At 65.0% G+C, this 57,671-nt stretch carries 49 protein-coding genes (1 of these 49 running past the window's edge); 14 read left to right on the forward strand and 35 right to left on the reverse strand.

From position 1 onward, the window contains the following. Positions 1-400: 400 nt before the first annotated feature. The 5 genes from AC1DYL_RS14865 to AC1DYL_RS14885 all read right to left on the reverse strand — a co-directional run bounded on the left by AC1DYL_RS14865 (position 401) and on the right by AC1DYL_RS14885 (position 7,819). Positions 401-3,526 carry a glycoside hydrolase family 31 protein gene (locus tag AC1DYL_RS14865; RefSeq protein WP_477173753.1) on the reverse strand — a complete coding sequence of 1,042 codons (3,126 nt, stop codon included), beginning with the start codon at positions 3,524-3,526 and terminating at the stop codon, positions 401-403. Between the two features lie 254 nt (positions 3,527-3,780). Next, complete coding sequence (locus AC1DYL_RS14870) at positions 3,781-5,013, reverse strand: ABC transporter substrate-binding protein (RefSeq protein WP_477173754.1); 1,233 nt, start codon at positions 5,011-5,013, stop codon at positions 3,781-3,783. Positions 5,014-5,044: 31 nt separating this feature from the next. Next, positions 5,045-5,923, reverse strand: coding sequence for a carbohydrate ABC transporter permease (locus tag AC1DYL_RS14875; RefSeq protein WP_477173755.1), 879 nt, complete (start codon positions 5,921-5,923; stop codon positions 5,045-5,047). Further along, positions 5,916-6,800, reverse strand: a complete 885-nt coding sequence (locus AC1DYL_RS14880; protein ID WP_477173756.1) for a carbohydrate ABC transporter permease — start codon at positions 6,798-6,800, stop codon at positions 5,916-5,918. The genes AC1DYL_RS14875 and AC1DYL_RS14880 overlap by 8 nt, the downstream gene beginning before the upstream one ends. Continuing rightward, positions 6,797-7,819 (reverse strand): LacI family DNA-binding transcriptional regulator, encoded by a 1,023-nt coding sequence (locus AC1DYL_RS14885; protein ID WP_477173757.1) that lies wholly within the window; start codon positions 7,817-7,819, stop codon positions 6,797-6,799. Before AC1DYL_RS14885 ends, AC1DYL_RS14880 begins: the two co-directional genes overlap by 4 nt. 293 nt (positions 7,820-8,112) lie before the next feature. Here AC1DYL_RS14885 and AC1DYL_RS14890 point away from each other — a divergent pair, with 293 nt between their 5' ends. Beyond that, positions 8,113-9,267 carry a mandelate racemase/muconate lactonizing enzyme family protein gene (locus AC1DYL_RS14890; RefSeq protein ID WP_477158401.1) on the forward strand — a complete coding sequence of 385 codons (1,155 nt, stop codon included), beginning with the start codon at positions 8,113-8,115 and terminating at the stop codon, positions 9,265-9,267. 193 nt (positions 9,268-9,460) lie between these two features. Here the strand turns inward: AC1DYL_RS14890 and AC1DYL_RS14895 are convergent, their stop codons facing one another. The 5 genes from AC1DYL_RS14895 to AC1DYL_RS14915 form a co-directional block, all read right to left on the reverse strand. Beyond that, entirely contained in the window at positions 9,461-10,759 is a 1,299-nt protein-coding gene (locus AC1DYL_RS14895) for an enolase C-terminal domain-like protein (protein ID WP_477173994.1), read from the reverse strand. Positions 10,760-10,845: 86 nt separating this feature from the next. Further along, complete coding sequence (locus tag AC1DYL_RS14900) at positions 10,846-12,810, reverse strand: ABC transporter permease (RefSeq protein WP_477173758.1); 1,965 nt, start codon at positions 12,808-12,810, stop codon at positions 10,846-10,848. A gap of 179 nt (positions 12,811-12,989) precedes the next feature. Continuing rightward, the gene (locus AC1DYL_RS14905) at positions 12,990-14,399 is read right to left on the reverse strand and encodes an ABC transporter substrate-binding protein (protein WP_477151909.1); all 1,410 of its coding nucleotides are present in this window, start codon (positions 14,397-14,399) and stop codon (positions 12,990-12,992) included. A 184-nt stretch (positions 14,400-14,583) separates the two neighbouring features. Next, on the reverse strand, positions 14,584-17,130 hold the full coding sequence (locus AC1DYL_RS14910; RefSeq protein WP_477173759.1) for an ABC transporter permease: 2,547 nt from the start codon (positions 17,128-17,130) through the stop codon (positions 14,584-14,586). Beyond that, complete coding sequence (locus AC1DYL_RS14915) at positions 17,130-17,948, reverse strand: ABC transporter ATP-binding protein (protein ID WP_477173760.1); 819 nt, start codon at positions 17,946-17,948, stop codon at positions 17,130-17,132. The genes AC1DYL_RS14910 and AC1DYL_RS14915 overlap by 1 nt, the downstream gene beginning before the upstream one ends. Positions 17,949-18,061: 113 nt before the next feature. On the opposite strand from AC1DYL_RS14915, the gene AC1DYL_RS14920 reads away from it, so the two are divergent. After that, the gene (locus AC1DYL_RS14920) at positions 18,062-18,553 is read left to right on the forward strand and encodes a hypothetical protein (protein WP_477151912.1); all 492 of its coding nucleotides are present in this window, start codon (positions 18,062-18,064) and stop codon (positions 18,551-18,553) included. Positions 18,554-18,584: 31 nt separating this feature from the next. Here AC1DYL_RS14920 and AC1DYL_RS14925 read toward each other — a convergent pair whose 3' ends face one another. The 3 genes from AC1DYL_RS14925 to cydD all read right to left on the reverse strand — a co-directional run bounded on the left by AC1DYL_RS14925 (position 18,585) and on the right by cydD (position 23,325). Next, positions 18,585-19,451 (reverse strand): NAD(P)-dependent oxidoreductase, encoded by an 867-nt coding sequence (locus tag AC1DYL_RS14925; protein ID WP_477173761.1) that lies wholly within the window; start codon positions 19,449-19,451, stop codon positions 18,585-18,587. A gap of 470 nt (positions 19,452-19,921) precedes the next feature. After that, positions 19,922-21,589: a thiol reductant ABC exporter subunit CydC gene (gene cydC, locus AC1DYL_RS14930; RefSeq protein ID WP_477173762.1), complete on the reverse strand. Its 1,668-nt coding sequence runs from the start codon at positions 21,587-21,589 to the stop codon at positions 19,922-19,924. Next, positions 21,586-23,325 carry a thiol reductant ABC exporter subunit CydD gene (cydD, locus tag AC1DYL_RS14935; protein WP_477173763.1) on the reverse strand — a complete coding sequence of 580 codons (1,740 nt, stop codon included), beginning with the start codon at positions 23,323-23,325 and terminating at the stop codon, positions 21,586-21,588. Before cydD ends, cydC begins: the two co-directional genes overlap by 4 nt. Positions 23,326-23,466: 141 nt before the next feature. Between cydD and AC1DYL_RS14940 the strand changes: the two genes are divergently transcribed. From AC1DYL_RS14940 to cydX, 3 genes are read left to right on the forward strand one after another with little or no spacing between them, the layout of a single operon-like run. After that, positions 23,467-25,041 carry a cytochrome ubiquinol oxidase subunit I gene (locus tag AC1DYL_RS14940; RefSeq protein ID WP_477173764.1) on the forward strand — a complete coding sequence of 525 codons (1,575 nt, stop codon included), beginning with the start codon at positions 23,467-23,469 and terminating at the stop codon, positions 25,039-25,041. Positions 25,042-25,052: 11 nt separating this feature from the next. Beyond that, complete coding sequence (gene cydB / locus AC1DYL_RS14945) at positions 25,053-26,201, forward strand: cytochrome d ubiquinol oxidase subunit II (protein ID WP_477173765.1); 1,149 nt, start codon at positions 25,053-25,055, stop codon at positions 26,199-26,201. Positions 26,202-26,213: 12 nt separating this feature from the next. Beyond that, complete coding sequence (cydX, locus tag AC1DYL_RS14950) at positions 26,214-26,348, forward strand: cytochrome bd-I oxidase subunit CydX (protein WP_477151919.1); 135 nt, start codon at positions 26,214-26,216, stop codon at positions 26,346-26,348. Between the two features lie 12 nt (positions 26,349-26,360). On the opposite strand, the gene AC1DYL_RS14955 is transcribed toward cydX, so the two are convergent. The 10 genes from AC1DYL_RS14955 to AC1DYL_RS15000 form a co-directional block, all read right to left on the reverse strand. Beyond that, positions 26,361-27,713 (reverse strand): metal-dependent hydrolase family protein, encoded by a 1,353-nt coding sequence (locus AC1DYL_RS14955; RefSeq protein ID WP_477173766.1) that lies wholly within the window; start codon positions 27,711-27,713, stop codon positions 26,361-26,363. Between the two features lie 110 nt (positions 27,714-27,823). After that, positions 27,824-28,855 carry an aldo/keto reductase gene (locus AC1DYL_RS14960; protein WP_477173767.1) on the reverse strand — a complete coding sequence of 344 codons (1,032 nt, stop codon included), beginning with the start codon at positions 28,853-28,855 and terminating at the stop codon, positions 27,824-27,826. Position 28,856: 1 nt separating this feature from the next. Continuing rightward, entirely contained in the window at positions 28,857-29,765 is a 909-nt protein-coding gene (locus tag AC1DYL_RS14965; RefSeq protein ID WP_477173768.1) for a dihydrodipicolinate synthase family protein, read from the reverse strand. 14 nt (positions 29,766-29,779) lie between these two features. Continuing rightward, positions 29,780-30,091: an L-rhamnose mutarotase gene (locus tag AC1DYL_RS14970; RefSeq protein ID WP_477173769.1), complete on the reverse strand. Its 312-nt coding sequence runs from the start codon at positions 30,089-30,091 to the stop codon at positions 29,780-29,782. 11 nt (positions 30,092-30,102) lie between these two features. Further along, positions 30,103-30,891, reverse strand: a complete 789-nt coding sequence (locus tag AC1DYL_RS14975) for an IclR family transcriptional regulator (protein WP_477173770.1) — start codon at positions 30,889-30,891, stop codon at positions 30,103-30,105. Between the two features lie 17 nt (positions 30,892-30,908). Next, a complete protein-coding gene (locus AC1DYL_RS14980) occupies positions 30,909-32,102 on the reverse strand; it encodes an enolase C-terminal domain-like protein (protein ID WP_477173771.1) in 1,194 nt (397 codons plus the stop codon). A gap of 35 nt (positions 32,103-32,137) precedes the next feature. Continuing rightward, positions 32,138-33,142, reverse strand: a complete 1,005-nt coding sequence (locus tag AC1DYL_RS14985) for an ABC transporter permease (protein ID WP_477173772.1) — start codon at positions 33,140-33,142, stop codon at positions 32,138-32,140. Further along, complete coding sequence (locus AC1DYL_RS14990; protein ID WP_477151927.1) at positions 33,139-34,128, reverse strand: ABC transporter permease; 990 nt, start codon at positions 34,126-34,128, stop codon at positions 33,139-33,141. The genes AC1DYL_RS14985 and AC1DYL_RS14990 overlap by 4 nt, the downstream gene beginning before the upstream one ends. A gap of 78 nt (positions 34,129-34,206) precedes the next feature. Further along, entirely contained in the window at positions 34,207-35,256 is a 1,050-nt protein-coding gene (locus tag AC1DYL_RS14995; RefSeq protein WP_477151928.1) for a sugar ABC transporter substrate-binding protein, read from the reverse strand. A gap of 64 nt (positions 35,257-35,320) precedes the next feature. Next, positions 35,321-36,124 (reverse strand): ATP-binding cassette domain-containing protein, encoded by an 804-nt coding sequence (locus AC1DYL_RS15000; protein ID WP_477173773.1) that lies wholly within the window; start codon positions 36,122-36,124, stop codon positions 35,321-35,323. A 197-nt stretch (positions 36,125-36,321) separates the two neighbouring features. Here AC1DYL_RS15000 and AC1DYL_RS15005 point away from each other — a divergent pair, with 197 nt between their 5' ends. Beyond that, on the forward strand, positions 36,322-36,771 hold the full coding sequence (locus AC1DYL_RS15005) for a hypothetical protein (protein WP_477173774.1): 450 nt from the start codon (positions 36,322-36,324) through the stop codon (positions 36,769-36,771). A gap of 13 nt (positions 36,772-36,784) precedes the next feature. Here AC1DYL_RS15005 and AC1DYL_RS15010 read toward each other — a convergent pair whose 3' ends face one another. Next, positions 36,785-37,435: a GntR family transcriptional regulator gene (locus AC1DYL_RS15010; protein WP_477173775.1), complete on the reverse strand. Its 651-nt coding sequence runs from the start codon at positions 37,433-37,435 to the stop codon at positions 36,785-36,787. 257 nt (positions 37,436-37,692) lie between these two features. Between AC1DYL_RS15010 and AC1DYL_RS15015 the strand changes: the two genes are divergently transcribed. The 4 genes from AC1DYL_RS15015 (at position 37,693) to AC1DYL_RS15030 (ending at position 41,982) form a co-directional block, all read left to right on the forward strand. Further along, on the forward strand, positions 37,693-39,018 hold the full coding sequence (locus tag AC1DYL_RS15015) for an ABC transporter substrate-binding protein (RefSeq protein WP_477173776.1): 1,326 nt from the start codon (positions 37,693-37,695) through the stop codon (positions 39,016-39,018). 74 nt (positions 39,019-39,092) lie between these two features. Then, positions 39,093-40,013 (forward strand): carbohydrate ABC transporter permease, encoded by a 921-nt coding sequence (locus AC1DYL_RS15020; protein ID WP_477173777.1) that lies wholly within the window; start codon positions 39,093-39,095, stop codon positions 40,011-40,013. Then, the gene (locus tag AC1DYL_RS15025) at positions 40,010-40,891 is read left to right on the forward strand and encodes a carbohydrate ABC transporter permease (RefSeq protein ID WP_477158380.1); all 882 of its coding nucleotides are present in this window, start codon (positions 40,010-40,012) and stop codon (positions 40,889-40,891) included. Before AC1DYL_RS15020 ends, AC1DYL_RS15025 begins: the two co-directional genes overlap by 4 nt. A 41-nt stretch (positions 40,892-40,932) precedes the next feature. Continuing rightward, entirely contained in the window at positions 40,933-41,982 is a 1,050-nt protein-coding gene (locus tag AC1DYL_RS15030) for a mannonate dehydratase (RefSeq protein WP_477173778.1), read from the forward strand. 181 nt (positions 41,983-42,163) lie between these two features. On the opposite strand, the gene AC1DYL_RS15035 is transcribed toward AC1DYL_RS15030, so the two are convergent. The 9 genes from AC1DYL_RS15035 to AC1DYL_RS15075 form a co-directional block, all read right to left on the reverse strand. Continuing rightward, the gene (locus tag AC1DYL_RS15035; protein WP_477173779.1) at positions 42,164-43,063 is read right to left on the reverse strand and encodes an HNH endonuclease; all 900 of its coding nucleotides are present in this window, start codon (positions 43,061-43,063) and stop codon (positions 42,164-42,166) included. A 66-nt stretch (positions 43,064-43,129) separates the two neighbouring features. Beyond that, on the reverse strand, positions 43,130-43,804 hold the full coding sequence (locus AC1DYL_RS15040) for a hypothetical protein (RefSeq protein ID WP_477173780.1): 675 nt from the start codon (positions 43,802-43,804) through the stop codon (positions 43,130-43,132). A 66-nt stretch (positions 43,805-43,870) separates the two neighbouring features. Next, positions 43,871-44,641 carry a ribonuclease activity regulator RraA gene (locus tag AC1DYL_RS15045; RefSeq protein WP_477173781.1) on the reverse strand — a complete coding sequence of 257 codons (771 nt, stop codon included), beginning with the start codon at positions 44,639-44,641 and terminating at the stop codon, positions 43,871-43,873. Positions 44,642-44,670: 29 nt separating this feature from the next. Next, a complete protein-coding gene (locus AC1DYL_RS15050; protein WP_477173782.1) occupies positions 44,671-45,828 on the reverse strand; it encodes a mandelate racemase/muconate lactonizing enzyme family protein in 1,158 nt (385 codons plus the stop codon). 10 nt (positions 45,829-45,838) lie between these two features. Further along, on the reverse strand, positions 45,839-47,053 hold the full coding sequence (gene manD / locus AC1DYL_RS15055; RefSeq protein ID WP_477173783.1) for a D-mannonate dehydratase ManD: 1,215 nt from the start codon (positions 47,051-47,053) through the stop codon (positions 45,839-45,841). 88 nt (positions 47,054-47,141) lie between these two features. Further along, positions 47,142-48,239, reverse strand: coding sequence for an ABC transporter ATP-binding protein (locus AC1DYL_RS15060; protein WP_477173784.1), 1,098 nt, complete (start codon positions 48,237-48,239; stop codon positions 47,142-47,144). 22 nt (positions 48,240-48,261) lie between these two features. Further along, positions 48,262-49,140 carry a carbohydrate ABC transporter permease gene (locus AC1DYL_RS15065; RefSeq protein ID WP_477173785.1) on the reverse strand — a complete coding sequence of 293 codons (879 nt, stop codon included), beginning with the start codon at positions 49,138-49,140 and terminating at the stop codon, positions 48,262-48,264. Next, positions 49,137-50,060, reverse strand: coding sequence for a carbohydrate ABC transporter permease (locus AC1DYL_RS15070; protein ID WP_477173995.1), 924 nt, complete (start codon positions 50,058-50,060; stop codon positions 49,137-49,139). The genes AC1DYL_RS15065 and AC1DYL_RS15070 overlap by 4 nt, the downstream gene beginning before the upstream one ends. Before the next feature lie 109 nt (positions 50,061-50,169). Beyond that, on the reverse strand, positions 50,170-51,621 hold the full coding sequence (locus tag AC1DYL_RS15075; RefSeq protein ID WP_477173996.1) for an extracellular solute-binding protein: 1,452 nt from the start codon (positions 51,619-51,621) through the stop codon (positions 50,170-50,172). A gap of 275 nt (positions 51,622-51,896) precedes the next feature. Between AC1DYL_RS15075 and AC1DYL_RS15080 the strand changes: the two genes are divergently transcribed. The 3 genes from AC1DYL_RS15080 (at position 51,897) to AC1DYL_RS15090 (ending at position 55,424) form a co-directional block, all read left to right on the forward strand. Beyond that, positions 51,897-52,601 (forward strand): GntR family transcriptional regulator, encoded by a 705-nt coding sequence (locus AC1DYL_RS15080; RefSeq protein WP_477173786.1) that lies wholly within the window; start codon positions 51,897-51,899, stop codon positions 52,599-52,601. Positions 52,602-52,663: 62 nt separating this feature from the next. Then, complete coding sequence (locus tag AC1DYL_RS15085; protein WP_477173787.1) at positions 52,664-53,995, forward strand: mandelate racemase/muconate lactonizing enzyme family protein; 1,332 nt, start codon at positions 52,664-52,666, stop codon at positions 53,993-53,995. A 226-nt stretch (positions 53,996-54,221) separates the two neighbouring features. Next, positions 54,222-55,424, forward strand: coding sequence for a mandelate racemase/muconate lactonizing enzyme family protein (locus tag AC1DYL_RS15090; protein WP_477173788.1), 1,203 nt, complete (start codon positions 54,222-54,224; stop codon positions 55,422-55,424). A gap of 59 nt (positions 55,425-55,483) precedes the next feature. Here the strand turns inward: AC1DYL_RS15090 and AC1DYL_RS15095 are convergent, their stop codons facing one another. Beyond that, positions 55,484-55,762, reverse strand: coding sequence for a DUF4242 domain-containing protein (locus tag AC1DYL_RS15095; RefSeq protein WP_477151946.1), 279 nt, complete (start codon positions 55,760-55,762; stop codon positions 55,484-55,486). Positions 55,763-55,775: 13 nt separating this feature from the next. After that, positions 55,776-56,246 carry a hypothetical protein gene (locus AC1DYL_RS15100; RefSeq protein ID WP_477173997.1) on the reverse strand — a complete coding sequence of 157 codons (471 nt, stop codon included), beginning with the start codon at positions 56,244-56,246 and terminating at the stop codon, positions 55,776-55,778. A gap of 361 nt (positions 56,247-56,607) precedes the next feature. Here AC1DYL_RS15100 and AC1DYL_RS15105 point away from each other — a divergent pair, with 361 nt between their 5' ends. Next, positions 56,608-57,671, forward strand: the 5' portion of a protein-coding gene (locus AC1DYL_RS15105) for a LacI family DNA-binding transcriptional regulator (protein ID WP_477173789.1). The gene runs 4 nt beyond the window's last position; the window shows 1,064 of its 1,068 coding nt (coding positions 1-1,064); the start codon lies at positions 56,608-56,610; its stop codon lies off the right edge, out of view.

Consider the following 57,671-nt stretch of genomic DNA (forward strand, 5'->3'; position numbering starts at 1 on the left):
CGCATGAGCCGGGCGGGAGCAAGGAAACGCGGTGCTGGCATTCCGGCCGCCGACTGAGCTGCCATCGTTCCCGCGATGCGGCAGGGGATGCGCCCCGGCACTGGTGGCATAGGCCCAAAACCCCGGCCGGCCGGCGAGGCGTGAGCCTCATTCATTCGCGGACTACCGCTACGGGGCAAACGCCTCGCCGGTCCCGCTTCGTCTTCCTCGAAAGGGGAAGGTTCTTTGAAACTCCGAAGCCGAAGGGCTGTCGGATGCGTCAGCTTGCGAGAACGATCTGTGCATCGCCACGGCACTGGCTTGCGCTTCGAGCAAGGCGCCCTTCACCTCGTACCGGTCTATTAGGGGTGCCCGCGCCCGCCCTCGCGACCAGTCTTGGCTCGAACAGTTCCACCTTGCCTCACCTAGGCAGGGTCAGCGTTGGGAGGGCGACGCCTGATAGGTCCAGGGTGCCGAGGGTTTGCGGGATGCCGTTCAGCTCGACGCGGGTTGGGGTGTCGGCGAAGACCAGCTGGCAGTGGCGCGGGAGCTGGGTGGGGGCCGTCACCCTGACGACGCCGGCGAACTGGGTGATCTCGATGCCGTCGTGATGGAGGGGCTGGTTGTCCTGGAGGCCGGCGATCAGGAAGACGGTGACGTGTGGGGCGCCGATGTCGGAGGGCATGGGGGCGCCCAGGCGGATTTCCTGGTCGAAGGCCAGGGGGAGGATGGTGCCTTCGCGCAGATAGACCGGGATTTCCTCAAGCGGAGCAGCGACTTGGTGGGTCCGCCCGCCTTCGTACCAGCGGTTCTGGAAGAGGTGCCACCAGCGGCCTGCGGGGAGATAGACTTCGCGCGAGGTTTCGCCTTCGCGGATGATCGGGGCGACGAGGAGATCGCGGCCGAACATGTACTGATCCCAGAGGGGGATAACTCGGCTATCCCTTTGATAATCCAGCAGCATTGTGCGCATCAGCGGCTGCTTCCGAGCGACGCACCAGGCCGCCTCCTGCTGCAGGTAGGGCATGAGCGACATGCGGAGGTTGGCGTAGAAGCGGTAGCCGGTGAGGGCCCGCTGGTCGCCAGAGCGCTCGGCGATGTTCCAGGGGGTGCGGTCCTGGTTGAACTCGGCCTTGCTCTCTGCGTGGTACTGCATGATCGGGCAGAAGCACGCCATCTGGGCCGAGCGGATGTAGAGCTCGGCGCTCGGGACTTCGCCGGAAAAACCGCCGAGATCCCAGCCCCAGAAGATCACCCCCGACATGCCGGCCGAGAGACCGGCCAGGATCGAGCGTTTGAACGCATCCCAGGTGGAGCGTTCATCGCCGGCCCAATGAGCCGGAAAGGTCTGCGCCCCGGTGTAGCCGGCGCGCGAAAAGCAGATGCCCCCGTTCTGTTGCGCGAACCGATAGTAGGCCGAGATGTAGTCGCGGGGATAAGTGTTGCGGTTTTCGAGGCCGGTGGTGCCGTCGGAGAAGACGAGGTCGCGGCCCCAGACCATCTCGCCGCCATCGGTCTTGAAGCCGTCGACGCCGAGTTCGTCGATGAGGTACTGGCGTTTGTTGAACCACCAGTCGCGGCCCTCGGGATTGGTGAAATCCATCAGCAGGCTGTCCTTGAACCAGCCTTCGGGCAGACGGAGCGGAGTGCCGTCGGGGTGGCGGACGCCGAAGCCGCGCTCGAAGAAATGGGCTTCGTCGCGGCGCTTCTGCGCGTGCTTGAGGGCCGGGGACTGTTTGATGATCGGGATCTGCCAGAGGATCAGGCGGAGGTCGTTGTCGTGCAGGTGCTCGGCGAGGCCCTTCGGATCGGGCCAGCGCCCCCACTCGGGGAACGCGAAATCGTCGTAGGAGAAGGCCTGATTTCCCGGCCTTTCGGTGTATTGCGCGTCGTTGAAGATGTAGAAGGTCGCTTCGTCGGACCAGGCCTCGATGACCAGCACGGTAGCCGGAATCTGGTGCTCGAGGGTGAGGGCGACCTGCTTGCGGACTTCGGCTTCGTTGTCCCAGTTGTTCGAGGACATCCATGGCCCGAGCGCCCAGCCGGGGACCGGTTCCGGATCGCCGGTGAGGGCCATGAACTGGGTGACCTGCTGGGCGACCGTGCCGGTCAGGAGATCGATCGACAGGTGGTCGGCTTCGACGCCGATGCGGGTTTGGCCCGGCGTGGCAAGGTCGAACCAGGAGTAGGAGTCGGTCGCGAGGTGGAGGCCGAAGCCGGCGTCGGTGTAGCCGACGGGCATCGGCATGTAGGTCCTAAGCCCTTGTTCCTTATACTGGTTGTAGACGAACTGATCGACGAAATTGCCGGCCTGGTTGAGGGCGTTGTAGCGCTCGCCGAAGCCGTACCAGCCGCAAGGCGGGTGGAGCAGCGTGGCGGAAATCTCGCGGATCTTGCCGGCGCGGTCATGCAGGTTCGACACGTGCGTGAGCGTGGCGGCGCCGAGGCGGATGGGCGAGAAATTGCCGGCATTTGCACCCGGAACCAGCTCGAGGCGCGAGCCGGTCAGGTCAGCAGAGCTGACATTGTGAACACGGGTCAGGACCTCATAACTGAACGGACCCTGCACGATTTCTGAATGGCTTTTGAAGCGGATTCGGTACTCGACCAGCGATCCTGCGGAAGCGCGGGGGAGGATGAACTCCCAGCAGTCGCCCTTGAAGGTGCCGGCGAGGACGGTGTCGCCAATGAGCAGTTCGAGCGGCTCATCGGACGACAGGGGTGATGCCTGAGCGCGGACGATGACATCGTCGGTGTCGGTGATGAGTTTTGGGAAGCGCTCCTCGATCAGCGGCTCGTAGCGGTTGCCGTTGCCGTCGGGGGTATGGCGGATGAAGCGTTCTTCGAGCTGGCCGAGGGTCTTGAGGCGCTGCGCGACGATGGGAGCAGCCACGTCGGCGAGGAGTCTCCGGCTTTTGGCGTAGCTGCCCTGCTCGGCATAGTACCAGGCGAGCAATGCGCGGTCGGCGGGGGCGGCGGCGGCGAGGCGGTCCGGCGCGGTGAGGGAGCGGACGGAGTCGACGAGGACGAGGTCTTCGCAATCGAACAGGCCGAAGGGCACGGCGGCGAGGAGTACGTCGAACTCGAGCGTCGCCTTGTCGGAGGAACTCATCAGGGCGCCCATGCGGACGTGACGGGCGTAGACGTGGTTCTTCACCCGGCCGACGAGGCGCGTGGTGGCTTCGTCGCGGACGAGGTGGTTGGCTTCGCGCAACGCGGCGGCCCACAGGGCGACGACCCAGGTGTCGGTGAAATGGTTCTGGCTGGGGGAGAGCTCGCGCTCGAGGCGAGTGGTGACGAGGGCGCGGGCGGCGCTGGCCCGGGGGCCGCGAATGAGGGTCAGGTCGCGAGTGGATTGGGCGGAGAGCGCGGCGAGGTAGAGGGCGAGCGCGGCTTCGACGGGGTCGGAGATATCGGCGGCGGTCAGGCGGGCGGTGACTTCGGGCTGGGCGGCGGCGGGGTCGCGCAGGAGGGCGGCGTAGAGGTCGAGGAACCAGGGGTGCCGGGTGGTGAGGGCGGGCTCGCGAGTGGTTTCGGTGGTGGTCATCTGTGGTTCCGGTGGTAGTGGCCGAGAGCCCGGAGGCTCCCGGCCTTTGCCCTTGGGGTGGCAAAAGTGGTTGGCGGGACTGGAGGGCCGGTGGCTGTGGACCCCCACCCCTGTCCCCTCCCCGCAAGGGGGAGGGAGATGACTGATAGTACGGCGTGACAAACGCGCCGGTGCGTGCTGCTGCCCCCTCCACCGGCTTCGCCGGTCCCTCCCCCGCCACGCGGGGGAGGATCACGACTGAGAGGTCGGCGTGACTACAGCAACCCCTCGATCGCGACCTTGGCGTCCTTCAGGGCCTGCTCCGGAGTCTTCTGGCCGAGCTTGGCCGCTTCGAGTTCCTTGCCGACGGCGTCGGTGAGCTGGTTCCAGTTGCCGATCACCGGCGGGACGACCGCCGTGTCGAGGGCCTGGAACACGACTTCGCGGCTCTCGGGGACCGGCTGGTCGAGGTAGCCCTGGACGGCGGCGGCGTCGGAGACGGCGGGGAGTTCCCAGCCGGCGGCGATGCGGAGGTCGACGGCGGCCTTCGACGACGTGAGGAACTTGATCCACTGGTAAGCGGCGTCAGCGTGGGCGCTGTTGGCCGAGACGGCGACGCCGTTGGCGAAGAAGTGGTGCGCCTTGTTGGTCTTGCCGGGCTCGAGCGCGATGTCCCACTTGAACTTGGCGTTGGCGGCGAAATCGCCGAGCAGCCAGATGCCGGTGCGGAGCATGGCGATCTTGCCGGCCTTGAACAGGTCCTCGGAGGACTGGCCAGCCATTTCGACGTCCGACGGGGTGACCTTGTACTTGTTCACCTTGTCGATCATCCACTGCAGCGTCTCGACATTCTCAGGCGAGTCGATGGTGACGGTCTTCTTGTCGGGCGAGAGGATCGAGCCGCCGTTCTGGGCGATGGTCTTGTAGAACTCCCAGAACTGGATCGGGGCGAAATCGCCCCACACGCCCTTTGCCGGGTCGGTCAGCTTCTGCGCGGCTTCGAGCTCTTCGGTCCAGGTCCAGTCGGCGGTCGGATAGGTGACGCCGGCCGCGTCGAACAGGTCCTTGTTGTAGAACAGGACGACGTTGGAGAAGCTCTCGACCAGACCGTACTGCTTGCCATCCTGCTGGAAGGCGGCGAGCGCCGTCGGGTTGTAGACGGACGTCGAGAAGCCGGTGTCGGCTGCGATTAGCGGGGTGAGGTCGGCGAGCGCGCCCTTGTCGGCATAGGTGACGAAGTTCTCGAAGTTGAGCTCGAAGGCGTCGGGCGCCTGCTTGGCGGCAACGAGGGTCTGCAGCTTGGTGAAATAGGCGTCCCACGCGGCGGTCTCGTAGGTGACCTTGATGCCGGGGTGATCGGCCTCGAAGGCAGCGATGGTGGCGTCGAGTTCCTTCAGGTAGTTCGGCGCGGCCGAGAAGGTCATGTACTTGACGGTGACGTCCTCGGCGAGCGCCGGGGTGATGAGGGCGGTTGCGAGCAACAGTCCGGTAAAAGTCCTACGCAGCATGGTCGTTCTCCTCCTTGAGACCTTTGGTCCGTTATTTGAGCCCGGTATGGGACAGGCCCTTGATGATGAAGCGCTGGGCGAAGATGTAGACGGCGATGATCGGCAGGGTGGCGATCACCGTGCCGGCCATCAGCACGTTCCAGTCGGTGGTCCAGCGGCCCTGCAGGGCGGATAGCCCGAGCGGCAGGGTCATCATCGACTGGTCTGTGGTGATGATCAGGGGCCACAGGAAGCCGTTCCAGCTGGCCATGAAGGCGAACACCGCCAGCGTCGCGAGCGCCGGGCGCGCCAGATGGATGGCGATGGTGAAGAAGATCCTGATGTAACCGGCGCCATCGATGAAGGCGGCTTCCTCGATCTCCTTGGGGAGGCGAAGGAAGAACTGGCGGAGCAGGAACGTGCCGAAGGCACCGAAGCTCGAGGGCAGGATCAGCGCCTGGTAGGTGTTGGTCCAGCCGAGGAAGTTCATGATGATGAACAGCGGGGTGAGGGTCACCTGCTGCGGGATCATCAGGGTGGCGAGGTAGGCGTAGAACAGCACGGTGCGGCCTGGGAATTCGATGCGGGCGAAGGCGTAGCCCGACATGGCGCAGAAGAGGACCATCAGCGCAGTCGAGGTGACCGAGACGAAGATCGAGTTGATGAGGAACTGGCCGACCGGGGCCGAGTCGAACACCCTCGTGTAGTTGTCGAGGGTGGCCGGGTCGGGCAGCCATTGCGGCGGCGTGACGAAGGTGGCGCCGGCGGTCTTCAGCGAGGTGGAGACCATCCAGGCGAAGGGCAGCAGCATGATGACTGCGCCGAGGATGAGGATCGCGTAGGTGGCGAGGTCGGCTATCCGGACCGGCGGGCGCTTGCGCTCGGCGGCGCGGCTCAGCGAGTTCGCGGTGAGAAGGGTCGCGTCAGCCATCGGACCGATCCAGCTTCTTCTGCAAGAGGTTCTGGGCGATGGTGACGGCGAAGATCAGCGCGAACAGCACCCAGGAAATCGCCGAGGCGTAGCCCATTTTGTAGTAGCTGAAGGCGTTCTTGTAGATCAGCTCGACCATCACCGACGTGGCGCCAGCGGGGCCGCCCTGGGTCATGATCCAGACCTGGTCGAACACCTGGAACGACGAGATCAGCGAGATGGTGGTGACGAAGAACGTGGTCGGCGCCAGCATCGGGAAGGTGATAGACCAGAAGCGCTGCCAGGGCGTCGCGCCATCGAGCGCGGCGGCCTCGTAGAGCGGCTCGGGGATATCCTGGAGGCCCGCGAGGTAGATTACCGTGACGAAGCCGATGTCCTTCCACACCGAGGTGAGGATGACGCCGGTCATCGCCCAGGCCGGGTCGAACAACCAGCCGGGGCCTTTGATGCCCACCGCATCCAACGCGAAGTTCACGAGGCCGTATTGCGGGTTGAGCAGCCACTTCCAGATCAGCGACACCGCGACCCAGGAGGTGACGACCGGGACGAAATAGATCGCCCGGAACACCACGCGTCCCTTGATGCGGCGGTTGAGCAGCAAGGCGAGGCCGAGCGCGATGATCACCACCGACGGCAAGTAGCCGAGGATGAAGGTGAGGGTGTTGCGGAGCGCGCCGAGCACCGCCGGATCGGCGAGCGCGGTGACGTAGTTGTCGATACCGACCCAGTTGATCTCGCCGATCAGGTCCCACTCGGAGAAGCTGAGCACCAGCGACGACAGCACCGGGGCCATCAGGAACACCACCATGCCGGCGAGGCTGGGCAGCAGCAGCACCGCCAGCGCGACATACTTCGAGCGGTCGGCCGCGGGGCTCATGACGGGCTCCGCGTGGCGACGCTGTCGCGCTCTACGATGGCGACGTCGATGAAGCTTTCGCGCGGGGCGTCGGTCTTGCCGAGGATGGCGCTGATCAGCCGGCCGGCGAGTTGGCCCTTGCCGAGGATCGACTGGTCCATCGTGGTCAGCGCCGGATAGACCATGCGTGAGATCGACAGGTTGTCGAAACCCATCACCGAATAGTCCTCGGGGATGCGCTTGCCGAGCTTGTGCAGCCCGGCGAGGAGGCCTGCGGCGATCAGGTCGGCGGTGCAGAAGGCGGCAGTGGTGCCGGGGAGCGCGACGAGCTGCTCGGCGGCCTCGGCGCCCCAGTCGAAGGTGACGGAGCCGGAGAGGATACGCGCTGGATCGAAACCGATGCCGGCTTCCGCTAGCGCCCGCTTGTAGCCGGCCACGCGGCGCTCGATGACACCATCGGTGCGGATGACGCCGGTGATCAGCGCCACGCCGCGATGGCCCTTGCCGATGAGGTAGCGCGTCGCCTGGTAGGCCGCGGCTTCGTCGTCGACGCCGAGGCGATGGAAGGCGGGGTCGTCGATGTAGCTGTCGATCAGCAGCGTCGGCAGGTCGAGTTCGCGCAGCCGCTCGTAGAGGGCCTCGCGGTAGACGCCGAGGACGATCAGCGCGTCCATGTTCCAGTGCGACAGGGTGTCGAGCTGGGCGTTACCCTCCCCTACCCCCGACAGCATCATGTAGTAGCCGTTGGCGCGCAGGGCGCTTTCGATGCCGGAGATCATCTCGGCATAGAACGGGTTATCGAGCAGCAGCTGGTTCTGGTTTTCCGTGAACGGGATGATCACCCCGACCATGCGCGAGGCGTTCGAGACGAGGCTGCGGGCGCTCATGTTCGGCCGGTAGCCGAGGGTCTTCACCGCCATCATGATGCGCTCGACCGTGTCGTCGGAGGCCTTGGCGCGGCGGCCGTTGATGACGTTGGACACAGTCATCGGCGACACGTTCGCAGCCTGTGCAACGTCCTTGATGGTAGCTCGCGGCAAAGTCGAAATCCTCCTCTGGTTTTGCGTTAAACTACTAAACCCATGTTTCCGCGTGACGATTCTTGGTTCGATCGAACTGCGCGGAGAGGCCTCGTAGGTTTTACGTTAAACCGTCTCGTTTTTCTATGCCGCGGCGACGGGCCTGTCAACGGCGGCGGTGTGGGGCGAGGTGTGGTCGAGCCGACTGGGGAGCCATTTCTCTAACCCGTTCGGAGGGTTGCCAAGGTTGGCTCGGGCTGTAACCTGCCCCGGGCTCGTGCGGAGGATTGCGGGCAGAGTGAGGGAGACGTGACGTGAAGATCACTTCGGTGAAGACGGCGGCGACGAGCGGCCATTGCATGCATCTGTGGGTGAAGATCGAGACCGACGCAGGGATCACCGGGCTCGGCGAATGCGTGCATGGCGGCCACCAGGCCATCGCCATCATCCAGGAGCTGGCCGAGAGGCTGGTGGGCCGCGACCCCTTTGCCATCGACGCGATCTTCGAGGAGACACGGCGCAGCCTGGTGTTCGAGGGCGGCTTCGCGGGGGCGCTGATCACTGCGCTGACCGGGATCGAGATTGCGCTGTGGGACCTCAAGGGCAAGGCCCTGAAGGTGCCGATCTACGAGCTGATGGGCGGCAAGTTCCGCGACGACATCCGCGTCTATTGCGACTGCGAAGTCTCGCCCGGCATGAACATGGGCGAAGTGCAGGCGGTGGTCGACGAGGTGCTGGAGGCCGGCTTCACCGCGCTCAAGGTCGATCTCGACATCCGCGCCTACGGCCACACCGGTTCGGAGACCGGCTGGTACGAGAAGGACAAGTTCAACATGACTCCCAACAAGTGGGAGCATGACCGCATGGTCGAGCTGGCCGAGATGGTGGTGAAGGCGGCCGGCAAGGAGGTCGATGTCGCCTGCGACCTGCACACGCGGCTCGACAAGCACTCCGCCATCCGGCTCGCCAAGGACCTCGAGCACTTGCAGCTGATGTGGCTGGAGGAGCCGATCCCGCCGGAAAACATCGACGCCATGGCAGAGATCACGCGCTCGACCAGCGTGCCGATCTGCGGCGGCGAAAACCTCTACCTGCGCCATGGCTTCCGCAAGGTGTTCGAGCAGCAGGCCCTCGACATCATCATGCCGGATATTCCGAAATGCGGCGGGCTCAGTGAGTGCCGCAAGATCGCCGAGATGGCGGACCTCTACTCGATCCCGTTTGCGCCGCACAACGTGTCGTCGCCGATCGGCACCATGGCTTCGGCACAGGTTTGCGCGACGGTGCCGAACTTCCTGATCCTCGAGTTCCACTGGTTCAACCGCGACTACTGGTCGACGATCACCGATGGCGGCGACATCATCCAGAACGGGCGGATCAAGCTGAGCGACCGGCCGGGGATCGGCCTGGAACTGAACGAAGAAGTGGCGAAGGCGCACCAGTATCCGGGAACGACCTGGTTTGCTTGAATTGGCATTGACCTAGCGGGGATCGCCTTCTCCCCTTGTGGGAGAAGGTGCCCGAAGGGCGGATGAGGGGTATCTCTCCGAGCACTCCGTCGCTCGTCGCTTTCGCTCCGATCGCGCAACCCGTGGTTGCGGGCCCCCTTATCCGGCGCTTCGCGCCACCTTCTCCCACAAGGGGAGAAGGCAGACCGGTGCCCTACCGAACCAGCGCTGGTCGCTTCGGGTCGAACGTCCAGCCCGGGATCAGGTACTGCATCGCCGCTGCGTCATTGCGGCTCCCGGCCGGCAGCGCGCGGTAGCGCTGGTGCGCGACTTCCAGCGCCGCCTCATCAAGTTCTACCCCCAGCCCCGGCCGCTCCGGCACCGCAACATGCCCGTCGCGGATCAGCGGTGGTTCCACTGTCAGCCGCTGGCCGTCCTGCCAGATCCAGTGGGTGTCGAGTGCGGTGATGGCGCCGGGTGCGGCGGCGCCGACCTGGGTGAACATGGCGAGCGAAATGTCGAAGTGATTGTTCGAGTGGCTGCCCCAGGTGAGGCCCCAGCGGGCGCAGAGCTTTGCGACGTCGATCGAGCCGCGCGGGGTCCAGAAGTGGGGGTCGGCGAGCGGGATGTCGACGCTGCCGAGCGTTATCGCGTGGCCCATCTGTCGCCAGTCGGTGGCGATCATGTTGGTCGCGACCTTGATGCCGGTGGCGCGCCGGAACTCTGCCAATACCTCGCGCCCTGAGAACCCATTCTCGCCACCGCACGGATCCTCGGCATAGGCGAGAATCGGCTTCAGCCGTTTCGCGATGCCGATCGCCTCCTGCAGCGACCAGGCGCCGTTGGGGTCGATGGTCAGCCGCGCATCGGGGAAGCGCGCCGCCATGGCCTCAATCGCGTCCGCCTCCTGCTCACCGGCCAGCACGCCGCCCTTGAGCTTGAAATCGCGGAAGCCGTACCGCGCCTCGGCGGCCTCGGCGAGGCGAACGATCGCTGCCGGATCGAGCGCCGGCTCGTCGCGCAACCGGATCCAGTCGTCGCCGACCTGGTTGGCGCGATAGCCGAGCGGCGTGCGGGTCCGGTCGCCGACATAGAACAGGTAGCCGAGCATCTCGACCCGGTCGCGGACCTGGCCATCGCCGAGCAGCTCGGCCATCGGCACGCCGAGGAACTGGCCCATCAAGTCGAGCAGCGCGCATTCGAGGGCGGCGACGGCGTGAATGGTGATGCGGAGGTCGAAGGTCTGCGCGCCGCGGCCACCGGCATCGCGGCCCGCAAAGGTCTCGCCGACCTGCCGCAGCAGGGTGCGACAGGCGCCGATCTCGCGCCCGACGATCAGCTCGCGACTATCCTCGAGAGTTCTGGCGATGGCCTCCCCGCCCGGCACCTCGCCGAGCCCGGTATGCCCCAAGCTGTCGGTGAGGATGACGATGTTGCGGGTGAACAGCGGGGCGTGCGCGCCGCTGAGGTTCAGCAGCATGCTGTCCTCGCCGGCGACGGGCACCACCCGCATGCCGGTGACGATGGGTGTGGCGGTCGTCACTATGGGATCTCTCGAACAGGAAGCGGAGGGCGCCGACGGCGCCCCCGGTTGGTGTACTAGCCCTTGACGCCGCCGACGGTGAGACCGCCGACGAGGAAGCGCTGGGTGTACATGTAGAGCACCGCCACCGGCACCGCCGTCAGCAGCGACGCCGCCATCAGCTTGCCCCAGGGCAGGATGTCGCCCACCACCATCGACTGGAGGCCGATCGGCAACGTGCGGAGCGATTCCGAGGTGATGAACACGAAGGCGAAGAGGAACTCGTTCCACGCGTTGGTGAAGGCGAACAGCGTCACCGACAGCAGTGCCGGCGCCGCCAGCGGCAGGGTGATCTTCCAGAACGCGTAGATCCGGCTCGCCCCGTCGATCATCGCGGCTTCCTCGAGCTCGACCGGTATGGTGCGGAAATAGCCGATCAGCACCCAGGTGGCGAAGGGCATCAGGAAGGTCGGGTAGGTGACGATCAGCGAGCCGTAGCTGTTGATGAGGCCCAGGTCGCTGAGAGTCTGGTAGAGCGGGATGAAGATCAGCGTGCCAGGCAGGAGGTAAGTGATCAGGATGAACGTGGTCAGCAGCCCTGCCCCGGTGAATTTCAACCGCGTCAGCGCGTAGGCGGCAAGCGCCGCGAACGTCACCGAGACGAGCGTGCTCACCGCCGCCACCAGCACCGAGTTGCGCAGCCAGGTGAGGAACTGCGAGTCGCGGATCAGCGAGACGTACTGATCGATCGTGAACGGCTCCGGCCAGAAGATCGAGGTGCGGGCGCTGATCTGTGGCGTGGTCTTGAACGAGGTGATGATCACCCAGAAGAACGGGAACAAGACGAAGATCAGGATCGGCATCAGCACCAGCAGCCTTATCCCGATATAGACGCGCTCGTTGCGCTGCTTGGCGACATATTTCTGGCCCGGCGGGGTGGGGAAGCGGCGGCCGATCGCACCCGCCAGGTAGCCAAAGCCGCGGAACAGCATGTCGAACGGCCAGAACAGGACATCGAGCACCCTGCCGAAGGCAGCCTGCACCACCCGGGCGACCCGCGAGCCGAAACTGGGCTTGCTGTCGATGGCGGCAGCACGCTCTTCGCGCCGCATGGTCTTGGCGAGGAAGTAGATGAGGATCGCCATCAGCGGCGCCACGCTCAGCGCAATCGCGCTACCCGGGCCGTATTGCAGCGAGCCGATGGCCTTCTCGTAGGCAAGGATCGAGTAAAGCTTCGTCGCGCCGCCCGGGCCACCGCCGGTCATCAGGAAGATGAGGCCGAACTGGTTGAAGGTGGAAATGAAGCTCAGCAGCAGCACGACGATGATGACGTATTTGAGCCCTGGCAGGGTGACGTAGCGGAAGCGCTGCACGGCGCTCGCGCCATCAACCTCGGCGGCCTCGAGTTGCTCGTTGTCGATCGCCTTCAGGCCGGCGAGCAGCAGCAGGGTGAAGAACGGGATGCCCTTCCAGACGTTCACCGCAATGACGCTGCCCATCGCCATCTTTGGGTCGGACAGCCAGCCCAGCGGCTTCTCGATGACGCCGAGGCCCTGGAGGATCGGGTTGAGGCCGCCGAACAGCGGGTCGTAGATGCTCTTCCAGGCAAGCGCCGTGACGATTTCGGGGACGATCCACGGCAGCAGCATGATCGCGGCCAGGAGGTCGCGGGTCGGCAGCTTGCTGTTGAGGATCATGGCGATGGTCATGCCGGTGACGAATTTGATGCTGAGCGACCACAGGGTGAAGGTGATCGTGTTCCCCATCGCCAGCAGGTAGTCGGAGTTGGTGAACAGGCGCTGGAAGTTCTTGAGACCGACATTGACGGTGTCGCCGGTCTGGAAGTTCAGCGTGGTCATGCTCATCAGGATGGCGTTGACGAAGGGCCAGAAGATCAGCCCCACCATGATCACCGCCATCGGCAGGATGAACAGGATCGCGATTTTCCAATCGCGCCCGAGTATCGCCTGCAGGCGGCGCGCGGTGGACATTGGCCGTGCTGCCCGCACCGGCGCGCTGTCTACCTGAGCCTGATCAACCATGAACTGTTCCCTTCAAAGTCTTGTATATCGCGCTTTCGGCCGAACCGGATGTGACGGCTTTGTGAACCGTTGCAGACAGCCGCGCTCACGCCCCGCGAGGGAGGATGGCCGTCGTCGACGCTGTGCTATCGAAATCGGGAGGGCGGTCGCGCCGCCCTCCCTCGCATCGGACATCAGTCCTACGGCTGCGTCATGCCGCCTTCTTCGAAGATATCGCGCATCTTCTGGTGCGCATCCTTCACCGCATCGGCGGGAGCCATGCGCCCGGAGATGACGTTGGCGACGGACTGCTCCACCACGCCCTGGGCGCGGATGGCATCGACACCGGCGTTCGGATCGGCCGGCCAGGACTGGCCGAGGAACGGGTCGGTGACGCTGACCTGCTCCTTGATGACCTTCAGGTTCGGGTCGCCCGCCAGCAGTTCGTCGGTCCACAGGTTCTTGTAGGCCGGCGTGAACAGCACGCTGCCGAGCGCCGCGATCTTGCCGAAGTTCACCGGATCGAGCAGGTCGAGGGCGAGCTTCTTGGCGAGGTCGGCGTTCTTGGCGCCCTTGAACACGGTCATCCACCCGCCGACCTGGCCGCCATTGCGGCTGTCGCCGTTGTTGGCCGTCGGAGCCGGCAGCAGCACGATGTTCGGATAGACCGGGTTGTTGTCGCGCTTCGACTGCGCATAGACGCTGAAGGCGTTGTGCGTGTAGCCGATCTGGCCGGCGAGGAAGGCCTCGTTGTTGGACGTATCGGTCCAGCTTTCGACGCCCGGCGGCAGCATGGCGGCGTACTTGCCGTTGCGGTCGTAGGTCTCCTTGAGCCACTCGTAAGCGGCAACCGTCTCGGGCGAGTCGAACTGCACGATCTGGCCGGCCTTATCGGTGAAGTGACCACCGAAGGCCTGGATCAGGAGGATCAGGAAGCCGAAGCCGTCACCGGACTGGTTGGGGGTAACGCCCCAGCCGTAGAAATCCGGGCCGGAGATCGCCAGGGCCGCTTCGCGACGATCGCTGAAGGTCTTGAGCGAGGCCGGATCGATGCCCTTTTCCTTCAGTTTGTCGCCACGCATATAGTAGCCCGTGGTGGTGCCGATGAGCGGAACCGCCGCCCAGCGCCCGTCGAACTGGGCGGTCTTGGCCGCGTTCAGCCCCGGCATGATGTCGCCATAAAGCTTGACCGCTTCGTCGACGACGTCGGTCATGTCCTCGACCAGGTCGAGCAAATGCAGTTGCGAGATGGAAACGTTGCTGGTGTAGGCGAAATCGGGCGGATTGCCGGCCTTGACGGCCGCCGACATCTTGCCAAGGAAATCGCCGAACGATTCCGGGTTGGTGGTCGAGATATCGAGCTCGACATTGTTGGCCTTCGCGAAAGCACTGACGGTGTCGCGGAAGGCGGTTTGCGCAGCTTCGAAATATTCGGTGCGGTGGATGACGGTCAGCTTGTCGGCCGAGCCCACCGGAAGCGGCGCGTCAGGTGCGGGCTTGGCTGCATCCTGAGCGAAAACCGGCAGGCCGCTTCCCGCGGCGAGAAGGCCCGCGCCTGTGGCAACTGTCCCCCTCAGGACGTCGCGACGGCTTAACTTCTTGAAAGTCATTAAGATTTCTCCTCCTGGTGTAGCAGTCTCTCCTAGTCACGGCTCGATCTGGCGGTTCTTCGTGCCCGCCTTGCTGATCGTAGCCTCTGCAACATTGAACAGTTTTCCTTCCGCTGCAACACGTACCTCAGCGTTCGCCGCGGATATGTTCGCTTCGAGTAGGAAACGCTTGCGGGGCGGGAGCTTACGGCTCGCGCAGGAAACCGGCCGAGCGGGCGGACAGCACACCGATAATGGTGGTGGCGCCGAGGAAGCCGGTGATGACGATGGCGCCGAGGTCGACGGCGGCCAGCGTTGCAGCGTCGAGCGCGAAATCGACGTCGAGCAGCACCATGGTGAGGATCCAGGCGAGGGCGATGCCGAGCGGCGTCGCCAGCAAGGCCGCGAAGGCGGCCAGCAGCACGTAGTGCAGCACGGAAACGACGAGCACGTCGAAGCGCTTGGCGCCGAGCACCTTGGTGATCACGGCATCGGCCTGGCGCTGCCGGCGTCCGGTGGCGAGGCTGCCGATCAGGACGAGCAGCCCGTTGCCGACGGCTAGGCCGCCGACCAGCGAGGCGGCGAGGGACAGCTGGCCCAGGGCCCGGGTGATCTGCTCGAGCGTGGCGCCGATGGCGATGAAGCGGACATCGGGGAGCGTGGTGGCGAGCATGCGCTCTACCGCCTCTTCGCGGCCGGGGGCGGCGGTGACGGCGCCGAGCAGGGTCGAGGGGTAGGCCTCGAGCACGCCGGGCGAGAAGGTGGCGAGGAAATCGATGCCGCCCTGCCAGGAATAGTCACGGAAGTTCGCGACTTCCGCGGTGATGGTTTCGCCGAAGATCTGGAAGGACAGCTTGTCGCCGAGATTGACGCCCAGCCCGGAGCGGAGGCTCTGGTGCAGCGAAACCAGCGGCGGGCCCTGATAGTCGTCGGCCCACCACTGGCCGGCCACGAGTTTGGAGGTGGCCGGCAGGTGCTGGCGGTAGGTCAGCGGGATTTCGCCCGAGAGCAGGAACGAGGCTTCGGGACCGCGCGGCTGCAGCAGGGCCGCCGGCTTGTCGTTCAGCGCGCCGAGGGCTCCGCGCAGCATCGGGGTGGCGGAGAAGGCGGTGACGTCGCCGCCGGCGTCTTCCATGGCCTGCAGGGTTTCGACTTCGTCAGGGAAGAGGTCAGAGGCGACGAGGGTGGGCGCATCGAACACCGAGGCACCGAGATATTCGTTGCGGAGGTTCACCTGCAGCACCAGCACGACCACCAGCATGGCAAGCGCCAGCCCGACCGAGACGACGACGGAGGAGGCGTTGTTGCCGGTGGTCGCGATATTGCGCAGGGCGTAGCGCAGCACCCGGTTGCGGGGCTCGGGCAGGCGGTGCAGCGCGTAGCGGGCGACAACGATGCCGAGCTGGAACAGCAGCACCGACAGGATGCTGACGATGCCGAAGGCGGCGACCAGCATCGGGTCGTCGGTCATGACGATGGCGAGCCACAGGAACAGCGCGCCGGCGAACAGCAGCGGCAGGATGCGCGCGGAGAGCAGCAGCTTGCCCCACTCGATCGGCGGGGCGGCGAGGCCCTTGGAGCGGAACAGCGTCACCGGGCTGATGGTCTGCGCCTGCTGCAGCGGCAGGTAGGAGAAGGCGAAGGCAGTGATGAGGCCGACGCCGGCAGCTACCAGCAGCGGCTGGACATGAAGGGTTGGCGCCAGATGCACTCCGACGGCGCCGCCGATGATCGGCAGCGCGAGGAGCGCGGTGCCGGCGCCGATCACGAGGCCGATGCCGACCCCGATGGCGGCCAGGGCGGCGATCTGGGCGAAGAAATGGATGAAGATGCGTGCCTTGCCGGAGCCCATGCTGCGCAGCACCGCGATGACATTGGCGCGTTCGGCGACATAAGCCGAGATGCTGGTCCAGACGCTGACGCCGCCGATCAGCAGCGAAGCGAGGCCGACGATGACCAGGAAGCGCATGAACAGGTCGTAATAGCGCACCATCGGGCCCAGACCTTCGCGGGCGGAACGCACGGTCCAGCTGGGGTCGGCGAGCGCGGCTTCGAGCGCAGCCTTGCCGGAATCGGCATCGCCTTCGGTGAGCAGCACCTTGTAGCGGAAGAAGGTGCCGAGGCCGGGTAGCGGCGAGGTGCGATCGGAGAGGATGGCAAGGGCGTCGGTGGTGATGACGGCGGGGAGGCCGAGGCGGAAGCCGCGCACTGCGGCATCGGGCAGGCCGGCCAGCACGCCGCGGGCCTGGAAATCGGTGCCGCCGATCTGCAGCGTGTCGCCGATGGAGATGCCGAGCTGATCGAGCATCAGCGGATTGACCAGCGCGCCGAACATGCCGTCGCGGTAGGCGAGGAAATCGAACGGGGTTTCGCCCGCCGGCAATTGCGCGCTGCCGACGGCGCCTAGCAGCGGGTAGCTGTCGCCGACGGAGATCAGATCGACAAAGGCGTCCGCGTCCCCGACTTCGGCGCGCACGTTGGTGTCGATGACGCTGGAGACCTTGCCGAATCCCGAGATCAGCGCGAGCTCCTCGGGGGTCGCCTGGCGGTCGGCGCGGGACAACTCGACATCGCCGCCCATCAGCACCGCGGCGTTCTCCTCGACCGCCTGGCGGATGCTGGCGCCGACCGAGCTGACGCCGGAGATCAGCGCCGTGCCGACGGCGAGGCAGATGATCAACAAGCCGAAGCGGCGCATGTCGCCGCGCATATCGAGCAGGCCGATGCGGATGGCTGCCAGCAGGGCTCGCATCAGGCGCGGACCGTCTCGACCAGGTCGCCCTGGGTCATGGTGAACACCCGGTCGGCGCGAGCCGCGAGCGACGGATCGTGGGTGATTAGGACCACCGCAGTGCCCTGGCGGCGGGCCAGGTCGAACATCAGGTCGACCACGACGGCACCGGTCTGCTGGTCGAGATTGCCGGTCGGCTCGTCGGCCAGCAACAGGCGCGGCTTGGCGATCATGGCGCGGGCCAGCCCGACGCGCTGCTGCTCGCCGCCCGAGAGCGCGGCAGGCCGGTGATCGAGCCGATCGCCGAGGCCGACGGCGGCCAGCGCCGCAGCCGCAGCCTCGCGCACCTGGGCCAATGGCAGGTCTGGCGAGGCGATCTCGAGGGCGAGGCCAACATTGTCCAAGGCGGTCAGCGAGGGGATCAAATGGAAGCTCTGGAAAACAATTCCCAAAGTGTTGCGCCGAAACACCGCCAGTTCATCTTCGGTCAGTAAGGAAAGATCCTGTCCGGCGACGACCACCTTGCCGGAGGTGGCCCGCTCGAGCCCCGCCAGCAGCATCAGAAGCGAGGTTTTGCCGCTGCCTGAAGGCCCAACAATCGCTGCAACTTCAGAGGCTTCGACCCGAAGCCCTACATTGCGAAGAATGTGCAGGGGGCGTGAGGCGACCTCCAAAGTGTAGTTCACGCCGGAAGCGTCAACTATCGGCTGTGCTGCCGAAGGGAGCGGGCTGGCGTTGTGGTCTTGGATCAGTGCCATTTGGGACTTGCGGTAGGGGCCAAAGCAAAACAATGTGCGGCCGATCTTGCTTATTTCGGTCCGCGGCATGATCTCTGGCATCGCCCGGCGGGCAAGTCAAAATGGAACCGAGCTGAATACCCGGTCGCTTACAGATTTCGGTGTTCTTGGGGACGCGGTGCGCCGATGGAGGGCGTGTGAAGATGAGACGGCATTTGCAAGCAGCCGTAGCCGTGGCAGCGATGGCCCTGACGGGGCCGGCGTTGGCCGGGCCGGTAGAACTGCTGGAGTCCTATGTCGGCGACTGGAAGGGCACGGGAGCGCTGGTCGGGGGCCAGAACCCTGAACCGTTCAAGTGCCGGCTTGGCATATCGAAGGGTAACCTGAACAAGATCAACTACGCCGGCCGTTGCAGCCTGGTCGACATGACGCTGTCAGTCAGCGGCACGATTGCCTACGACGACAAGGCCCAGCGCTACCAGGCGGCGATGAGCTCGAACGCTGGCTTTACCGGCGTTGCCGTTGGGCGCATCGCTGGCGACACGGTCAGTTTCGACCTGCGCGAAAAGCAGAAGGATCGCGGCGGAAACGATGTCCGCATCGGTTCGCGCATCCTGTTGAATGGCGGCTCCATCACCGTCGACTTCGAGGTCGAGTTCAACGATTCCGGCCAGGTCCTCACTGCCTCGGTGCCGTTCGCCCGGTAATCCGACACGACGCGACAGGACTCGAGCGCGCTCAGCGCTCGAGCCGGGCGAGCAGGCTCGAGGTATCCCAGCGCCTGCCGCCCATTGCCTGTACTTCGGCGTAGAACTGATCGACGAGCGCCGTCAGAGGGAGCTTGGCACCATTGGCGCGGGCTTCCTCGAGCACGATGCCGAGGTCCTTGCGCATCCAGTCGACGGCGAAGCCGAAATCGAACTTGCCGGCATTCATGGTCTTGTAGCGGTTTTCCATCTGCCAGGACTGCGCCGCGCCCTTCGAGATCACGTCGATCACCGCCTCGATATCCATGCCCGACTGCTTGCCGAAATGGATGGCCTCGGCGAGGCCCTGCACTACGCCGGCAATGCAGATCTGGTTCATCATCTTGGCGAGCTGGCCGGCGCCGGGCGGCCCAAGCAACCGGGCTGCCTGGGCAAAGCTCATGATGGTGGGCTGCGCTGCGTCGAACACCGGCTGGTCGCCGCCGACCATCACGGTGAGCTGACCATTCTCCGCGCCGGCCTGGCCACCTGATACCGGGGCATCGAGAAAGCCGAAGCCGGCTGCGGTAGCGGCAGCGTGCAGTTCGCGCGCGACGCCGGCGGACGCTGTGGTGTGATCGACGAAGATCGCGCCCTTGCGAACGCTCTTGAAGGCGCCATTGTCGCCCAGCGCTACTTCGCGCAGGTCATTGTCGTTGCCGACGCAGGCGAACACGATGTCCTGGCCCTCGGCGGCCTCGGCGGGCGTTTTCGCGAGCTTCCCGCCATGCTCCGAAACCCACTTTTCGGCCTTGGCGGTGGTGCGGTTGTAAACGGTGACCTCGTGCCCCTTGGCCTGCAAATGGCGCGCCATCGGATAGCCCATCACGCCGAGCCCGAGGAATGCTGCTTTCACCATTTGTCGTCCGTCCTTGCTGTCTGCGGAGAGTGGCGCCGAGGCGGGCGCTGCCGCACCATCTGCAATTGGCGCCGGACATTCAACCGGTCCGATAGTCGGTTATCGACACGCACCGGCTAAGTGACGGAAGCGGCGGGACTTTTGATCTGGATCAAAGCGATCCGTCGTTGCGCATGATGGCCTTGGCCCCTTCAAGCAAGGACCGCCCAATGCCGCCCGAAGCCATCATCGTCGTTACCGCCGTGATCATCGCCTTCAGCCTGCTGATGGGCACGCTGGCCTGGGTGCTGTGGTACGCCAAACCTGGCCCCCGGGACTGATTGCCGCGTGCGACAAACCTCACCACGGCCGCGCCGCGTTGAGACAGTGTCGCGGCAGCTGACCAAGCTGCGCCAGCTCGGGACGATCGGCATCACCAACAACCGCACCATCGAGGTGGACGATCTCGCCTCGCTCCGGGTGCGCTGCGGCTAGACCGCCGCGTGACGGCGTTCGGACAGCTTGCCGGCACGCAGTTCCAGCACGCGCGTGAAGCTTGGGGGCACCGCGGCGTGGGTAATGACGATGGCGGTGCGGCCGCGGGTCAGCACGGGCAGTTCGGCAAGGAAGGCGGACTCGGTTTCGAAATCGAGGCCGCTGGTCGGCTCGTCGAAGACCACGACATCGGCTTCCGACAGCAGGGTGCGGGCAAGGCAGATGCGGCGCGCCTGCCCGGCCGACAAGGTGCGGCCGGCCTCGCCAACGACGGCATCGAGTTGCGCCGGCAGGGCGCGGACGAAATCGGCGAGGTGCACGGCTTCGAGCACGTGCCAGAGCTCCGCATCGCCGGCAGTGTCGCGCCCGATGCGGAGGTTGGCGCGGATGGTGTCGAGGAATACCGGTGCATCCTGCGTCATCAGCGCAATGCACTTGCGCAGGTCGGCCCCCGCCAGATCGCGGAGGTCGCTGCCGTTGAGGCGGACGGTGCCGGCATCGGGATCGGCGAGGCGGAGCAGCAGTTGCGCGATGGTGGACTTGCCCGCGCCGCTTGGGCCGGCGATCGCCACACACTCGCCCGTGCGGATGGAGAAGCTCAGGTCGTCAACGATCGGGCGGGTCGGGTCGTAGCCGAAACGGACGGCTTCGAATTGCACCGATCCGCCCGGCGGAATCGGCAGGGGCGTCGCGGGCTCGGTGATCGCCGGTGCGCTGGTGGCGATGGCCTGCAGCCGATCGGCGGCGGCAGCCGCGCCGGCGAGACGGGTGGCGCTGCGCACCAGCAAGGCCGAGGCTTCGAAGCTGCCAATGATAGCGAGCAGCAAGCCGGCCAGCAGCGGGCCGCCGATCTGCTGCGCCTCAAGGGCGCCGAAGCCGGCGACCACGGTGCCAATCAACGCGGCGCCGGCCAATAGCTGCACCAGCGCCGCGGCAATTGCCGCGTGTAGCCCGAGGCGACGTCGCGCGCCGGACAATCGATCAGCCGCCTGCCCCGAGCTCGCAATCGCCTCGCCGCGCGCGCCGAACAGCACGAGGTCCTGGTGGCCATCGATGCCGTCGAGCACCAACCGCCGCAGCGCTGCACCAGCAGCAACCACCTCGGCGCCGACAGCTCGCGAGGCCAGCACCAGGCCGACCGGTACCAACAGCACAGCTGCGAAGAACAGCAGCGCATAGACCACCGCCGCGCCGGGCAGCAGCCAGGCGAGGACGACGGTCATCGCCAGCCCGGCCAGCACGGCGGTGCTAATCGGACCCAACCCGACGAGGAACAGCGTGTCGAGCGCTTCGACATCGGCCAGCAACCGGCTGACGAGATCGCCGCGGCCGAAGCGGCGGCCCAGCGGCACCAGCGGGAACAGTCTTGCGAACAGCCAGGCCCGGAGATCGGAGAGCAGCCGCAGCGTCATGTCGTGGCCGCTCAGCTTTTCGCCGTAGCGCGACAGGATGCGGATGAACGAGAGGCCACGCACCCCTGCCGACGGGGCGAAGATGTTGAAGGCCGAGCCCAGGGTGCTGAGTGCCGCCGCGGTGAGGAACCAGCCCGACAATCCCAATAGCCCGATGCCCGCTGCAAGCGTCAGCAGCGACAGCAGCAGGGTCAGTAGCATCGGCCTCTTCAGCCGGGCGAATAGCGGGGCGAAGGCGAGAATGGCTTTCATGCCGCCCCCATAGTGCGGTGGGCGACCACCGGTTTGGGCGCAGGGAGCAGCTTGCCGCCGGCGATGCGGAACACCTTGTCCATGCGCGCGGCGACGGCATGCGAGTGGGTGGCGACGATCAGCGTGCGACCTGCCGCGAACTCCGCGAGCCCATCGAGCACCAGCGCCTCGGTTGCAGCATCGAGATGGGCGGTCGGCTCGTCGAGCAGCACCAGGCCGGGATCCCGGAGGTAGATGCGCGCCAGCGCAATCCGCTGGATCTCGCCGCCGGACAGCCCAAGTCCGTCCTCGCCCAGCCGCGTCGCCAATCCTTCGGGTAGTGCATCCGCGAAATCGGCTACGCGCGCCTGCTGCGCAGCCAGCCGGACCGCCGCGTGGTCAGCATCCCGGCGGCCGAGCCGGATATTGTCGGCGATGCTGCCGGCAAACAGGCGCGGGCGCTGGCCGAGCATGGCGACGCGCCTGCGCAGGTCGGGCTCGGCGACGGCGGCGAGTGGGTGGAGGTCGATGCGGATATCGCCGGTGAACTCACGCAACCCGGCGATGGCTTCGAGCAACGTCGACTTGCCGATGCCGCTGGCGCCGAGGATGGCGATTTGCGCGCCTGGCTCGAGCAGCAGATCTGCCGCTTCGATCACTGGCCGGCCGCTGGGATCGGCAATCGTCACGCCACTGAGTTCGAGCGTCGCCGCCCCGCTCGATCCAATCGCCGGAGTTGCGTCAACGGCCGGCGGCGCCGCCTCCGGCAATGCATCGAACTCCTGCTCGATCGCGGCGGCGGCCGCCCTGGCCGAGGCGCGGTCGTGGTAGTGGGCGGCGAGGAGGCGTAGCGGCTGGTATACCTCGGGCGCCATCAGCAGGCAGAACAAGCCGGCCTGCAGGGTGAGTTCGGTGCCGCGCACGGTCACCAGATCGAGGAAGGTGAGGCCGACGTACAGCGCCACGCCGGCGACCCCGAGCGCGGCAAAGAACTCGAGCACCGCCGAGCTGAGGAATGCGATCCGCATCACCCGCATGGTGCGGACCCGCAGCTCTTCCGACGCCAGCCGCACCCGCGCCGTCTCCGCCTCGTCCTGCCCGAACAGTTTCAGCGTCACCAGCCCGCGCAGCCGGTCGGCGAAGCGGCCGCTCAACCGGTTCAGGGCACTCGCCTGCGAACGGCTCGCCGCTTCGGCACCCCAGCCGGCCAGCGCCATGAACACCGGGATCAGTGGCGCCGAAATCAGGAATAGCAACCCGACGATCCAATCGACCGAGAAAGCGATGGCGGCAAACGCAACCGGCAGGATCGCCGCCTGCACCATCGCGGGCAGATAGCGGGTGAAATAGCCATCCAGCGCCTCGACCTGCTCCAGGACGGTGCTCGACAGCGCGCCAGAACTTTTCGACGCGGTCCAGGTCGGCGAGCGGCGCAGCAAATCCGACACCAACCCGGCGCGCAGCCGCTGCTTGATCGCTTCGCCGAACTGCACGGCCGCCATTTCGCCAACCGTGCCGAGCCCGATGCGGATCATGAGGATCGTCGCGAGCAGCAGCACCTGCGGGATCAGCGTCGCCGGCCCTGCCGCCTCGACGATGGCCCGATGCAGCAGCGCCGCCAGCACCAGGGCCTGCGCCACCAACAAGGCACCGGCGAGCAGCGGCAAGCCGAGGACTGCCGCAAGCAACGGCCTGTCGACGGCCGCGAGGCGGTTCAGCCAGCGACCCTGTGCGGCAATTTGAGCCTTATCTTCCATCAAGCTTCCGTCTGGAGAAGGTCTCCTAGCATAAGTAATAGTAGCGCGGCGTTGCGTTGATCTGGATCAACGCGATGCGACGCGAATGCAGCTATTGCGGCAAGCATGCCGGCGACAGCCGGACAACACGAGGCATTCCCCATGGTCGATCCCATCGTCGTCGATCTGTCGCGCATCCAGTTCGCTGCGACAGCGATGTACCACTTTCTGTTCGTACCACTCACCCTCGGCCTTTCCTTCATCATGGCCATCATGGAGAGCGTCTACGTGATGACCGGGCGGGTCGTCTGGCGCAAGGCGACACTGTTCTGGGGCGTGCTGTTCGGCATCAACTTCGCGATGGGCGTCGCCACCGGCATCGTGATGGAATTCCAGTTCGGCATGAACTGGAGCTACTACAGCCACTATGTCGGCGACGTGTTCGGCGCGCCGCTCGCCATGGAAGGGCTGATGGCCTTCTTCCTCGAGGCGACGCTGGTCGGGCTGTTCTTCTTCGGCTGGGACCGGCTGAAGCCGGTGACCCACCTCGCCGTCACCTGGCTGGTGGCGCTGGGCGCAAACTTCTCGGCGCTGTGGATTTTGATCGCTAATGGCTGGATGCAGAACCCGGTGGGCGCGGCCTTCATCCCCGACACCATGCGCATGGAAGTCACCGACTTCATGGCGGTGCTGTTCAACTCGGTGGCGCAGGCGAAGTTCGTCCACACTGTCTCGGCCGGTTATGTTTGCGGCTCGATCTTCGTGCTCGCCGTCAGCGCCATCTTCCTCCTCGGTGGCAAGCACGTTGAATTGGCCAAGCGCTCGATGGTGGTCGCCGCCAGCTTCGGCCTCGCCTCCGCGCTGTCGGTGGTCGTCCTCGGCGACGAGTCGGGCTATGTCGCGACCGAGCACCAGAAGATGAAGATCGCCGCGATGGAGGCGATGTACGAGACCGAGCCGGCCCCGGCCGCGCTCACCCTGTTCGCCATTCCAGGCAGCGACGGACGGCCTGCCTTCGAGGTGCAGTTCCCGTGGGTGCTCGGCCTCATCACCACCCGTTCGCTCGATCGCGACCTGCCGGGGATTACCGAGCTGACCGAGCACGCGGCGCTGCGCATCGCCAGCGGCATCGAGGGCTACAAGGCGCTGAACGCGATCCAGGCCGACCCCAATGACGCGACGGCGCGGGGGATCTTCGACGAGCGCAAGGCCGACCTCGGCTATGCGCTACTGGTCAAGAAGTACCGGCCGGATGTCGAGAACGCCACCGGCGAGGAGATCGCCCAGGCGGCGCTCGACACCGTACCCGACGTCTGGCCGCTGTTCTGGAGCTTCCGCATCATGGTGGGCGCTGGGTTCTTCTTCATCGCGTTCTTCGCGCTGTGGTTCTGGAAGGCCTCGACCAACCGCATTGAGAGGCCGCGCTGGCTATTGTGGATCACTGTGGCCGTGCTGCCGCTGCCCTGGATCGCCATCGAGTCGGGCTGGTTCATCGCCGAGTACGGTCGACAGCCGTGGGTGGTGGAGGGCGTATTGCCCACCTTCTATGCCGCCTCGGGCCTCCACTTCTCGGACCTCGTCATCTCGCTGGGCTTCTTCATGGTGCTCTACACCGCGCTGCTCGTCGTCATGATCTGGCTGATGGTGCGCACCATCCAGCATGGCCCATCCGACAAGCTGAACTTCGATCAGTCGGTCGAGCCGGTCGAAACGGCCACCGTCATTCCCGCCAAGTAAGGAGCAGCCAGATGAGCACTATTCCTCTCGACTACGAGACGCTGCGCATCCTGTGGTGGGCGCTACTCGGCATCCTCCTCATCGGCTTTGCCATCATGGGCGGCCGCGATCTCGGCGTCGGCGCACTGCTGCCCTTCGTCGCCCACACCGATGAAGAGCGCCGCGTCCTGATCAACCTCGTCGGACCCACCTGGGAGGGCAACCAGGTGTGGCTGATCCTTGGCGGCGGCGCGATCTTCGCCGCCTGGCCGCCGCTCTATGCAGTGAGCTTTTCCGGCTTCTACATTGCCATGATCGTCATCCTCTTGGCGCTGATCCTGAGGCCGGTCGGCTTCAAGTTCCGCGGCAAGGTCAGCAATCCGCGCTGGCGCGCCGTGTGGGATACTGCGCTGTTCATCGGCGGCTTCGTGCCATCGGTGGTGCTGGGCATCGCGGTCGGCAACGTGCTGATCGGCGTGCCATTCCAGGTCGATACCACCCTGCGCATCACCTATTCGGGCAACTTCTTCGGCCTCCTCACCCCGTTCGCGCTGCTCGCCGGGCTGCTGAGCCTCGCGATGATCGTGACCCAGGGCGCCACCGTCATCGCCGGACGCACCGAGGGCGAGATAGCGGCGCGGGCCCGCCGTTACGGCCGCTGGGCGGCGCTTGCCACCATCGTGCTGTTCGTCCTCGGCGGGCTCTACGCCGCGTACGGGATGGATGGCTTCCGGCTCGCCAGTACACCGGAGCCGTTCGCCCCGTCGAACCCGCTCGGCAAGGACGTGGTCATCGAGGCCGGCGCCTGGCGCGCCAACTATGCCGCGATGCCGTGGATGGCGGTAGCGCCGATCCCGGCGCTGCTCGGCAGCTTTGTCGCCTGGTGGGGGCTCGGCGCCCGCGCTGGAATTGTGAGCATACTCGGCTCCAGCGCTGCGATCACCGGCATCATCGTCACGGCTGGACTGACACTGTTCCCGTTCCTGCTGCCTTCGTCGCTCGATCCGGAATCGAGCCTCACGGTGTGGGATGCGTCGTCGAGCCAGCTGACGCTCTTCGTCATGCTATGCGCCACGATCGTCTTCCTGCCGATCATCCTCGCCTATACCGGCTGGGTCTACCGGGTGATGCGCGGGCCGGTGACGACGCAGAGCTTCGGCCGCAACCCCAACGCTTATTAGGGAGCCCCTCCGATGTGGTATTTTTCCTGGATCCTCGGCGTCGGCCTCGCCTGCAGCTTTGGCATCCTCAACGCCATGTGGTTCGAGTTCCGCGAGGACGCGAACAACGCCAAGGCGAAGCCGGACGACACGCGTCCGGCCACCTGACGGAAAGGCCGGCTAGGGCGCGAGAGTGTTCTTGTAGATCTTGCCGGCCTTCATGATCACCACGAAGTTGGTGGGATCGGCCACCAGCTGGATGTTCTCGAGCGGATCGCCATCGACCAGCAGCAAATCGGCCAGCGCGCCTTCCTCGACGACGCCGAGCTTGCCCGGATAGGGGTTGCGGAGGCCGGTCAGCTGCAGCAGTTCGCCGTTGGTGCCGGTGGCCATCGCCAGCGCTTCGGCCGGGGTGTACCAGTTGGTGAGCAGCGTCAGGATGTGCCCCTGCATCTGCGCCATGGCGGGCGAGAACAGGACATCGGTGCCGAAGGCGGTCTTGATCCCATACTTCTTGGCCCAGCCATAGATGCGGTCGGTACCGCTGATCACCTGGCGGAGCTGCCGGCGGCTCTCGTCGGAAAGCGGGGTGCCCTCCTCGAAACTCGAATCGAACGGCTGGGTCGAGAGCCAGACGCCCTTTTCGGCCATCGCCTTCGCGTCGGCTTCATTCATCAGATGGCCGTGCTCAATGACCTTTACGCCGGCCGCCAGGCTGCGCTCGATCGCCTCGGACGTATAGGCATGCACCGCCACGTAGGTGCCCCAGTTCTCCGCCGCCTCCACCGCGGCGCGCAGTTCCTCGCTGGTGAAGGTCGAGACGTCGAGGGGGCTGAAGGGCGATGCAACGCCACCTCCCGCCGTCAGCTTGATCTGCGAGGCACCCAGCATCAGCTGCTCACGTGCCCGCATCCGCACTTCATCAGGGCTGTCGGCGATCATCGCCATGCCGAGCTCTTCCATCCGGCTCAATTCACCGGGCCGGCGCGGCAACTCGTGCAACTGGCGGAAATCGCCGTGGCCGCTGGTGACGCTGATGATGGCGCCTGAGGGATAGATCCGGGGACCTGCGACGAGCCCCTCATCGATGGCGCGCTTCAGCGAAAAACTGTAGCCGCCCATGTCGCGCACGGTGGTGAAGCCGCGCATCAGCGTCGCCTCGGCCTCCGCGGCGGCCTGCAGGGTGGTGTAGCCGGAGTCGTTGTTAAGACCTTCCTCGGGCGTCGACCGGACGAGCATGGCGTGCCAGTGCGCGTCGATCAGGCCCGGCATCAGCACCCGGCCATCGCCGTCGATCACCGTGGCGTCGTCGGCGGTTATCGCATCGGCGGAGATGGTTTCGATAACGCCGTCGCGGACCAGCACATTGCTGGGCTCCGTCAACGCGTCGCCCGTTCCGTCCAATATTCGTACGTTTTCGTACAATGTGGCGCTGGTGACTTGCGCAATTGCCGGCACCGTCAGCAATGTTGTCGCAATTCCAAATGCAATGCCGCAGACGATAGATATCGATATCTTTTTGAACATCTTCATCTCCACATGCGTAATGTGCGATCCAACGTGCATCGGTCGACATTAACTACATATCAGACCATTGCCAAAGATGTTGACTCAATTTTTCTGCTGATTGCAGGCGGGCGCGGCTACGGCGTCGGCGCATCGGGGCGCAACAGGCCCTCGTGCTTCAGCTCTGCCCAGAGCTGGTCGGGCACCGGCACGCGCATGCTCTCGACATTGCGGCGTGGGTGATCCGGATGGAACCCGCCCGGGATCACCGAGGCGACGATCGGATGATGCAGGGTGAACTGCAGCGCGGCAGCGGCCAGCGGCACGTCATGCCGCTCGCACACCGCCTGCACGCGGCCGATGCGGGCCAGTTGTTCCTCATTGGCGATCTGGTAGTTGTAACGAGCGCCAGGCACCGGGCCGGTGGCGAGGATCCCGGAGGCGAAGACACCACCGATGATCACACCGACGCCGCGCGCCTCGCAAAGCGGAAACTCGGTATCCAGCACCGGCTGTTCGGCGAGCGTGTAAGGCAACGCCACGAGGAAGAAATCGAGATCGAAGCGTTCGAGGAAGCGCGGGATGGTGCCCATGCGGTTGACCCCCGCGCCAATCGCCTTGATCAGCCCCGCCGCCTTCAGCTCGCTTAACGCACGCATACCGCCGCCGGCATCGAGCTCGTCGAGGTGCTTTGCCACCAGCTCCTCGGAGCCGAGATTGGCGAGGTCGAGGTCGTGAATGACCAGCAGATCGACGCGGTTGAGCCGCAGCCGCTGCAGACTGTCCTCGTAGCTGCGCATCACCCCGGCATAGGTGTAGTCGTGCCGGTGCTCGAATTTCAGCCCGTTGGGCCAGCTCCGCTCGCTGACCTCGAAAGCCGCGACATCGTCGGGCGCGAACAACACCCGGCCGACCTTGGTCGAAACGATCGCCTCACCCGGTGGACGGAGGTACAGCCCGCGCCCGGTGCGGTGTTCGCTGAGCCCGCGGCCGTACCAGGGCGAGGTATCGTAGAAGCGCACACCCGCCTCCCAGGCCGCGTCCATGGTGGCATCGGCCTGGCTATCCGGGATCACGTTGAAGATGTTGCCGAAGGCTGCGCCACCGAACCCGAGCTGCGGCAGCTCGAGATTGGTCCGGCCGAGCCGGCGCAGCTTGAACGGGTCCATCTCAGGCTCCAAAGGCAACCGGCGTCGGCACGATGGTCGCGAGCAACTCGTCGATCTCGCGCTGTGTGATCGGGTCGATTGCCGTGGTCGGGCTGCGGACCAGTGCGTGGCGGATGATGCCGCGGCGCACCAGCAGCTGCTTGTGGATGGCGTAGAAGATGTCGCCGCCCTGGTTGCCGAGCCGGTTCACCGCCATGATCGTCGCATCGAAGTGCACGCGCGCCGTGGCTTCGTCGCCCTTCTTGAAGGCGTCCCACACCGCGACAAAATCGGCCGGCTGGCTGCAGAACGGCATGGTGCCGTGGGCGCCGCGCCGCAATTCCTCGATGAAGTAGCTGCCCCCGGCGCCACCGAAAATGGTCAGCCGATCGCCGACCGCGTCGGCCATGGCCTGCACCTTGCCGGTGACCGGCACGGTTTCGACCTTGATGTATCTGACGTTCTTGCAGGTGTCGGCGATGCGGAGCGCCAGTCCGGGCGAGATCGGCCCCTGCGGCACGTCCTGCAGGATGATCGGAACACCGACAGCCGCATCGATCGCCTTGTAGTAGTCGAAAATCTCCTCCGAGCTGACCGGCATAAACGAGGGTGGGATCACCATCAGCGCGTCAGCCCCGGCCGCTTCCGCTGCCTTCGAGTAGAACACCGCAAGGTCGGTGCCGGCGGCACCCGAGTTGATGATGACCGGCACCCGGCCATTCACCGCCTCGATCGTGGCGCGGGTGATCTGCGCCCGCTCGGCCTCGTTGAACTTGAACACCTCGCTGCCCAGCGCCACCCCAAGGCCATGCACCCCAGCTTCGATGTTGAAGTCGATCAGGCGCGAAAGGCTCCCCTCGTCGATCGACCCATCGAGATGAAAGGGTGTGACGAGAATGGGCACTACGCCCCTGATGGCAGCCGAACTCATGGACAATAGCTCTTTCAGCGATTTTCGAAGTTGAACATTTCCTCGACCGGGCGTTGCACCGGCGAGAAATCAGGATTGGTTTCCATGTAGGGCGCCATCATCTCCCACCAGCGCCAGGTGAGGTCGCTGATCGGCGTGCCGGGAACCGGTTCGCTGTCGCGCTCCATGTAGGCGAAGAGGTCGAGCCCGTTGCGGTAGATCGAGAAGGTTCGCACGCCATCGCGCTTCATGGCCGCGAGCATCTCGGGCCAGATCTCGTCGTGCTTCTGCTTGTAGATCGCCTCGTTGCCGGGCTTCAGCTTCATCATCCAGGCGAGGTGAACCACAAGTCTTCTCCTTAGCCGGCGAGGCGGGCTGCCGCTGAAGCGGCGGCCGGCGGCCATTCACCGGCATATCCAAGCCGGCGGCTCACATGCTCGCAGGCGTTCCAGAGCTGCGCGACGATCGGCATCACGTTGTCGCCGCCCGGCTTTTTCACCGATGGCCCGGTGACACTCATCGCGCCCACCGAATGGCCCGAACGATCGAGCAACGGCACGGCGACGCAGTAGACGCCCATCACCACTTCCTGGTCGTCGATCGAGTAGAAGCGCTCGCGGATGCGCCCGATCTCCTCGCGCAGCTTGTTGGCATCGACGATGGTGTGGCTGGTGAGCGCCGGGAGCGGGTGAGTGTAGACCTCCTCGCGCCGTTCCTCGGGCATGTATGAGAGCATCGCCTTCCCCGCACCACCGCAGTTGAGCGGCCCACGCGAGCCGATGCGGAGGTCGAGCTGCATGCCCTCGTTGCCGCGCACCTTGTCGATGCAGACGCCATTGAGGCCGCTCAGCGCATTGACGTTGACCGTCTCCTTGGTCGCCTCGGCGATTTGCTCAGCGAACGGCCGGCAGAGCCGCGGCAGGTCGATGCGCTCGAGCTGCAGCCCGGTGATTTCGAGCAGCCGGAACGACAGTTCCCACTCGCCCGAAGGGGTGCGGTCGACCACCCCTTCCTCGGCGAGATCTAGCAGCATCCGGTGCACCGAGCCGAGCGGCAGCTGCAACTGCTGCGCCACGGCGCGCACTCCCAGCGGACCCTTGCGTGCAAGAAGGTCCATGGCCTGGACTGACCGGGTGATGCTCGACATAGGGCCTCGCTAGCTCGTTACCAGTGGGTCTTCTTGGTCGTGGCGTTGGGTTCGATCAGATTGTCGTCAATGTAGTCCCACTCGATTTCGTAGCCCATGCCAGCGCCCTTCGGCAGGTGCACGTAGCCCTCGGAATCGATCTTATCGACAGTGTTCTTGAGGTAGGGATGCGGCGCGTCGTAATCGACGCCCGGTGCGAGCAGGCCCTTCTCGTAATACTCGGACGTATCTTCCGAGGTCGCGCCGATCACCTGCAGGTTGCCCCAGCCGGCCATGTGCATTTCGCAGCGCAGCCCATAGGCCTCGGCGACGATGGCGGTCTTCCGCGCACCCGTAATGCCGCCGCGGACCACGTCGATGCGGCTCATGTCACCGGCCCCGCGCAGGATCCACTCGGCGCGCGAGAACACGCCGCCGGCGATGATCTCTGGCGACAGGATCGGAATCGACAGCTCGCGGGAAAGCCGCACGTAGCTCTCGGTCCGGTATTCCGGCATCGGGTGCTCGTACCAGTAGAAGTTGAGCTTCTCGAGCTCGCGGCCGACCTGGATCGCCTCTTCCATGGTCATGTAGGTGCCCCACGGATCGAACATCAGCACGTAGTCCGGGCCCACCGCCTCGCGCACCAGGTGGCAGGTCTCGATATCGGCCTTGATGTTGGACGGGCGGCCGGGCGTCGGGGTGCCGGTCTCGGGGTTCCAGAAGTAATGCGGATGGATCTTGTAGGCCTGGTAGCCCTCGGTTTTGCAGGCGAGCGCGTGCTCGGCATAGACGTGCGGCTTGCCGATATTGGGGTAGGTCGAGGCGTAGGCCTTCACCTTCTCGCGCCCGGCGCCGCCCATCAGCTTGTAAACCGGCAGGTTGGTGTAGCGTCCTGCGAGATCCCAAAGCGCGTTGTCGATCACCGAAGCGACATTCTCCTGGACGTTGGCGACCCACATCCACTTCCAGATCATCTCGCGATCCATCGGGTCCTGCCCGACGAGCAGGTCCTTGATGCGCCACAGGATCTGCTGCTGGTCGACGACGTTCAGGCCCTCGTTGTCGCCGTGCGAACCGCCGCCGAGATAGTGCCCGACCACGCCTTCGTCGGTGTGGATGGTGAGCACGGTCTGCATCATCTGCGTATTGGGCAGCGGCAGCGCGTGGCCGACATCCCAGCGGTCGGCATAGGTGCGGAACGACTTGATGGTGATGTCCGAGATCTTCACGGCACAGTATCCTTGGATCGAGTGATAGCTGGTTATTATTCGTAGGCGTCGCCGCCGCGCAGGCGGTCGAGCAGGACCGCGGCAAGCAGCAGCAGGCCGACAATGATGTTCACGTAGTAGGGGCTGATGCGCCCCAGATCGAGAATGTTGGCGACCCCGGCCACGGCGAGCAGGCCAAGCGCCCCGCCCACCGGGTTGCCGACCCCGCCGCGCAGGATCGAGTAGCCGCCGATCATCAGCGCGGCATAGACCTGGAACTCAAGGCCGAGACCGGTCGCACCGGCGGCGCTGCCGAGCTGGCCGACATAGATCATTCCGCCTAGCCCGCCACCAACAGCGCTGAACAGCAGCGCCGCGGTCCGCACGCCCCTGACCGAAATACCGGCGCGTGCTGCAGCGCGGTCGTCGCCACCAACCGCCTGCACGTGGCGGCCGACCCGCGTCTTGGTGACGACCACCGCGGCGATCAGCGTCAGCACGATGGCAAGCAGGAAGAACAGCGGCAGGCCGAAGACCTGCTGGTTGATCAGGGTGAAGAAGTCGATGTCGAAGGCCGGGATCATGCGCTGGTTGCCGCATAGCACCCAGGTGATGCCGCGCAGTGCCGTAAGCATGCCCAGCGTCGCAGCGATCGGATCGGCGCCGAACCGCACGATGGCCAGTGCGTTCAGGCCGCCGATCACGAGGCAGATCGAGAGCGTCGCACCCGCGGCGGGCCAGATGCCCCAGCCATGGGTGATGAGCCAGGCGAAAATCGCCGCCGAAATCCCGACGATCGAGCCGATCGACAGGTCGACCACGCCGGCGAGCAGGGCAAAACCCGAAAACGCCCCGACGACCAGCGGCACGATGAGGAAGCTGCCGATGATCGAGACGTTGCCGAAGGAGACGAACTTCGGCCCGATCCACATCAGCCCGACGGCGATCACCGCGATGAAGGTGAAGGCGATGCTCGCTACCGACCCGGTCAGCGCGTCGCGGATCGGGTGGTGCGGCAGGTGTGCGGGCAGCGTGCGGCTTGCAGCGGCGGTGTCGGTCATGGCGTGCCCCTCCGCGCCCGATAGCCGTCAATGGCCACAGCGATCATCAGCAGAATGCCCTGGAAGATGGATTGGGTATCGGACGAGAGCCCGAAGAAGACGAGCGAGGTCGGGATGGTGGACAAGAACCCGACGCTGAGCAGCAGCATCCAGAAGCTGCCGCGCCCACCGGCGAGTGAGATCCCCGCAAGGATGACAGCGGCGATCACGTTGAGCTGTAAGGTGCTAGCGGAACTGGGGTTGAACGGGCCGGCGGCAGAGGCGAACAGCACCGAAGCAAAGCCGACGAACCCACCGGCCGCCATGAAGGTCGCGAACCGGGTTTTCTTTAGCGAGATGCCGCGTGCTTGTGCCGCAAACCGGTTGCCGCCAACCGCGGTGATGCGGCGCCCGTATCGGGTGAAGCGCATTAGGAAACCGACGATGACGATGAGCACCAGCATCGGCCACCAGATGACCGGCAGGCCAAGGAAGCTGGCGCGGCCCATGTGGTAGATTTCGCTGCCATTGGGCACCTGGGCGAGTTGGAAGACGAGATAGAGCGCTGCGAGGCCGATGAAGTTGGTGGCCAGCGTCACGATCACGGGGTTGAGCTTGGCGAAAACGACGATTGCGGCGTTGAATGCGCCCCATGCCATGCCGACCAGCACCGAGCCGACAAACACCAACGGCAGCGGCAGGCCGGCTTCCGACAGGCGAACGGCGACAAGGCTGGTGAGGATGAGGCCGGCTGGCTGGCTCAGGTCGATGAAGCCGCCGGAGATGCCTATAATGCCCTGGCCGATGGCAAGCACGCCGACGATGGACATGGTGAAGGCGATGGCCAGCACCGTCTGGTGGGCGAAGAAATCCGGCCGGTAGATGCCGGTGGCGGCAATCAGCAGTGCCCACACCGCGACCAGCGTTATTGCCGTGCCCCAGCCCTGGAACCGGACCCCGAGCGCGGTCGGGGCAGGCGTAGCATCGATGGCGCGGTCCATGGACATTGGCGCTTCCTGAGCGGCTGAAAGACAGAGGCCGGCAGCCGGCAATCGAGGATCGCCGGCTGCCGCTATTGGGCGAGCTTACTTATTGGGGCAGAACAGGTCGTATTCCGTCGTGCCGGCCGGGGCGGCGAGCAGCTGCGTCACACGCTCGGCCATATCCGGCACGGCCTTGGCCTGCTCGGCCGAGACCGGGCACGGCTGGACCTTCGACGCCGGATCGCCGGCATCGGCCTTGAGGGCAACTTCCTTGCCTTCGGCAATCGGCCCGATAACGTCCTTGATGGCGTAAACGGCGTAGCCTTCGAGGAAGTAGAACACCGACCCGGCGAGGTGCGGGTTAACGTTGTCGCCGGTGATGAAGGCGCCGTCCTGGCCCCAGCCGATGACTTCATCGGCGCGGCCGAGCTGTTCGGCGGCATTGATCAGGCCGAGCACGCCGCCGTCGTTGATGCCGACCACGGCCATCTTGACCGCGTTGGGGTTGGCGGCAAGCAGATCGCGGGCCGCCGGCAGAGCGACTGCTGCGTCGCCGCTACCCTCGAACGAGATGTACTTTTCCGCCGGGATGTCCGGGCAGATGTTCTTGACGCCTGTGCGCATGCCGCCGGTGCGCCATTCATTGACGATGCCGGCGCCGGCACCCTCGGATGAGATCACCAGGTCGGGTTCGCAGTTCCACTTTTCCTTCATGATCTTGCCGAGCTGCTCGCCACCGGCAATGCCGGCCGCGAGGTTGTCGATGCCGACGAAATACATGCCGGGATCGGCGATGTCATAGGTGACGATCGGGATATTGGCGGCCTTCATCACGGCGCTGATGGCCGGGTTGGTCGAGGGCTGGCCGTTGAACTGGATGGCGGCGTCGACGCCTTCCTGCACCATGATCTGGGCGTTCTTCAGTGCCGTCGCCGGGTCGTTGTTATTGCTGAGCTCGACATAGTCCCAGCCCATTTTCTCGGCCAGCGCCCGGGCGACATCGCCCTGCGCCTTCATCCACTCGCAGCAGGTGTTGCCACCCACCATCATGCCGAGCTTGAACTTGTCCTGAGCTTGAGCGACACCAGCGAAGCCGATGAGCGCGGGTATCGATAGCGCCATGATGGCGAATGCACGTGCTGAGTTACGCAAGATGGTCTCCTCCCTTTGCGGTAACGTGGAATGCGATCGTGTTTGCGGCCCCGGGCTTGTTGCCTCAGGCCGCAGCTTGCGCAGCGCGCGCCTCGGCGGAATCGCCGGGGATGGCGCCGGTAATCAGTCCGACGATCTCGTTGACCTCGGTGTCCTTGACGGTGCGGGTTGCAATGGAACGGCCGAGCCGCATCACGGTGATGCGGTCGGCAACACTCATCAGCTGCTGCATGTTGTGACTGACGATGATCACCGAGACGTCCTGCTCGCGCAGGCTCCGGATCACCTCGAGCACCTGCCCGGTTTCGCGCACGCCGAGCGCCGCGGTGGGCTCGTCGAGGATGACGATGCGGCGGCCCCAGAGCAGGGCGCGGGCGATGGCGAGGCACTGGCGCTGGCCGCCCGACATGCCCTTCACCGACACGTTTATCGAGGGCACCTTCACCTTCAGCGAGTCCAGCACCTGGCGAGCCTGCTCGCGCATCTGCTTGTCGTCGACGAGGTTGAACAGCCGGGCGATCGGGTTCTTCGAGAGCTCCTCGCGGCCGAGATAGACGTTCTGGTAGGCCGACATGGTGTCGACCAGCGCGAGGTCCTGGTAGACCGTCTCGATCCCCGCATCCATGGCATCCTGGGCGCGCTTCAGCACCACCGGCCTGCCGTCGATGACGATCTCGCCACCCGACGGGGTGAGGATGCCGGAGAGGATCTTCAGTAGCGTCGACTTGCCGGCGCCGTTGTCGCCGACCAGCCCCACCACTTCACGCGGATAGAGCTGCAGCGATGCATCAGCGAGCGCCACGACCGCACCGAAATGCCGCGAAATATTGCGTGCCTCAAGGACAGGCGAGTGCGCCTCGTTCCCCATGAGCCTTCCTCCCAACGCTTCTCTGTGTTCCAATATTGGAACGAGCGTTTCATATTAGGGACAGCTAAGCGCCGGTGTCGGTGCTTGTCAACGGGGACCGAGATTCGACTTGCGGATGAGAGGCGCCGGCGTCGCCATTGTCCGAGGCTATAGTTCAGGCTAGTATTTGAGAGGAGCGCGAGTGACTGGAGTGCGGAATGCCAAGTCCATCGAAGTCTCGCTACGAAGTAACAGCCTACATTATCGTCACGGTAATCATCGGCACGCTTATCGGCGTGCTGATCGGTGCGATGTTTGCCGATACTGATGCCGGACGGGCGTCGGTCGGCATCGTCGCCGCCTTCGTCGCCGTGGCCGCCGAGATCCTGATCCGCCGCTATCTGGGGCGATCGCTGCCGCAGTTCTTCCTCAGCGACCGCGAACGCAACGCGCCGCTATCGGTCTGGGTCGGGGCCTTCGTCACCGCCGTCGCGGCTGGGCTTGCCACCAGCAGCATCGGCCAGGTGATGGGCATCCAGGACAGCATGATGATCGGACTGCTCGCCGGATTGTTCGCAGGACTGATCACCGCAGTGCTCGTGGTGCTGCACGACCACGAAGCCAACCTCAGGCGCGGCAGCAGGCGAACGGTCGACGACGCAGTCTAGGAGCGCAGAGGTCTCACGTCGTCAGCACCCGGTGCAACACGCCCTGCAAATGTCGGTCCAACCCGTCACACGCAGCGTCCACATCTCCTGCCTTCAGCGCGTCGATGATCACCAAGTGCTCCTCCATCGAGGTCACCGTGTTGGCCGGCCCGACCGCGTTGAGGTTGTGCAGCCGCAGCAGGTACATCTTCTGCGTCAGCCGGGCGTAGTTGACGCGGATCTGGTCGTTGTCGAAAGCCGCAACGAAGGTGTCGTGGAACTTCCGCTCCAGCAGCTTCACCGGGATGCGGTAGCGCTCGATCTCGTTCACCCGGCGAACGAAGTCGATGATCTCGACATGCTCGTTGCGCATCGTCGTGGTCCACTCCGGCGTCACCGTCTGGGCGAACTTGCGCAGCCCCTCGCGCTCGAGCAGGCCGCGGAACTGGAAGCAGTTCCCGACGAATTTCACGTCCGGATAGAAGATCGTGATCCCGACCTTGCGGCGGACGGTGATCAGCCCCTCGGCCTCGAGCAACGTCGTGGTCTCGCGCATCGGCGACAGCGACAGCCCCAGCACCTTGCACAGCTCGTCCTGCGTCAGCGTCTGGCCGAGCTTCAGCCGCCCCGCAACCAGCGCGTCGAAGAATGCCATGTATCCGGCATTCTCGATCTCCCCCCTCATCCTTTTCTCCTATCCCGCGCACGTTGACAGCGGTTTGAACCGCATAATACGCTCTTAATAGCGCTATTAAATATATTTAAAAGCCAGCGCAGCGAGAAAACTGTGAGCGGCTGGCCGTTTTGGCCCTTCCCGCTCCACTCAAATCGGGATCCCGCAGGGAGGCGGGCCGCCCACCGAAACTGATCGCCCGGGCGATTGGTCCGGCACCGTTCTTTCCAATTGCCAAGCCGCAACGAGCTCATCTTGGAGGAGAGCCCATGACCAACAAAACCGACACCCAGAAGACGTCCGGCTGGTCGCGCCGCCGCGTGCTGACGACCGCCGCGAGCGGCCTCGCGCTGGCCGCTGCCAGCGGCTTTCCAATGCCTGCCATCGCGCAGGGCAAGAAGCTCACCTACTGGGGCGGACTGATCTTCTCGGATGATGCCAACAAGCTGCTTACCGACACCATCATGGCGTGGGGCGCTGCCAACGGCGTTGCCACCGAGGTGGTGATGATCAACCAGAACGAGACGGTGCAGAAAGTGTCGGCGGCGGTCGCTTCCAACACCATGCCCGACGCGCTCGACGTCGGCCTCGACCTGTTGCTGCTGCTGTCGCGGCAGGACCAGTTCATCACCATCGACGACCTCTACAAGAAGGTCGGCGAAGCCCAGGGGGGCTGGTTCGAGGGTCCGGATCGGGCCACCGACACCACAGCGATCGCCGGTGGCCGCACGGGCCTGCCCTTCGGCGTCAACGGCAACCTGCTGCTCCGCCGCAAGGACCTGCTAGAGCCGGCAGGGTTCACCGAAGCCCCCAAGACCTGGGAAGAACTGGTCACCCAGGCCACTGCCGTCAACGCCCCGCCGGTCTCCGGCCTCGGCCTTGCGCTCTCCAATGTCGGCGATGCCAACGTGCAGGTGAACGTGCTGCAGTCCTATGGCGGACGTATCGCCGATGACGCTGGCAAGAAAGTCACCATCAAGTCCGAGGAAACCCGGACCTACCTGACCTGGCTGAAGGATGCCTGGGACAAGGGCCTGTTCCCGCCCGGCGCCACCACCTGGGACGGGGCCGGCGACAACCAGGCCTATCTCTCGGGCCAGGCCGCCTTCATCGCCAATACCGGCTCGGTCGGCATTGCCGCGAAGAAGGACGATCCGGAGCTGTTCGAAGCCAGCGCCTTTTCGCCGCTGCCGGCCGGTCCGAAGGGCCAGGTCTCGCCGATCACCCCGCAGACGCGTGCCATCACCAAGGGCAGCGCCAATCAGGATGAGGCGAAGGCCCTGCTCGAGCACCTGTCGAGCCCCGAGTTCATGAACGCCTACTTCAACGTGGCGATCTATGGCCCGGTGCTGAAGAACCAGGAGCAACTGGCCGCCTTCGATGGCAAGAACACGATCCTCACGGGCCTGCTCGGCCTCGCCAAGGCGGGTACTGCGCCGGCTTACCCGGACGTGCTCAACGCCGCCTATGTCGATGTCGGCTCCAACTTCGTCATCCCGAAGATGGCGCAGCGCGTGGTCGTCGACGGCTGGGACTTCGACAAGGCAATGGATGAGGCGCAAGCCTCGGCCCAGGCGATCTACGACAAATACTGATCCCGTAGTTCCTCCCTGCCGCGGATGGCCTCGCGCCATCCGCGGGCTTCTTCCGCATCGAGGACAGAGAACGCATGACAGCGGCGATCGATCAGGAGCCAGGTCCCCCTTCCCGCCGCCGCTTCGGGGGCGGCTTCCGGATCAAGCTGTTCGCCTATGCGCTGGTCGCCCCGGTGATCTTCCTGATCATCGGCCTCGTCGCCTATCCGTTCTTCTTTGCCATCTGGGTGTCGTTCACCGACCAGGTGATCGGCAGCGTCGGCAACTTCATCGGGTTCAAGAATTTCCAGTATCTCGCCGGCACGGCGACGTTCTGGAGCGCCATCTGGAACACCATCGTCATCGTCCTGGTATCGGACGGACTGAAGCTCTGCATCGGGCTCGGCCTCGCGCTGCTCGTCCACCAGAAACTCCCCGGCCGCGGCATCTTCCGCTCGTTCCTGATGCTGCCCTGGGCGATGCCGGCCTTCGTCGCCTTCCTCACCTGGCGCGTGCTGTACCAGCCGATCGGCGGCGGCATTAATCTCATCCTCACGCAGACCGGCCTCTACCCGCATGTGGTCGATTGGCTCGGCTCGCGCTCCACCGCCATGGGCGCGGTGATCACCGCCTCGGTCTGGCGCGGCTTCCCGTTCTGGTTCGTTTCCCTGCTCGCCGCCCTGCAATCGGTGCCCAAGGAGCTCTACGAGGCGGCCATCGTCGATGGCGCCAATGTCTGGCAGCGCTTCTGGAACGTTACCCTCCCGGGCATCCTGCCGGTGATCATCGTGACGACGCTGCTGAGTTCGATCTGGACCGCCAACGGCTTCGAGCACGTCTGGCTGCTCACGGCCGGCGGCCCGTCCGACGCCACCATGGTGTTCCCAGTGCTGGCCTATTTCGGCATGCAGACTCAGCGCATCGGTGAGGCCGCCGCGGTGTCGGTTTACATGCTGCCGGTGCTCGCCATCCTCGTCCTCTTCGCCACCTCGCTGATGATGCGGAGGGAAGAGTGACCACCCTCGCAGACGTCGTGGCGCCCGCCGCCTCCAGCCCGAACACCGCACTGCGCCGCCTGTGGATCGGCCGCGGCCTCAGCTATCTCGTCCTTGCCATCGCCGTGCTGCTGGTGCTGTTCCCGATCTACTGGATGATCATCACCTCGCTGAAGCTGCCGCGCGAGATCTACCGCGTGCCCTCGCTGTGGCCGAAGACCTTCACGCTCGACAATTTCTCGAAGCTCCTCGCCGACGGCGGCTTCCTCCTCGCCATCCGCAACAGCCTGATCGTCTCGACCATCGTGACGCTGATCTCGGTGACCATCTCGTCCTTCGCCGCCTACTCGATGGTGCGCTTCCGCTACCGCTTCCGTGGCGTGTTCGGGCGGCTGATCCTCTTCGCCTACCTGACGCCCGGTTCGCTGCTGTTCATCCCGCTGTCGATCGTCATGGCGCAGTTGCACCTGGGTAATTCGCTGGTCGGGCTGGTGCTGGTCTATCTCACCTTCTCGCTGCCGCTCTCCACCTGGCTGCTGCAGGGCTATTTCCGCGGCGTGCCGCGCGAGCTCGAGGAACAGGGAATGATCGATGGGCTCAGTCGCTTCGGCGCGCTGATCCGCATCGTCCTGCCGCTCTCGGCGCCGGGTATCGCGGCGGTGGCCATCTTCACCTTCACCGGGGCGTGGAACGAACTGCTCTTCGCACTCGTCCTCATCACCTCCGAAAGCCAGCGCACCGCGCCGCTGGCGCTCAACTATCTCATCACCAGCGACGTGTTGCCGTGGGGGCCTTTGATGGCCGGCGCGGTGATCTCGTCGGTGCCGCTGATGATCCTCTATTTCGTCGCCCAGCGCTTCATGGTGGCGGGCATGACCGAGGGATCGGTCAAGGGCTGAACACCCGGCGACACATCTCAAGCCAACAGGAACATACGACGATGGGTATCAGGGTTGCGGTAGGCCAGTTCCACGAACTGAGCGAGGAAAGGCTCCGCTTCGCGGCGCAGATCGGCGCCACCGGGTTGCAGATGAACAACCCCACGCTCCCCGGCGACAGCCGCTGGGAAGAGAAGGATGTTCGGGCGCTGGTCGACCAGGTCGAAACCGCCGGCCTCAAGTTCGAGGCGATCGAGAACGTCCCTACCCACTTTTACCACAAGGCGATGATGGGCCTCGACGGCCGCGACGAGCAGATCGAAAACTACCAGGCGACCATCCGTGCCGTCGCCCGCGCTGGGATCCCGGTGCTCGGCCTCCACTTCATGCCCAACTCGGTGTGGACCACCAAGCGTGACGCCGCGACCCGCGGCGGCGCCGTGGCCCGACAGTTCGACATGGCCGTGGTCGAAGCCAATATCGACAATCTCGAGCTGCTCCGCTCGTTCATGCCGACCACGCTCGGTCGTGCCTCCTCGATGCCGCTATTCGGCAAGGACGGCCCGCTGATCACCGAAGAGCAGATGTGGAGCAACTACGAGTACTTCATGAAGGCCGTGCTGCCGGTCGCCGAGGAGGAAGGCCTGAAGCTCGCCCTCCACCCGGATGATCCCCCGGTGCCGATGCTGGGCGGCGTGGCGCGCCTCTTCTACAAGCCGGAGAACTTCAAGAAGGCCTACGACCTCGTGGGCCGCTCGGAAGCCTGGTCGCTCGACCTCTGCCTCGGCTGTTGCTCGGAGATGGAGGGTGGCAAGGCCAACGTCAACGAGATGATCGAGTACTTCGCCCCCAAGGGCCGCATCTCCTACATCCACTTCCGCGACGTGAAGGGTTCGGTGCCGAACTTCGTCGAGTGCTTCATCGGCGACGGCAATTTCGACCCCGCCGAAGTCATCGTGCTCCTCGCCAAGAACGGTTTCGACGGCTTCCTGCTCGACGACCACGTCCCCAAGATGGATGGCGACAGCGACTGGAACCACCGCGGCCGCTCCCACGCCATCGGCTACATGCAGGGCCTGATCAGGATGGCCGAGTTCCTCGGCAAGGCGTGATCGCCAGATCCAGCCAACCCACTAGCCCCCTACCTCCCCCTTGATGTGGGAGGTAGGCGGAGCTTGGGAGCATAGCGACCTAGCGCAGTTCGGAGGGGGTGCGACCCCGGGCTCGAGTGCGAGGTACGCGACGGGGGCGCTGCTCGGCATCGAGCGATAACGGCAGCGCTAGTCCGCGCCTTCATTGCTTGAAGGTGTTCTCGCGATGCCATTCGAGAAATGCAGGATGAGGTCTGTCCCGTCCGACAAGTGGCCCCATCAGCCGGCCGGTCTTGTTGATCAATCCGTCCACGCCATCCCGATCGTTGACGTGACGCGAGACAACGATCTTCAGGTCGTCGGTGAAGGTGATCAGCCCGCGGTCAAACATCCAATGCGCGGTACCAGACAGCGCAATTCCGTTGTTGACGATGTCAGGGCCATTCGCCTCCACCGGTCGAATGTGGGCAGCTGCGACTTCGGCTCGTCCCCCGCCATTGATCAGTTTCAACCCGGTCACAGCGCAACGTTCGCCGTAAGCGCGGAGCACGACCCGGCGGAAAACTCGGTCTCGCACGATGCGCGAGGTGAGCAGCGGCAGCCGCTGGCGCTCCTCCTCGCGGACAAACGGCATTTGGGCGTCCTCATCGAACTCATTTCGAACGACGTCCACGCGAGGGAGGACAGCGTCGACCTCGGCGAGTCCACGGGTCACGATCTTTCCGAAGTCGGCAACCGACAGAGAGCGCACGGCCGCTTGAGCACGACCGGAGATGCGTCCAACCTCGTTGAGCAGTCCTGTTTCGACAGGTAGTCGATCAGCTCCGATGAAGGGCACCGGGTCGGCAAACTCGAGGTAGCTATCGGGGACGATCAAGGCAAGAAACATGCCCGGGGTGCTGGGGTCAGGAACGACCTCGCCCACCTTGGCGACCGCGAAGTATCCGCGCGAGAATTGCACCTTGGTCGGTTCGTAGTAGACGATCCAGTCGCCGACGCATTTGGAGACGCGCGAAAAGTACTGGCTCGGAAACTGATACCGTTGCGCCGGGCTGTCCTCGTAGATCGAATCCGCCCGATGAATGAAGACGCCAAATGCCATTGTTCCCCCGTCGCGACCATGCCTGGTGCCGCGCCGCCCGTCTATGCCTTTGAAGTCACTGGCGCTTTACCCGCCAACCATCCGATCCGCCACGCTGTAGCTGTGGCTCGCCTGATAGGCGTTCCGGCCCCGGTTCATGTGGGTCAGGTTGAACCTTCGGATGGCCCGCAGCGCTCTGGAGTTCGACAGGAACTGACGGATCGAGGCGGAGCCGCGCACGGTGATGCCGAACATGTCCTGGCCGCGCGGGAAGAAATGGCCGACGTCCTCTGGCCGCTCGACGCTTTGCTCGAGGAACGTCTCGTCGACGCGGGCCTCGTCGAGGGAGTTGTCGGTGGTGAAATCGGAGAGGTGCAGGATGAACCTCGAGCGCACGCCCTCGCCATCGGCGTAGAGGGTGAACAGCTCCATCCAGCTCGCATTGACCCGCACCAGCGGCTTGTCGGAGGTCGACGGCAGGCAGGACACCGACCAGTAATAGCGCTCGGTGGTGCGGGGGATCGGAATACAGCTCTGGCCATAGAGATGCAGGATGTCGAGAACGTCCTGTGCCTGCGGGCGAGCGAGGAACTTTTCGAACCGCGGGAGGTATTTGAACCGCAGTTCCAGCGACTCCTGGCGCTCGTCGGCATCAGGCAGGTCCGCCTTGCCGTCCAGCCAATCGCGCTGCTGCTCCGGGGTGAGAAACTGGCGCAGGCCCGTGATCGGGGCGTCCGTCTTGACCTTGCGGCTGGTTTTCATCTGCGCCTCCCTCAAAGGCAAAGGGCGCCACTCGGGCGCCCTTCTAATGCAGTGCGATCCGCGGCCTCAGTGGCTCGGGCTCGGCGGTAGGCCCTTGGCCTTGCGCCAGGCCTGGTATTCTTCCTCGGCGTCGGGGTGCAGCGGGTAGTAGCGGCGGAGCGATTCGCCGGCCGTCAGCTTCTCGCGGCTGAACACTTCCCACTCGGCGTGCTTCTTGGAATCCTCGATGACTTTTTCGGCCATCGACTGGGGCAGCACGACCACGCCGTCGTCGTCGGCCATGATGATGTCGCCCGGGATGACCATGACGCCGCCGCAGGAAATCGGCACGTTCACCGCCGCCGGCCAGATCGAAACCTGCACGTGGTAGTTCGGGGTCCAGCCGCGCATCCAGATGGCGAGGTCGAGCTTGTCGACGTTCGGCTTGTCCCGCATCACGCCGTCGATGACGATGCCGGCGCCCTTACGGCCCTTGAAGTAGGTCGACATCATGTCGCCGAATACGCCCGAGCTCAGGTCGCCGCGGGCGTCGACCACGACGACGTCGTTCTCCTCGACTTCATAGAGCACGTGGCGGTGCAGCTGCTTTTCGGGATCCGAATACTCGCCCTCGCTGAACAGGTCCGGGCGCTGCGGCATGAACTGCAGCGTCAGCGCCGTGCCGACGATCGACTTGCCCTTATACTGGCTGACCGGGCCGACCATGTGCGGGTTGCGAAAGCCGGAATGGCCGAGCGAGCCGGCGACGGTGGCAGTGCCGATATCCTTCAGCGCGGCGATGATGTCCTTGCTCGGACGCTTGAACGCCGGGATCGGGCTTTGCATGACGTGGACCATGTATGTCTCCTCCAAAATGAGATGTGGGTCTACCAGTTGGTGACCGAACCGTCGCGGCGCTTCAAATGGGGCGCCTCCCAGAACTTGAAGCTGTCCTTGTCGAGCAGCGCCTCGTTGATCTCGATGCCGAGCCCCGGCGCATCCGGAACCTTGAACACCGCGCCATCGAGCGTCGGCATCACCGGGAACAGGTCCGCGGTCGGCGTCCCGGCATAGAGGTCGGTGGCGTTGGCGCGCACTTCGAGCGCGAAGAAATTCGGCGTCGCGGCCGAGAAATGGATGGTCGCCGCGGTGCAGATCGGCCCCAGCGGATTGTGCGGCATCAGGTCGACATAGTGCGCCTCGGACCAGCCGGCGACCTTCATCGCCTCGGTGAAGCCGCCGACATTGCAGAGGTCCAGCCGGTTGTACTGGTGGATGCCGCGCTCGATGTACGGCAGGAACTGCCACTTGGACGAGAATTCCTCGCCGATGGCGAACTGCACGTCGGTGAGTTTCCTGAGGTTCTCGTAGGCCTCCGGCGTCTCGTCGCGGATCGGCTCCTCGAGGAAGTCGATCGTGCCGGAGGGCATCTTCTGGCAGAAGCTCGCCGCCTCGGCCACCGACAGCCGGTGGTGGTAGTCGATGCCCAGCACCACGGTCTCGCCCAGCGCCTCGCGCGCCTTGGTGAGGAACTTCGCGGTCTTGCCGATCGACTCGCGCGGCTCGAAAATGCCCTGCGCGTCGTTCCACTCGGCCGGGAAGAAGCGGATGGTGGACCAGCCGCGATCCATCAGCTTACGCGCATCCTCGATGGTCTCGTCGCCGGTGATCGAGCCGGTCGAGGCGAAGGTCGGGATGACGTTGCGGTGCTTGCCGCCGAGCAGCTCGTACACCGGCACGCCGAGCGCCTTGCCCTTGATGTCATGGAGCGCGATGTCGAGCGCCGACTGCGCCGCGGTGAGCACGCGCCCGCCCTCGAAATACTGGCTGCGGTACATTTCCTGCCACAACGCGCCGATCTGCATCGGGTCGCGGCCGACGAGGAACTGCGCATAGTGCTCGAGCGCGCCGACCACCGCCTTCTCGCGGCCGCTCAGCCCGCTTTCGCCCCAGCCGAAAATGCCGGCATCGGTCTCGATCTTGACGATCAGCTGGTTGCGATGGCCGACCCAGACCGGGAACGGCTTGATGGCGGTGATCTTCACTCTGGTCTCCTCACCAGCTGGTCATGGCGCCGTCTTCGAGACGGGCGATCGGCAGGTAAGCCTGCTTGTAGGGGTACTTTGCGGCGAGTTCTTCGTCGAAATTGACGCCATGGCCCGGCACTTCGCCCGGCTGCAGGTAGCCGCGGTCATACGACCAGGCGCACTTGAACACGTCGAACATCTGTTCGGTGTAGTTGGCAAACTCCTGGATGCCGAAGTTCGGGATCGCCACGTCGACATGGATGTTGCAGCCCATGGCGATCGGCGACACGTCCTGCGGGCCGTGGCAGGCCGATTTGACGTGGTAGATCGCCGCGAGGTCGAAGATCTTCTTGATGCCGGTGACGCCGCCCGCATGGGTCGAGGTGACGCGGGCATAGTCGATCAACTGCTCGGTGATCAGCGTGTGGGTGTCGTAGATCGAGTTGAACACCTCGCCCACCGCCAGCGGCTGCGTCGTGTGCTGGCGGATGATGCGGAAGCCTTCCTGCAGCTCTGCCGGGATTGCGTCCTCCAGCCAGAACAGCCGGTAGGGCTCGAGGTCCTTGCCCAGCCGCGCCGCCTCAATCGGGGTCAGCCGGTGATGCACGTCATGCAGCAGGTGCACGTCCCAGCCAACCGCGTCGCGGACCTTCTCAAACAGCTTCGGCACCAGCGGCAGGTACTTGTGCGTCGCCCACACTTCCTCGTGCGGCACGATCGCGCCACGGCCCTTCAGCGCCGCGGTATCGGTGGAATCGCCGGTGCCGTAGATCGGCGGCAGGCCGGGGATCGCCACCTGGGCGCGGACTGCCTGGACGCCGGTTTCCTTGATCTTGAGCACGCCCTCGACCACTTCGGAGATCTCGAGGCCCGAGGCGTGGCGGTACACCATCACCTTGTCGCGCGAGCGGCCGCCGAGCAGCTGGTAGAGCGGCAGGCCGGCGACCTTGGCCTTGATGTCCCACAGCGCCATGTCGATGGCCGAGATCGCCGCCATGGTGATCGGCCCGCGACGCCAGTAGGCGCCCTTGTAGAGATACTGCCAGATGTCCTCGGTGCGCAGCGGATCCATGCCGATCAGCGCCGGCGCGACGTGATCCTCGAGATAGCTCGCCACCGACAGCTCGCGGCCATTCACCGTGCCATCGCCGATGCCGTAGACGCCCTCGTCGGTGATGATCTTCACCGTGGTGAAGTTCCGCCCGGGCGAGCAGACGATGACCTTGATCTCTTTGATTTTCATGGTTTTCCGCTCAACGCTTCGACCCTCACCGGGTCATCCCCGCGAAAGCGGGGAGCTGTGTTTTTGAAATGTTGCCGGCAAACGGCGATCAGCTCGCCTGGAGCGCCATCTCGGTCTCGCCGTCGAACAGGTGCATGCGGTTCTGGTCGAACTCGAGGAACACCGGTTCGTCGGGCCTGAGCTGGAACGTCGGCTCGACGCTGACATTGACCACGGCGCCTGAAACGAACACCTGGGCGAAGGTCACGTCGCCGGTCGGCTCCACCGTATAGACCTTGCCCGGCACCGAGCCCGGCACTTGCTCCTTGTGCACCCTGATGGTCGAGTGCCGGCCGCCCAGCACCACCTTGTTCGATTTGGCGCTCAGCGCCTTCCTGGCGTTGGCGGCGGAGAGCGGCAGCTCCCAGCCCTCGGGGCTGCTGAGCACCACATCGGTGCCCTTGCTCACCGCGGTCAGTGGCACGAGGCTCATCGCCGGCGAGCCGACAAAGCTCGCGACGAACATGTTCACCGGGTTGGCGAACACATTGGCCGGGCTGTCGTATTGCTGCAGGAAGCCGCCGTTCATCACCGCCATCTTGTCCGACATGGTGACGGCTTCGAGCTGGTCATGCGTCACGTAGATGATCGTGGCGCCCAGATCCTGGTGGAAGCGCTTGATCTCGGAGCGCATCTGCACGCGCAACTTGGCATCGAGGTTCGACAGCGGCTCGTCCATCAGGAAGGCGCGTGGCTCGCGGACGAGGGCGCGACCAAGGGCGACGCGCTGCTGCTGGCCACCGGAGAGTTCGCGCGGCTTGCGTTCCAGGAGGTGGGTGATGTCGAGCGTCTTGGCCGCCGCCTGGACACGCTTGTCGATCTCTTCCTTGGGGAGCTTCCGCATCTGCAGCGGGAAGGCCAGGTTCTTGTAGACCGACTTCTGCGGGTAGAGCGCGTAGTTCTGGAACACCATCGCGATGTCCCGGTCCTTGGGATCGAGGTCGGTAACGTCGCGGTCGCCGATGCTGACGGTGCCGCCCGACATCGGGATGAGGCCGGCGACGAGGTTGAGCGTCGTGGTCTTACCGCAGCCCGAAGGGCCGACAAGCGCAACGAACTCACCGTCCTCGACGGTCAGTGACACGTGGTTCACGGCATAGACGTCGCCGTAGTTCTTCACCACGTCCTTGAGGAGAACCTGAGCCATATGGGTTTCCTTGAGCTTTCCGTTAGTGCTTCACGGCGCCCTCGGTCAGGGCGCGCACGAAGTAGCGTTGCAGGACGAGGAACAGCACCACGACGGGGATGCTCATCATGAAGGTGGCGGCCATCAGCCCCGGCCAGTCCGTGGCGTTCTCCGAAAAGAACCGCTGGATGCCGACCGGCAGGGTCATCTGATCGTGCCGGGTGAGGAAGGTGTAGGCGTAGATGTACTCGTTCCACGCGCCGATAAAGCTGTAGATCGAGGTGGCGATGATGCCCGGCGTCGAGAGCGGCATCACGATCAGGAAGAACGCCTGGAAGCGCGTTGCGCCATCGATGCGCGCGGCCTGTTCGAGCTGCACCGGGATGTTGTCGTAGAACCCCTTGAGCAGCCAGATGGCGAGCGGCAGGCCGAAGGTCAGATAGGTCAGGACCAGCGAGCCATGGGTGTTCACGAGGCCGAGCGCCTTCATCAGGATGAAGAGCGGCACGAGGAAAACCACCGCCGGGAACATGTTGCGCAGCAGCACGGCGAAGAACAGGAAGTTGCGGCCCGGGAAGCGGAAGCGCGAGAAGGCATAAGCCGCGGGGACGGCCACGACCACCGCGAGAATGGTGGTCAGGGTCGAGACCCACATGCTGTTCCAGAAATACTGCAGGAAGTCGCGGCCGACGCTGCCCGAGGGGTCGATCAGGCGCCAGTAGTTCTCCAGCGTCGGCGAAGCCGGCCACCACTGCGGCGGGTATTGCATCGCAGCAAAGCCCGTCTTCAGCGAGGTGATGAACATCCAGATCATCGGCATGACGGTGAAGCCGAGCAGCAGCACCAGGAAGATGCGTCCGGTCCAGCGCCAGCCGCCCGCGCCCTTGCGCTGGGTCACTGCAGCTTCGGTGATGGCGGTCATGTGGCGGCCCTCGCGTCGTCGCCCTTGGTCAGTGCGCGGACGTAGAAGTAGCCGAGCACCATCATCACGATGAACAGGATCACCGCATAGGCCGAGGCGACGCCCCAGCGCTGCCGCCCGAAGGCGAGCTGGTAGATGTGGGTGATCCAGATGTCCGACGAGCCGGCCGGGCCGCCGCCGGTCATGATCCAGGGGATGATGAAGGAGTTGAAGTTCGACACCGCGAGCAGCAGCAGGGTGACCATCGACACGCCCTGCAGGTGCGGGAACGTCACGTGCCAGAAGCGCTGCCAGGGGCTCGCACCATCGACCTGCGCGGCGCGCAGCAGCGTATCGGGCACGGTCTGGAGGCCCGCCATCAGCATGATCATGGCGAAGGAGAATTCCTTCCACACGTTCACGACGATCAGGGCGTAGAGCGAGGTGCTGGTGTTGTCGACGAAGTTGATCGGCTTGTCGGTCAGGCCGATCTGGCTCAGCATCGCGCTGATGGCGCCGAAATCGGAGTGGTAGAGCCACTTCCACACATATGAGGCGGCCACCGCGCTCACCACCCACGGAATGAGGAGGAGCGCACGCAGGAACCCGCGGCCGATGAACTCGCGATGCAGCGCAAGCGCGGCACCGAGGCCGAGGAGGAAAGCGAAGCAGGTGGAAAGCACGGTCCACAGCACCGTCTGCCAGGTGACCTTCCAGAAGATCGGGCTGGTGAGAATGGTGATGTAATTGTCGAGCCCGTTGAACGTCTTGTCGCTGAGCGCGAGGCTCGCCGGCGTATTAAAGAAGCTCAGCTCGATCGTGTAGTAGATGGGGTAGCCGATGACGATCAGCATCACGATGAGCGCGGGTGCCACATAGAGATAGTCGAAACGGCTGTTCCACACCTTCTGGCTCAGGCTGACGCGCTTGGGCTCGGGCACGTCACGAAAGATGGCTTGTCCCTGAACGGTGCTCACAGCGCATACCCTGGTTGTGAAGATAAAAGGACCGGCGGCGATGCCACCGGTCCGGGATTGTGCAGTCCGGCGATCAGATGCCGCCGCCGCCGTCGACGATGGCCTTCACCTTGGTGGCCGCATCCTCGACCGCCTGGTCGACGGTCATGTTGCCGGTGAGAGCATTCTGCAGCATGTCCGGAACGATGATGTTCATGATTTCCGGCGCCTGCGGGATCACCGGGAACGGGATGCCGTTGGGCAGCATCGAAGTGGTGACATCGAGGAACTTGATGGTCTCGAGGCGTTCCTTCATCGCGTCGGTCAGGAAGCCATTGATGTTGCCGGGGTTGGAGCCGACCCAGGCGAGCTTGGTCGACCATTCCGGGCTGTCCCAGAAGCAGATCAGTGCCTTGACGGCCTGCTCGTCCACCTTGCCGCCCTGCACGAACTCGGGCTTCACCACATGGATGTTGGAGCCGCCGAACACCACGGCGCGCTTGCCGTCGGGGCCGGTCGGGATCAGGCCGTAGCGCATGTTGGCGACCACGTCGTCGGCGACGGCCTTGTCGGTACCAGTGGCCTTACTGGCGAGGTCGTTCATCTTGGCGTATTCGGCCGGGTGGGCGATCATCATGCCGAGCTTGCCGGCGATGAACGGCGCCTGGTTTTCACCTTGCGTGTTGGTCAGTGCGGAAGTCGGAACCGACTTGTCGACCGCGTACATCTGGTAGGCGGCCTGCAGGGCTTTCTTCGAGCCCTCGTTGTTGATCCAGACATCCTTGTAGGTCGGCTCGGCCGAAGCTTCGTCGAGCGCGCCGCCGCCGTAGGCCCAGAGCTGCGGCATGAAGCGGAACGGCGTGTTGCCGGCGTTCTGCTTGGCGACGAGCCCGTAGCCCGGGATGCCGAGCTTGTCGTGGATCTGCTTGGAATAGGCGACGACGTCGTCCCAGGTAGCCGGCGGATTTTCCGGATCGAGCCCGGCATCCTTGAACACCTTGGCGTTCCAGATCATCGCCATGGTTTCGTTGTTGGTCGGCAGGCCGTAGCCGACGCCCTCGTAGGTCACCGACTTCAGCGCGCCCGGCCAGAAATCGGCGGCGGTGTAGCCGACGTCTTCCGGCTTCAGCGGCTGCAGGTAGCCCTTGGCGGCGAATTCCACGCCACCCAGGATCTGCAGGCGGATGACCATCGGAGCCGAGTTGCCGAGCAGCGAGGTGCGGAACTTGTCGAGCAGCTCGTTATAGGTGATCGACTGCACGTCGGTGGTGATGTTCGGATAGGCGGCCTTGAAGGCGTCCCAGAACGCCTTGTCCATGTCGTGCGCGATCTGCGGATCGGCTTCGAACGGGCCGGTGTACCAATAGCTGACATTGCCGGTGTAGTCGTTCGGCACGACCGCGCCGCAATCCTTGGCGGCGTCGAACTGCTTGGTGCCGGCGATCGACTTCACATATTCGGGCGACCACTTCGAGAGGTCCACGCTCTGCGCGTAGGACGCGGTCGTCGCGGTGGTCAGCATGGTGGCCGCGCTCAGCACCGCCATCGAAAGGCCAAGCAGACGCCGGCCGGTCTTGTTATGCATTGAGAATACTCCTCCTCAAATCGGCAGCGGGCCCGGCTCATGGCCGCGGTCAGCTCCTACAGCATGCGCTGTTCCTCGCCTCGGGAACCGGACTTGGCGCCGGCTTTTCCCAACTGGTATGGCAGAGTTCCAGCAAAGCCCGTGTATGTCAACCTTGCCAAAGTCGTACATTATTTTGGCGAGTTTACGTGCTAACGGGGCTTGGCTTGCTCAAAAAATATGCATAGACAGAACTGATGAGCGAGGTAACCGTCAAGCCGGACCAGCCCGAGGAAAGCCTCGAGCAGCAGCAGGCCTCCGTTTACGAAATGATCCGCGAGGACATCGTTTCGGGACGGCTGGGGCCCAATGAGCGGCTGAAGGTCGCCGACCTCGCCGAGCACTACCAGACCTCGACCAACCCGGTGCGCGAAGCGCTGCAGCAGCTGCGCGGCGAGGGCTTCGTGCTGATGGAGCCCAATCGCGGGGCGCGGGTCCGGCCGATCGACGCCGATTTCGTGCGCGACATCATCGAGATCGAGGTGCTGATCGAGGCGGCGCTGACGCGCTGGTTCGTCTCGATCGCGTCGGACTCCGACATCGTCGAACTCGAGCGCATCCAGTCCGAGCTCGAAGCCAACAATTTCGAGGATCGGGTGCGGCACGGCCAGCTCGATACCCGTTTCCACCAGTTCATCTACGACCGTCATTACAACCGGCATGCCGCGGAGCTGTGGTGGAAGCATCGCGAGATCCTACGCGCCATCAGCCGGCGCTTTCCGACCTCGCTCAGCCGGCGCGTGGCGGTGCTGCGCGAGCATCGCGAACTCATCGAGTGCATCCGCCAACAGGATGCCGACGGCGCCGCTGCGGTGGTGGCCCGGCACGTCGAGGGCTCGGGCCGTCACATCATCGAGCAGATGGGCGTTGCCCAGAGGGGCGGAACACAGCGGCGACCATAAGTCGCCGGCTTCCGCACTGAAACCCGCGGGCAACCGATCAAGTCATTTTGGAGGAGAGACTAGTGACTATCGATAGTTCCGTGCGCACGGCTTCGCGGCCGAGTGAGTTGCGCATCACCGACATTCGCGTTGCCGAGATCACCGGAGCGCCGTTCCGATCAGCGCTGCTCAAGATCTACACCAACCAGGGCATCGTCGGCCTCGGCGAAGTGCGCGACGGCGCCAGCGCCACCTATGCGCTGATGCTGAAGAGCCGGCTGCTCGGCGAGAACCCCTGCGATATCGACCGGCTGTTCCGCCGCATCAAGCAGTTCGGCGGCCATGGGCGTCAGGGCGGCGGCGTCTCGGCGATCGAGATCGCGCTGTGGGACCTCGCAGGCAAGGCCTATGGCGTGCCGGTCTACCAGATGCTCGGCGGCAAGTTTCGCGACAAGGTCCGGGTCTATTGCGACACCGATGCCGACCGGCCGAGCGGCACGGCGATGGGCAAGCGCCTCAAGGAGCGCATGGACCTGGGGTTCACCTTCCTCAAGATGGACCTCGGCCTGATGCAGATCGCCGATGTCCCGGGCGCGGTGGTCGGCCCTGCCGGCGTGCTGGACGCCTTCCACCACCATGCCGGCGGCATCGAGGCCAAAACCCTCGAGGAGCGCAAGGCGCGCAACCTGATCTACGACGCGCAGAACGTCATGCACCCGTTCACCGGCCTGCACTTCAGTGAGAAGGGCCTCGACCTGCTCGATCAGTACATGGCCGAGGTCCGCGCCGAGATCGGCCCGGAGATCCCGCTCGCCATCGACCATCTCGGCCATATCTCCCTGCAGGACGGCATCCGCCTCGCGCAGCGGATCGAAAAGTACACCCCGGCCTGGCTCGAGGACGTGATCCCCTGGCAGCACGCCGAGAGCTATCGGCGGCTGCAGGAAGCGACTTCGGTGCCAATCTGCACCGGCGAGGATATCTACCTCAAGGAAGGCTTCGAGCCGCTGTTCAATGCCGGCATCTCGGTCATCCATCCGGACATCCTCACCAGCGGCGGCATCCTCGAGACCAAGAAGATCGGCGACGCGGCGCAGGACCACGGCATCGCCATGGCCATCCACATGGCCGAAAGCCCGATCGCCGCAATCGCCGCCGCGCATGTCGCGACCGCCACCGAGAACTTCCTCGCGCTCGAGTATCACTCGGTCGACGTCGACTGGTGGGCCGACATCGCCGTCGGTAGCCCAGTGGTCGACAACGGCTTCATCACGCTGACCGACAAGCCCGGCCTCGGCATCGACGACCTCAACGACGAGCTACTGCGCCAGCACCTGCAGCCAGGCGTCACCGACATCTGGCAGCCCACCGACCAGTGGGACAACGACTTCTCGTGGGACCGCACCTGGAGCTGACCCGGACGGCTACCGCCGTTTGCCTTCTCCCCTTGTGGGAGAAGGTGGTGCGAAGCGCCGGATGAGGGGTCCGCGGCACGAAGTGTCGCGAGACCGGAGCAGAGCGACGGGCTGAGTGCGGGTGGAGAGCACCCCTCATCCGCCCTTCGGGCACCTTCTCCCACAAGGGGAGAAGGCAGAAGTTTGACAGTTGGGACGCCTGCTCTGGCAGGAACGAGGAGACATCATGAAAATCACCGACCTGCGCGTTGCCGTCATCGGCAAGCATCCGATCGTCCGCATCGTCACCGACGAGGGCCTCTACGGCATCGGCGAGGTGGAATACACCAAGACCTACCTGAAGCCCTTCATCCTGCATTTCCGCGATGCGCTGATCGGCGAGGACCCGACCGACGTCGAGCGCTGCATGATGAAGATCCGACAGCGCGGCAGCTTCAAGCCTTACGGCGCCGCCGTCTCGGTGATCGAGCATGCGCTGTGGGATGTCGCCGGCAAGGCCGCGAACGTCCCGGCCTACAAGCTGCTCGGCGGCAAGGTGCGCGACCAGGTCCGCGTCTACAACGGCTCGATCCGCGGCAAGCGCAAGGGCGACAGGCCCGAGGATTACGCCGCCGACGTCAAATGGATGATGGAGCAGCCGCAGGGCTTCTTCATGGTGAAGCAGGGCATCAGCTTCCATTCCAACATGAAGGACTCGGTCGCCGACTTCCACTACGGCCCGGTCGGCCGGAAGGCCGGCTATCACGGCGCGATGGACCAGGGGCAGATCAGCGAGCACGGTTTCAACCACATGCTCGACTGCGTCATCGCGATGAAGGAAGTGCTCGGCGACAAGGTCAGCCTGGCGCTCGATTGCGGCCCCGGCTGGTTCCTCAACGACGCGATCAAGTTCGCCAACGCGGTCGAAAAGTACAACCTGATGTGGCTCGAGGACATGCTCACCGGCGACTATGTGCCGTGGGTGAACCCGCAGGCCTACCGCGAGCTCACCACCTCGACCACCACGCCGATCCACACCGGTGAGCAGATATACCTCCGCCACAACTTCAAGGAACTGATCGAGACCCAGGCGGTCCGCGTCGTCGGTCCCGATCCGGCCGATATCGGCGGTATTGCCGAGCTGAAGTGGGTGGCCGAGCACGCCTACATGCACTCGATCATGATGGCGCCGCACGGCACCGCCAATGGCCTCCTCGGCCTCGGCGCGCTGATCAACGTGTGCGCCACGCTCCCGGCCAACTACATTGCCTTCGAGTATCCCTCGGCCTCCGACGATTTCTGGAACGAGATCGTCACGGGCCTGCCGTCCGGCCCGCTGGTCAAGGACTCGATGATGGACCTGCTGCCGGGCCCCGGCCTCGGCCTCGATATCGATGCCAAGGCCGCCAAGCGCTACCTCAGGGAAGAAGACGCCGGCTTCTTCGACTGATCTCTACGCAGTGAAGAACCGGGCCGGGCGGCTTTCCACCGCCCGGCCCGGTTCATTTCTTACGCCGCTTCGGCCGTGGCCGGATCGACGACCACCTTGATCTGGGTGATCTTGTTGGCCGGGAAACCGCTGAGTTCGGCGTGGCGCCGGATGTCCTCGGGGTCTTCGGCCAGATAGACGCAGTAGGTCATGTCGTCGGCGAAGTACGAGTGCACCCACTGCACCTTCGGCGCGAGCTTGGCCAGCGCCTCGTTCGAGACGGCGGCCGCGTCGCGGTATTCCTGGGCCGACAGCTTGCCGACGCCCGGGATCATGCGTTCAATCACATAGCGCTTCATTTGGTAGTTCTCCTCAGTTGGTGGCTGCGACAGTGGCGTCGCAGGAGACGTTGGGGTTCATGTCGGCGAAGGTGCCGGTCGGGTTCGCCCGCCAGGCCCAGACATGCAGCTCGTAGAAGGGCGGCAGGCCGTAGCGGTTGGGCGAGTTGGTGAAGCTGAACAGGTGGCCATCGAGATTGGCCGGCCCGGTGGTCGTGATGTACTCGACCGCCACCAGCTGCATGCTGCCGTCGGCCTGCGGCTCGTACATCACCGCCTCGGGCTTACCGATGTCCACGAGGCCATCCTCGATGAGGGCGCCGTTGACGTAGTGGACGCCCATGGCGCCGCCCTCGATGCCCGAGACGCAGGGGATCGGAGCATAGCCTTCCGCCGTCGCCACGCTGACGTCGGCGAAGCGGGCGTTCGCCTCGCGCACCTTCGCGGCAAGCGGGTTTGCCGCTTCGACCCCGGCATGCGCGGCATGGGCAACGAACACGGCCATGCCGGCTTCGCGATAGTGCGGGCTGGCGAGGCCGGCAGGGTCGCCCACGCCACCCAGATACGGCATGTAGCTGGAGGCGACGCCATGCGTCTCCCCATTGTGGGCCGACGCCGGGCCGGCAATCAGCACGGCGGCGAGAGTTGCAGCGACGAGGGCACGCCTCGTGCGATTGCGATCCGGCAGCCGCCGGGTGGTCGGGTCTACGATCTGGCGCAGCATGGCGCTTTCTCCTTATCGTGCAAACGGCGTCTGCTACGCTTTTGCACCGGTGCAATACCCCTTGACGCGGTAGATGCGCCTTTCCGTGGACAGAGTCAAGCACAATTTTGCACCGGTGCAATCATGTGCTAGGGTGCCGCCCATGAAATCGCCTGTAACGCTTCTCGATGTTGCCGACGCCGCCCAGGTCTCGAAGTCCACGGTGGCCAATGTCTTCAACCACCCCGAACGGGTGCGGCCGGAAGTCCGCAGCCGCATCGAGCAGATGGCCCGTGACCTCGGCTTTGCCGGGCCCGATCCGCGGGGGCGCCTGCTCAGCAGCGGCAAGGCCAACGTCATCGGCGTCGTGCCCTCGGGGGAGGGCATCAGCTGGGTGTTCGACAACCCGTACATGCGGCAGTTCCTCGCCGCCGTTGCCGAGGAGTGCCAGGAGCACCGCACCGCCATTCAGCTGATCGATGGCTATGGCGAGGCCGGTGCCGAGACCATCCGGCGGACCATTGTCGATGGCCTGATCCTCCACACCGCCGATCAGGTTCGCGCCGTCGACCCCGCCCTCAGGGCCAAAATGCCGATCGTGGTGATGGACCGCATCGAGGATGCCGACGTCAGCTCGGTCAGCATCGACGATCGCGGCGGCGCCTATGCCCTCGCCCGCCACCTGCTCGAGCTCGGCCATCGCCGCTTCATGGTCACCACGCTCGGGCGCAGCTATGTCGCGCCGATCCTGCACCCTCCGACCGGGGCGCCGCGCCGCTTCGTCTCGACCTATGAAATCGACGAGCAGCGCATCGCCGGCATCGGCGACGCGCTTGGCGAAGCGGGCCTGTCGCTCCACGACATGCCGATCATCGAGGCCTGCGGCAGCGATGAGGAAACGCGGCTTTACGGCGCCGCCGCCGACCTCGTTCTCGATGCGCTTGACGGCGCGACCGCGGTCATCGCGCTCGGCGGCGAGTTGGCGATCGGCGTGGTCGCCGAAGCCAGGCGCCGCGGCATCGCGGTCCCCACTGAGCTCTCGATCGTCGGCTTCGACGATCCGCCGCAAGCGGCGCTCACCGACCCTCCGCTGACCGTCATCGCCGCCCCGGTCGCCGAGACGGCTCGTCTCGCCACCCGCCTGTTGTTCTCCGGCGCCCCCCCGCAGCACATCCAGCTGCCGGTCGAACTCAAGATCCGATCGTCCAGCGGCGTCGCTCCGGGTGC

The sequence above is a fragment of the Devosia sp. P1_H9 genome, assembly GCF_056405135.1.

Excerpts from the sequence above, each read along its gene's own strand:
- AC1DYL_RS14865 (WP_477173753.1), bottom strand. The coding sequence starts at position 3,526 with ATGACCACCACCGAAACCACTCGCGAGCCCGCCCTCACCACCCGGCAC.
- AC1DYL_RS14870 (WP_477173754.1), bottom strand. The coding sequence starts at position 5,013 with ATGCTGCGTAGGACTTTTACCGGACTGTTGCTCGCAACCGCCCTCATC.
- AC1DYL_RS14875 (WP_477173755.1), bottom strand. The coding sequence starts at position 5,923 with ATGGCTGACGCGACCCTTCTCACCGCGAACTCGCTGAGCCGCGCCGCC.
- AC1DYL_RS14880 (WP_477173756.1), bottom strand. The coding sequence starts at position 6,800 with ATGAGCCCCGCGGCCGACCGCTCGAAGTATGTCGCGCTGGCGGTGCTG.
- AC1DYL_RS14895 (WP_477173994.1), bottom strand. The coding sequence starts at position 10,759 with ATGCGGGTGGTGCCCGTCGCCGGCGAGGACAGCATGCTGCTGAACCTC.
- AC1DYL_RS14900 (WP_477173758.1), bottom strand. The coding sequence starts at position 12,810 with ATGGTTGATCAGGCTCAGGTAGACAGCGCGCCGGTGCGGGCAGCACGG.
- AC1DYL_RS14905 (WP_477151909.1), bottom strand. The coding sequence starts at position 14,399 with ATGACTTTCAAGAAGTTAAGCCGTCGCGACGTCCTGAGGGGGACAGTT.
- AC1DYL_RS14910 (WP_477173759.1), bottom strand. The coding sequence starts at position 17,130 with ATGCGAGCCCTGCTGGCAGCCATCCGCATCGGCCTGCTCGATATGCGC.
- AC1DYL_RS14915 (WP_477173760.1), bottom strand. The coding sequence starts at position 17,948 with ATGCCAGAGATCATGCCGCGGACCGAAATAAGCAAGATCGGCCGCACA.
- AC1DYL_RS14925 (WP_477173761.1), bottom strand. The coding sequence starts at position 19,451 with ATGGTGAAAGCAGCATTCCTCGGGCTCGGCGTGATGGGCTATCCGATG.
- cydC (WP_477173762.1), bottom strand. The coding sequence starts at position 21,589 with ATGAAAGCCATTCTCGCCTTCGCCCCGCTATTCGCCCGGCTGAAGAGG.
- cydD (WP_477173763.1), bottom strand. The coding sequence starts at position 23,325 with ATGGAAGATAAGGCTCAAATTGCCGCACAGGGTCGCTGGCTGAACCGC.
- AC1DYL_RS14940 (WP_477173764.1), top strand. The coding sequence starts at position 23,467 with ATGGTCGATCCCATCGTCGTCGATCTGTCGCGCATCCAGTTCGCTGCG.
- cydB (WP_477173765.1), top strand. The coding sequence starts at position 25,053 with ATGAGCACTATTCCTCTCGACTACGAGACGCTGCGCATCCTGTGGTGG.
- cydX (WP_477151919.1), top strand. The coding sequence starts at position 26,214 with ATGTGGTATTTTTCCTGGATCCTCGGCGTCGGCCTCGCCTGCAGCTTT.
- AC1DYL_RS14955 (WP_477173766.1), bottom strand. The coding sequence starts at position 27,713 with ATGAAGATGTTCAAAAAGATATCGATATCTATCGTCTGCGGCATTGCA.
- AC1DYL_RS14960 (WP_477173767.1), bottom strand. The coding sequence starts at position 28,855 with ATGGACCCGTTCAAGCTGCGCCGGCTCGGCCGGACCAATCTCGAGCTG.
- AC1DYL_RS14965 (WP_477173768.1), bottom strand. The coding sequence starts at position 29,765 with ATGAGTTCGGCTGCCATCAGGGGCGTAGTGCCCATTCTCGTCACACCC.
- AC1DYL_RS14975 (WP_477173770.1), bottom strand. The coding sequence starts at position 30,891 with ATGTCGAGCATCACCCGGTCAGTCCAGGCCATGGACCTTCTTGCACGC.
- AC1DYL_RS14985 (WP_477173772.1), bottom strand. The coding sequence starts at position 33,142 with ATGACCGACACCGCCGCTGCAAGCCGCACGCTGCCCGCACACCTGCCG.
- AC1DYL_RS14990 (WP_477151927.1), bottom strand. The coding sequence starts at position 34,128 with ATGTCCATGGACCGCGCCATCGATGCTACGCCTGCCCCGACCGCGCTC.
- AC1DYL_RS15000 (WP_477173773.1), bottom strand. The coding sequence starts at position 36,124 with ATGGGGAACGAGGCGCACTCGCCTGTCCTTGAGGCACGCAATATTTCG.
- AC1DYL_RS15005 (WP_477173774.1), top strand. The coding sequence starts at position 36,322 with ATGCCAAGTCCATCGAAGTCTCGCTACGAAGTAACAGCCTACATTATC.
- AC1DYL_RS15010 (WP_477173775.1), bottom strand. The coding sequence starts at position 37,435 with ATGAGGGGGGAGATCGAGAATGCCGGATACATGGCATTCTTCGACGCG.
- AC1DYL_RS15015 (WP_477173776.1), top strand. The coding sequence starts at position 37,693 with ATGACCAACAAAACCGACACCCAGAAGACGTCCGGCTGGTCGCGCCGC.
- AC1DYL_RS15020 (WP_477173777.1), top strand. The coding sequence starts at position 39,093 with ATGACAGCGGCGATCGATCAGGAGCCAGGTCCCCCTTCCCGCCGCCGC.
- AC1DYL_RS15030 (WP_477173778.1), top strand. The coding sequence starts at position 40,933 with ATGGGTATCAGGGTTGCGGTAGGCCAGTTCCACGAACTGAGCGAGGAA.
- AC1DYL_RS15035 (WP_477173779.1), bottom strand. The coding sequence starts at position 43,063 with ATGGCATTTGGCGTCTTCATTCATCGGGCGGATTCGATCTACGAGGAC.
- AC1DYL_RS15040 (WP_477173780.1), bottom strand. The coding sequence starts at position 43,804 with ATGAAAACCAGCCGCAAGGTCAAGACGGACGCCCCGATCACGGGCCTG.
- AC1DYL_RS15045 (WP_477173781.1), bottom strand. The coding sequence starts at position 44,641 with ATGGTCCACGTCATGCAAAGCCCGATCCCGGCGTTCAAGCGTCCGAGC.
- manD (WP_477173783.1), bottom strand. The coding sequence starts at position 47,053 with ATGAAAATCAAAGAGATCAAGGTCATCGTCTGCTCGCCCGGGCGGAAC.
- AC1DYL_RS15060 (WP_477173784.1), bottom strand. The coding sequence starts at position 48,239 with ATGGCTCAGGTTCTCCTCAAGGACGTGGTGAAGAACTACGGCGACGTC.
- AC1DYL_RS15065 (WP_477173785.1), bottom strand. The coding sequence starts at position 49,140 with ATGACCGCCATCACCGAAGCTGCAGTGACCCAGCGCAAGGGCGCGGGC.
- AC1DYL_RS15075 (WP_477173996.1), bottom strand. The coding sequence starts at position 51,621 with ATGGCGGTGCTGAGCGCGGCCACCATGCTGACCACCGCGACGACCGCG.
- AC1DYL_RS15080 (WP_477173786.1), top strand. The coding sequence starts at position 51,897 with ATGAGCGAGGTAACCGTCAAGCCGGACCAGCCCGAGGAAAGCCTCGAG.
- AC1DYL_RS15090 (WP_477173788.1), top strand. The coding sequence starts at position 54,222 with ATGAAAATCACCGACCTGCGCGTTGCCGTCATCGGCAAGCATCCGATC.
- AC1DYL_RS15095 (WP_477151946.1), bottom strand. The coding sequence starts at position 55,762 with ATGAAGCGCTATGTGATTGAACGCATGATCCCGGGCGTCGGCAAGCTG.
- AC1DYL_RS15100 (WP_477173997.1), bottom strand. The coding sequence starts at position 56,246 with ATGGCCGTGTTCGTTGCCCATGCCGCGCATGCCGGGGTCGAAGCGGCA.